Source organism: Cryptosporangium minutisporangium (assembly GCF_039536245.1).
Classification (GTDB): domain Bacteria; phylum Actinomycetota; class Actinomycetes; order Mycobacteriales; family Cryptosporangiaceae; genus Cryptosporangium; species Cryptosporangium minutisporangium.
Map to the genome: position 1 here is coordinate 1 of NZ_BAAAYN010000094.1, position 41,325 is coordinate 41,325.

A 41,325-nucleotide genomic window follows, 5' to 3' on the forward strand; every position below is an offset into this window, starting at 1 on the left:
CCAGGTCAACTGGTCCTGACGCCGCCCCACGCAGACCCGAGACCGGCCTCCAAGCGCATGGAGGCCGGTTTCGCGTCTCGCCAGCAACGGGACACGGTGGCCAGCTGTGCGGCGGAGGCAGTCGTCGGGTGACGCCGCTGATGGTTGGCACGCTTCCCGTGTGGCCCGCCTGGTGGTTGTCGCGCATTCCGGGTGATCCGCACGGTGGTCGTCGTGCTTTCGGGATGCTGCGCGGGGGCTCGCCCGAGATCGGTGCCGCACCTGAAGAGCAACCGCGTTTTCGCTGGTAGAAGGGTGCGTCCCGCACGATGTGAGGGACGTATCCGGAGGGCACGGACGCCGACCGGAACCATCGCCAGGAGCGGCACGGATGCCGCTCCCCACACCCCGGGGACAAGACATGGACGTCGAGCTTCCGGCCCGCTGGGCCGACGAGCCATCACGGCTCGCCGCAGTGCGGTCGATGCGGGAATTCAGCACCTCGGTCGAGCCGGTGCTGGCCAACATCGTCCGGATCGCCGCCGAGGCGGTTCACGCCCCGATGGCGATGCTCACGCTGGTCGAGGCGGAGCGGGTACGTGCGGTGGTCCGCCACAACATCGGCGTCACCCAGCTGCCGCGGACCGCGTCGCCGTGCGCCCGGGTGGTCGGCGACCGAGCCCCGCTGCAGATCCCCGACCTCCGCGAAGATCCCCGTTACGCGGTCGGTCCGCTCACCGCCGCCGACACCGGCGCCCGCTCCTACACCGGCGTCCCGCTGCTCGACACCACCGGCAACGTCGTCGGGGCCCTCTCCGTGCTCGGCCACAAGCCCGGCGCGCTCGGACCCGAGCGCGCCCAACTGCTCGGCCTGCTGGCCGACCAGGCCACCGCGATACTGGCGCTCGGCGCTGCCGTCCACCGCTCGGCCGCCCACGCCGACGCGCTCGGCCGCTTCGGCAGTGATTTCATCTCGCTGATCACGCACGAGGTCCGGACGCCGGTCGCGGTGATCACCGGCAACCTCGAACTGCTCGACGAACTGGACGACGTCCCGCCGCAGTACCGCGAGCGAATGGTCTCCGCGATCCGACGCAACGCCGACCGGCTGGTCCGGCTGATCGACCACCTCCTGGTCACCGCCCGCGCCGGCGAGGCCCTTGCGGCGACCGTCCACCGGTCGCCGATCGACCTGGCCGGCGTCGTCGCGGACGCGGTACGGGCCGCCGAGGCCCGCGCCCGGCAGGCGGGCGTCGCGCTCGACCTGGGGCTGGAGCAGTCGCTCGCGGTCTCCGGCGACGGCACCATGCTTCGGAGCGCGGTCGACAACCTGCTCTCGAACTCGCTGCTGTTCACCCCGCAGGGCGGGCGGATCACGGTGCGGGTGTCGACCGGTACGACGCCTGGACCGGACGTGCGGCCCGCCGCGGTGCTGACGGTCAGCGACACCGGCGTCGGCATCCCGGCGGACGAACTGCCGCAGGTGTTCGAGCGGTTCTACCGCGGTGGGCACGCCCAGCGGGTCGAGGCGCCGGGCGCCGGGCTCGGCCTGGCGGTCACCCAGGCGATCGTGGCCGCGCACGACGGCCTCATCCAGCTCGACAGCACACCCGGACTGGGCACGACGGTCCGGCTGGTGCTGCCGCTCAACCAGGACGGTCGCCGCCCGGAGCCGACGGCCGCCTCCGTCGGGACGCCGGCTGCGCCCGGCCGAATCCTCGCCTGGAGTGTGTCCGGCTCCGGGTGACCAGCTCCCCGGCTCCGGTTGTCGTCCCACACCGGAGCCGGGTGAATCTTCCGGACGGCCGCCCCCCTCCCGGCGGCCGACCGGAATCCCACCGACGCGCGTGACCTGCCGCCCCCTCTGGGGAGGGACGGCCGGTCACGCGCGTCGCGGCGTGTGCCTGCCACAGGTCCGGCTCTGGGGAGAGACAGCCGGTCACGCGCGTCGCGGCGTGTGCCTGCCACAGGTCCGGCTCTGGGGAGAGACAGCCGGTCACGCGCGTCGCGGCGTGTGCCTGCCACAGGTCCGGCTCTGGGGAGAGACAGCCGGTCACGCGCGTCGCGCGTGTGGCACGCGCCGGCCGGCGCGTGTGCCACTTTGGAGTGCGGTGTTCACGCTGGGAGAACAGAGTGTTTCCCACGCAGTGGTACTCAAGCGTTCACGTACTCCCGGTGACTTCCCCCAACCGCCAGTCATCATCGCTGGTCGGAGCGGTACAACGCTCAATGGCACACCACTGAGATCCGTCCCGATTACGGTGATCCGGTGGCCAGCCGCCGCCGGATTAGGCACGCTGAGTGCGGGGCGCCGCGAGCCCCGCAGCTAGCCACCAGCACGCACGACGGGGCGCCGGCCGTCGCAGGAGGGGAAGCCGTGACGGTTTTTGACACAAGCAGACCTTCTGCTTCCCCCATGGCCAATCCGGCTCCGCTGCGCCCGAGAGAGCAGGTGCAGCGTCGGCTCTCCGGCAGCCCGCGCTGGGCACCGGCCGCGGCCGGCATCGTGGTCGGCGTCTCCCGCGGCGACGACCCGACCGGCGTCCTCACGTGGGCGGCCCGGGAGGCGCGGGCACTCCACGCCCCGCTGGTCGTCTGCCACGCCGGCAACGACGAGCGCGCCGACGCCGTCCTCGCCGAGGCCGGCGCGCTGGCCCGCCGTGCGATCCCGTCCGGGCACGTCCGGACGGTCCGCGGCGACGGGCGTCCGTTACCGGTGCTGGCCGCCGCCGCCGACCAGGCCGGCATCGTCGTGGTCGGCACCGCCGCCGGGGCCGGCTCCGGTACCCAACTCGTCGGCACGATCGCGGTCCGGCTCGCCACCGAGGGACGCTCGGCAGCCGTCGTCGCCCGTCCCCCGGCCAGCATCCAGCCCGGTCAGCCCCAGCAGGGCCCGTTCCCGGGGCACGTGGTCGTCGGTGTGGACGGCTCCCCCGCCTCGCGCGCCGCACTGGCGTACGCCTTCGCCCACGCCGCCGGCCACCGTCGTCCACTGGTCGCCGTCCACGTGACCACCGGCTCGGCCGCCGACTACTGGCTCGACGACAGCCTGCTCGACACCGTCATCACCGACGACCCTGCGGCGTCCGCACTGGTCGAAGAGGAGGTCGGCCCGTTCGCCGACCGGTATCGGGTGCGCGCGGCCTCGGCCGTCCACCGAGGTCGGCCGCTCGCCGTGCTCAGTCGCCTCTCCCGCGGCGCCGACCTGCTCGTCGTCGGGGTCAATGGACGCCCGGCAGGCGCGCGCTCCCGCCTCGGCTCCACCGCGCGGGGTGTCCTCCTCGATCCCCCGACCACGGTCGCCGCGGTCCGCGCGTAGGTCGCAGTCCCACTACGAAGCGTCGCTGTGACGAGACTCGCAGTCGATCTGAAACGATCAACCTGGCGGCCATGTTGCCGAAACACAGGGCATGCACGCTCGGATCATGGACAAGCACACGCTCCTCGACCAGGAACTGCTCGAGCAGCACTACATCACGCAGATCAACCACGCGATCGCCACCGGCCGGGAGGATCTCGTCTCGGACCTGGCCACCCAGCGGGACGTGGAGTTGGCGCGATCGACGCCGCTACGGGCGCTGCTCAAGCGGGCCGCCGGGCACCAACGCTGACCCTACGATCACCTTATCGGCCGGCCCTTTCGAGCACATCGGCTCACGGCACGACTCGTCCGAACCCCGACCTGTCTAGGCTTCCAGGACGGCAACACCGACCCCGAGCTCAGCGACGAGCCTCGGGGGCCGCGTCCGCCGAACCGTCCTTGGAGCCCGGAGCACCGCGTTGACCGACCGTCCGTCCGTCCTCACTACCGAGATCGCCGCCGAGCAGCGCCACGTCGACGAGGTCTACGCCCGGCTGGAGGTGGTCCGGTCCGGAACCACCGAGGTCGAAGCCGAGGGCCACCGACGGGCGCAACTCGGCAACGAGGGGGCGCTCTACGAGCGCGACGTCCTCGTCCACCAGGCCGCCCGAAGGCGCAAGGCACTCGACAGCGGATACGACGGCCTGGTGTTCGGCCGCCTCGATCTGCGCGGCGGCGAAGCGCGCCACATCGGTCGGCTCGGGGTGCTGGACGCCCGGTACGAGCCGCTCGTGGTCGACTGGCGAGCGCCGGCCGCCGCACCGTTCTACCGCGCCACCGCCGAGGACCCGCTGGACGTCGTCCGGCGTCGGGTGATCCACTCGTCCGGCACCCGGGTGGTCGGGCTCTCCGACGACCTGCTCGACCCGTCCGCCGCGCCCGAGGGCATGGCCGTCGTCGGCGAGGGTGCACTGATGGCGACGCTGGCCCGCGCCCGCGGCCGAGCCATGCGGGACATCGTGTCCACGATCCAGCGGGAGCAGGACGAGGCGATCCGGGCGCCCGCCGCCGGCACCACGATCATCGAGGGTGGCCCCGGCACCGGAAAGACCGCGGTCGCGCTGCACCGCGTCGCTTACCTGCTCTACTCCGATCGCAACCGGTACGCCGGGGGCGGCGTTCTGGTCGTCGGACCCTCGCCCACGTTCGTCCGCTACATCGACCAGGTCCTGCCCTCGCTCGGCGAGGAGGGCGTCGTGCTGCGGTCGCTGGGCACGATGCTCACCGGTATCCAGTCGACCCGCAGAGACAACGCGACGCTCGCCGCCGTCAAGGGCGCGCTGAGGATGCGCCGCGTGCTGTCCCGCCTGGTCTGGCTGCCGGCGCCGACGGCGCCGGACCGGTTCCGCACCGTCTACGGCGGCGAGGTCCTCCGGCTGGACGCCGCGGCACTCAACGCCGCCAGGAAGGCAGCCCGGCGGCGGGGTAGCACGCCGAACGGCTCCCGTGGGCAGGCCGTGAGGACGATGCTGGACGCGCTCTGGAACGTCTCGCGCAGCTGGTCCGAGCCGCCGGAGCACTGGGAGCGCGAGGCGTTCGACGCGGAGATCCGCGACCGCACCGAGTTCCGCCAGTTCCTCGCCGCCTGGTGGCCGGTGGTCGACGCCGAACAGGTGTTGCGCTGGGCCGCCGACCGGTCCCGGCTCGCCCGGAGCGCCGGCTCCGACCTCCGCCGCGACGAGGTACCGCCGCTCGCCGCCTCGTTCGCGCAGGACGGCTGGTCGGTGGCGGACATCGCGCTGCTCGACGAACTCCGCGCGCTGCTCGGCAAGCCACCGCGGCCACCGGCCCGGCGGCGGCGCCCGGAGGACTGGGAGATGCAGGAGATCCGGCTCTCCTCCGACCGGGCCGCGGGCCCGGCCCCGAAGGACGACGACGAGGACGACGAGTTCTCGCTGATCGTCGTGGACGAGGCGCAGGACCTCTCGCCGATGCAGTGGCGGATGCTCGGCCGCCGCGGCAAGTACGCGTCCTGGACGCTGGTCGGCGACCCTGCGCAGAGCGCCTGGGAGGACCCCGACGAGGCGACCACCGCGATGGACGCCGCCGTGGGCACGCGGGTACGGCGCCGGTACACACTGACCACCAACTACCGCAACTCGGCGGAGATCTTCGAGCTGGCCGCGTCGGTCCTGCGCCGCTGGGAGCCGGGGCTGGAGCTGCCGACCGCGGTACGCCGCACCGGCGCCGCACCCGAGGAGCGGGTGGTGCCCGCCGATCGGCTCCCCGACGCGATCCGGGCCGCCGTGGTGGAGTTGCTCGCGGACGTCGAGGGCACGGTCGGCGTGGTGACCACCGCGGACCAGCGGGACGAGGTCGCGGAGTGGCTCAGCAGCCTGGGCGAGGGGCGGCTGCAGGTCGTGGACAGCATCGAGGCCAAAGGTCTCGAGTACGACGGCGTCGTCGTGGCCCAGCCGGCCGGCATCATCGCCGAGTCCAGCGCCGGCCACCGGGTCCTGTACGTGTCGCTCAGCCGGGCGACGCATCGCCTGGTGGTGATCACGACGTCGGCCGACTGGGCCGAGCCGCCGACCGACCGCTCGTCTCCCGACCGCGAGGCCGAGCCGCTCTCCCTGTTCTGAGCCGGGTCCTCGGTCGGCCCGCACTGCGCGTCGGCCGAGGATCGTGCGTGACCGTCGGCACCCTAGGCTCGGCGACGTGTTGCACCTGCGACTGATCGTGCCGACGGACCGGATGCCTCCCGTGCTCGACCTGCTGGAGGGCGACGCGTCCGTCACGCACCTGGTCGTGCTCTCCGGCGCGGCCAGGGACCCGGTCGGCGACGTCGTGCTCTGCGACGTCGCCAGGGAAGGCGCGAGCGCGGTGCTCAGCGCGCTGCGCGGTCTGGGCATCGCCGAAGACGGATCGATCGCGGCCGAGACCATCGACATCTTGATGTCCGAAGCGGGGGATCGGGCCGAGCGGGAAGCCCCCGGGTTCAGCACCGACGCGGTGGTCTGGGAGGAGATCGAGCAGCGGGTCAACGACGAGACCCACCTGTCGGTCACCTACCTGGTGTTCCTGACCGTCGCCACGATCCTCGCGGCGATCGGCGTCCTGCTCGACCAGCCGATCCTGATCGTCGGCGCGATGGTGGTCGGGCCGGACTTCGGGCCGTTGGCCGCGCTCTGCGTCGGCGTGGTGCAGCGGGAGCGGCAGATGGCCGTACGTGCCGCGACCGCGCTGGTGGTCGGCTTCCCGGTGGCGATGGTCTTGACGCTCGGGGCGGTCTGGCTCCTCGCCGCCGCAGACCTCGTGGACAAGTCCATGCTGCTGACCGACCGCCCGATGACGGACTTCATCTGGCGCCCGGACGCGCTCTCCTGGGTCGTCGGGTTCCTCGCCGGCATCGCCGGGATCGTCTCGTTGACGTCGGCGAAGTCGGGCGCGCTGGTCGGCGTCCTGATCTCGGTGACGACGGTCCCGGCCGCCGCGAACGTGTCGGTCGCCGTGGCGTTCGACGTGTTCGACGAGGCATGGGGATCCACGGTCCAGCTGGTGGTGAACCTGGCTGCGATCGTCGTCGGCGGTGTCCTCACGCTCCTCGTCCAACGGCTGTACTGGGGGCGGAGAAAGCTGCAGTCGCCGCGCACGCCCCAGGCCCAGCGCGTCGCAGCGCGGGCCCGCCGGGCGAACCGACAGGGCCGGCAGGACCGACAGACCGACGGTTGAGGGCAGCCGTACGCCCGCCTCCGGGGAGCGGAGGCGGGCGTACGGATGCCTGAAGAGGAGCTTGCAGGGCCTAGGAGGCCCGGATCAGCCGGTCAGTCGCGCCAGCCACGGTGACCGCCGCACCAGTGGCGACGCTCGAACCGGTCGCAGTCCCACCGGTGGTGCCGGTGCCCGCGGCAGTCGTCCCGGTCCCAGCGGTCCCAGCGGTGGAAGCTCGCGCCGCGGCCGATGAAGCCGAAGTCGTCGTCGTCATCCTCGACGACGACGACCGGACGCACGACCGGACGCACGATCGGACGGACGACGACGTTGCCACCGGCGACGACGTTCGGACCGCCGGCGACCGGACGAACAGCGGGCGCCGCCGGAGCCGGAGCGGCCACCGGAGCAGCAGCCGGGGCCGCCGGGGCCGCGGCGGGCGCGGCGGGCGCCGGGTTGGCCGCCGGCGCGGTGTTGTCGTCGGGCTGCTGCGCCTGGCCGGCGGGCTGCTCCTCCTCGTTCGCGGCGTTGCCGTACGGCAGCGCGCCGACGGGCGTACCCGGGGTGGTGTCCGGCTCCTGCGCGTTGTTCGCAACGCCGCCGGACGGGGTGGCACCGGCCGGAATACCCGGGTCGGTGTCGTTGTCGTCCGCGTTCTTCGTGCCGCCCTTCACGACGCTACTCACGTCGCTGGCCGGGTTGACGATTGCCGCTTTCGCGGTCACCGGTCCGCTCTGGTGTTCCTGCGCCTGCGCGGCCGCCGCACCGGCCAGGACGATGCCCGCGGACACGGTTCCGACCTGCAGCGAACGACGAATCCAGATGTTCATCGAAATGGAGACCTCTCCTGAGGTACGAGTGAACTGAGTAAGAGTCCTGTCCCGGCTCGGGGCCGTGATCAGGGACGAGCGAACGTGTCGCGGAAGCAGGAAGCGGTCGCTTCGGCCGGCATCGCCGATAACGCCACCGGGTACGCAACCGGCCGACCCGACAGCGGTCGGAGAACCGTCCGGAGAACGATCCACTTCCCTACCCACAATGGACTGTGGCCGGGCGCTCGAGGCCTATTCAGGCGGCCGGGCGCAGCGCCCGGGCTGGGCGCACGAGGGAGGCCGAAGAATCCTCTTCAACGCCGGAACACCGCGGCGATCGTCGTCAGAGTGGGCGATCCGGCACTACCCCGCGGTGCGCGCAACGCACCGGTCCGGCAGTACACGAGCCCTCCACCACCCTCGAACGTGTCAACCCGCAGCATCCAACGGCCACGACACCGACGAACAGTCCCGACAGCACCGCTCGATGGAGGGAACTTTGGTGGCAGAACGGACTATTTGCAACCCCTACGCCTGGCGCGCCGGTCCAGTCACACAATTCACCGCCGCTCTCGGTGTTAGGCGAGAAGCGTTACGCGACCACTCTTGAATGATCCTCTGATCACGGCCAGTATTGGGGTGGTGGTGAGTATCACCCTGTTCGACTAGCAGCCCCACTATTAACCCCACCTGGTAGCAGCAGAGCGATATCCTGCAATCCGCAGCCGATCACGCTGACAGACCGGCCACAGCCCCCACATTTGCTCCGTGGCGGAACTCTTCCGACCATCGATTCGTTATGGATCGGTTATCGGTTCCGACCGATGGGAATCGCCCGGAACACACCAGGGTGGATGCGGGATTCGTTCCGCACGACTAGTAGGGTGTGGCCACCGATAGCACGACGAGGAGAACTTCTGTGGCGCGGAAAGTACAGGTCATGTTGGTCGACGACCTCGACGGCGGGACCGCCGAAGAGACCGTCTCCTTCGCGATCGACGGAACCTCTTACGAGATCGACCTGTCGGGCGACAATGCTGCCGCACTGCGGGAAACGATCGGCAAGTATGTGCAGGCGGCGCGCAAGGCGGGTCGCGGCGGAACCCGCACGAATCGTCGTCCGGCGGCGACCACACAACGATCCGGCCGCGAACAGAACCAGGCCATCCGGGAATGGGCCAAGAGTAAGGGCCTGCAGGTGAGTGATCGCGGGCGTATCCCGCAGGAAGTCATCGATCAGTACAACTCCGAGCACTGACCGTCATCATCGTTAACGCGACCGACGGGCGGTCGGACCCGATCGGTCCGTTTTCCTCGGCCAGGTCGGTCGAGAGTCGGCGTGTCGCCCGCCGGCCCCGCCCGTAGATCCGGGCCCGGCGGACGGCCACCGCCGTTCAGCTCATCAAGAGCGCCTGCGCCAGCGCCGCCCGGTGGTGCGGTAGCGGAAGCACCGCATCCGCGTCCACGTCCGCGAAGTCGCTGGGTTCGTAGATCGTCGAGATGACCAGTCGGCACGGCCGGCCGGCGAGTCCGGCTCGCAGTCGGTCGACCAGCGGTTGACCGTTCGCCGCAGGCACCAGCGTGTCGAGGATGACCGCATCGGGCGGATCGGCCTGCACGGCGTCGACCGCTTCGGCTTCGGTCCCCACCTGCTCCACGCACCACCCGGCCGCGCGCAACTGCAGCGTGAACAGCTCTGCGAGATCCGGCTGCTCGGTGAGGATGAGCACGCGCCGGGACGGGCCCGATCGACCCGTAGCGCCCCCGCCATCGGTCATGCCCTCAGCTTTCTGCGCCCGGGTGCCAACTCGGGTGCGCCGAAGTTGCGCGCTGGTAGCAGTCCGGGGCCGCTCCCCGAGCGGCGCCCGTAACGGCCGATCCTCGACCTCATCGGATCGGCCATCCACTCCTCGGCCGATTCGCTCACGCTGCTTCGGCCTGATTTCCGGCAGGTTAGCTACCGGCGAGTAGCGTTCCCTTACCCCGTTACGGACTGGCACGATGCCGCCCGGAAGGTAACTGCCCACCGGTCAGCGCCGACCGCGCGCACCTCGACGCGCCGGGCCGACTCGGCTGCTGCCGTGCGGTCCCGGAGCCGACGGTGAGGAGGCCGCCGAATGCTCACGGGTGCTCCACCGCTGATGCCTGGTCCGGGGAGGCCCGGCCCGTCGTGATGCCGCCTCCCGGGTGCACTGACCCCGACCGGTGGATGGACGCCCATCTGATCGCCGAAGCCCACCGGGCCGAGCGCGGGGTGTGCGCATGCGGTCGGCCGCTGCCCTGCATCGCCGCTCAGCGGGCCGACGAGATCATGGCCGAGACGATGCGGGCGGCCCACGCGGCGGAGGAGGCGGCCCGGACCGCCGCAGCGGCTGCCGAGGCCCAGCGCGCGGCCAGCCGCGCGATCACGCAAGAGCTACCGGTGCTCCGATTGCCTCCCGAGGAGGACGTCACGCCGGTCGGAGCGCGCTTCCGCAGGCCACGTCGGCTCGACGGCGAGCCGGTGGAGCAACCGGCCGCGACACCGATCGGCTTCGTGGTGCCGACGCCGGCGGCCTCGCCGCCGACCGGGGCGCGCTTCTACCGGGAGCGCAAACCCCCGCGCCACCGCGGCTGAGCTCAGGATCTCCGCGTACTTCTCTCAGTTTCTCCTCAGCTGGCCGACGCACTGTTGAATTGAATTCTTTCGACCGGTGTCTGCTCGGGTCGCTCGACGCCGGAGAAGGCCAGGGGTCGAAAAGAGTTCACTGGAAGCAGGCCCCCCGAGGAGGAACCGTGAACAGTTCTGGCGTCTCGAGCACCCGCCGAGCCGTGCGATGAGCGCCGTCGGCGCCCTGCTCGGGCTCGTCCTCTGGCTGTTCTGGCTGGTTCTGATCGCCCGCGTGATCCTCGACTGGTCGGTCGTACTCGCCGGACCGCCAGCCTGGGGAGGGGTCCGGGCCAAGGCCATCAACGTCGTCACCCGCATTACCGAGCCGGTGCTCGCTCCGGTCCGCAAGATCGTCCCGCCGCTGCGCGTCGGCGGCGTCTCGATCGACCTCGCGCTCATCCTGGTGTTCTTCGCCGTCGTGATCCTTCGCGGTCTCGTCGCCTACCTGTAGTTCTCCAGCTGAGGGGCGCGCAGGCAAGTGCCTGCGCGCCCCTCGGCGTCAGGTCGTCGCCGTCCTCACCAGAGGATGCCGGGCTGCGGGATCTCCGTGGCCGCGGCGAAGTACTCGTGCCAGCGCGCCGGCGTCTGCCGGAATCCGCGGCCGGTGGAGAGCGCGACGTAGATGTCCGCTCGACCGCCGCGGGTGAACGCCGCGACGTCGTCCCGGCCGTCGCCGTTGAAGTCACCGATTCCCGGCACCGCCCCGCCGGTCGCCCACGAGCCCAGCCAGGGTGCCGGCATTCGGCGGAAGGTCCGGCCGGTGGAGAGCGCCACGGTGACCTCCGCACCCTGTTCCGGTGAGGCTTCGGGGTCCCGGGCGAACGCCACCGCGTCCGCCCGGCCGTCGCCGTTCACGTCCCCGAGCCCGGGGAGCGCCCGGTCCTCCGCGAACCAGCCGCTCCACCACGCCGCCCGGCCGAAGGTACGCCCGGTGGACAGGGCGACCGCCACCGCCGCCGATTCGCCGCGGGTGAACGCCACGACGTCGTCGCGGCCGTCCCCGTTGACGTCGCCCACCGCCGGTACCGACGGCCCAGTGGCGAAGTGCCCGTGCCACGGCGTCGACGGTCGGAACGAGCGACCGGTGGACAGCGCCACCGACACCACGGCATCGCTGCCCCGCCGGAACGCCACGATGTCGTCGCGGCCGTCCCCGTTGACGTCGCCCACGGCCGGTATCTCGACGTTCGGCGCGAAGGACGTCGTCCATACCCGAGAGCGGCCGAACGAGCGACCGGTGGAGAGCGCCACGGTCACGGTCGGCTTGCCGCCCCGGGCGAACGCGGCGACGTCGCTCCGGCCGTCCCCGTCGAAATCACCGGCGAGCGGAGCCTGACTCCAGAACGCGAACGTGTCCGACCAGAGATCGCCGATGCCGTCGAACCGCGCGCCGGTGGAGCGCGCCACGTAGACGTCCCCACCCTCGCCGCGGGTGAACGCGGCCACGTCGTCCCGGCGATCGCCGTCGAAGTCCCCGGCCCGCCCGGCGAAGCCGTCGACCGCGGCCGACAGCGGCCGGTCCGCCGGTACCCCCGGCCGATCCGCCGGGTCCGGCGCCGGACCCACCACGTGAGCCGCGGCCATCGCCCCCAGAGCCACCACGGCTGTGAGTACCTGCACTGTTTCGTCCCCTCCGGTAACCCGCACCCCGTTCGCCCCTGAATAGCACCGGTCGACGGCTCAGCTCCGGCACCTCGCCGACCGACGTCCTGGCAACGAGGACGTCTGCCTGCGAAGGAGCACGGATGCGCACGTTCACCCGGCCACTCACCGCGTTAGCCGGCAGCGCGATCGCGCTCGCCGTCGCGATCACCGCGGTGGCTCCCGCCGCGACCGCCGCGGCCGCGACCCCGCCGACCGCGGCACCGCGGCTCGTCACCACGTCCCCGGCTCCGGTCGTGGGCGGTTACGTCCCGAGCAACAACGTCGTCACCGCGGCGTCCCGGCTCGGCAAGATCAAGTCCGACGCGACGTTGCCCGCCAGCGTCGACCTCCGCGCGGACGCGCCTCCGGTGGGCAACCAGGGCCGCGTCGGATCGTGTGTCGCCTGGTCGATCGGTTACTCGATCATGGGTTACTACGCGGACGTCGACGGCGGCACCGGCGCGCCCTACGCGCCGCTCTACCTGTACCTGCGCGCAGTCAAGAGTGCTCCGGGCCCGTCGACGGGCCTGGTGCCGGAGCACGCGCTCAACGAGGCCCAGAAGTACGGTGTGGACACTCAGTCCGACTACTTCCAGGGCACGGTCGACTATCGGGTCAGGCCGACCGCCGCCGAGATCGCGAACGCGGTCAACTACAAGATCAGCGGCTGGAAGACTCTCTGGTCGGGTGTGGGCAACCAGGGCGCAGTCGGTCAGCTCGCGATCGAGCGGGCGCTCGCCGCCGGTGACCCGGTCGCGATCGGCATGCCGGTGTTCCTCGACTTCCAGCTGCTGAAGGGCAGCGCCACCTACAACACGCTGACCGGCAGCAACCTCGGCCTCCACATGGTCGCCGCCTACGGCTACGACAGCGAGGGTCTCTGGATCCGCAACTCGTGGTCGACGTCGTGGGGCGCCAACGGTGACGCGAAGCTCTCCTGGGCCTTCGTCCGCAAGCTGGTCAACGCAGCCTTCACGGTGAACGGCATCACGACCGCGCCGAACCCGGTCGTTCCCGCACCCACCGTCGTCTCGCTCTCGGCCACCACCGGCTCCACGGTCGGCGGCGACACCGTCACGATCGCCGGCACCGGCCTGGACCGCGCGACCAGCGTGAAGTTCGGCAACACCTCGGCGACGTTCACCACCACGAAGTACGACGGCGCCACCCGCCTGGTCGCCACCGTTCCGGCCGGGCTCGCGGGCACCGTAGGCGTCACGGTGACGACGCCGAGCGGTGCCAGCACGGTCTCCAGCACGACGAAGTTCAAGTACGTCGCACCGCGGCCGACCGTCACCGCCCTGTCGGCGTCCTCCTCGGTGATCTTCGGCGGCAGCACGGTGACGCTGACCGGGACCGCGCTGACCGGGACGAAGAGCGTGAAGGTCGGCAGCGCCACCGCGAAGTTCACGGTCACCTCGGACACGTCGCTGACGTTCGTCGTGCCAAAGACCAGCCGGGCCGGTACCGGGCGCGTCGTGGTGACGACGGCCGGCGGCAGCAGCCTGCCCAGCGGCTCCGACGTGTTCACCCACGTCAATCCGCCGGCGCCGGTCGTGACCGCGCTCTCGGTGAAGTCCGGCAAGGCCACGCTCGTCACGCCGACCGTCGTCACCGGTACCGACCTGTTCGGGGCCACCGCGGTGACCGTCGACGGGAAGCGAGTGTCGTTCACCACGCTGTCCGGCACCCAGCTCCGGGTCCTGGTGCCGAAACACGCGGTCGGCACCGCGAACATCCAGGTGACGACGCCAGGCGGTAGCAGCGTCACCGGCCAGACCAGCACGTTCAGCTGGGTGGCGTAACCAGTTCGTCGGAGGGCCTCGGGTACCCCGGGGCCTTTCGGCATGCTCCTCGGGTGGGCACCATGTTCAGACATGGTGGGTACGCACGGCCTCGCCGGCGCCGGGCGCGACGCCGTCCGGCCCCGTGTGCTGGCGGCCTGGGACGCGTTCCTCGCCACCGCGGACGGCGCCGACCTGACCCGTCCCAGTGGCGCGCCCGGTCAGCGGGGCCACGACCTCTGCGTTCAGCTCGGGCTGTGGACCGAACACCGGGCGGTGCACGACCTGGTCACGTCCGCGCGCGGCGGCGGCCAGGGCTCACCACCGGACGTCCGGATCGTGCGGGACGCGGTCGTGGAGACGCACCGGGCGGCGGCGCGCGCCGAGGTCCTCGCGGCCCTCGGGCGTCGCCGGGACGCCGTCGCGATCTACTTCACCAACTTCGACGAGTCGCTCGACCTGGCGCCGACCGTGTCGTCGTTCGGGCGCATCCCCCTGCTCTCGGCTCTCGTCGGGGAGGCCTATCTCCTCGCGGTGACCGCGCTGGACCTGGTGCCGTGCGGTGCGCCGGCGCCGTCGCCCACGCTGCTCGGCGCCGGACTCGCGGGGCTGGCCGAGGTGACCGGTGCCCTAGCGGTCGACGCCGGCCTGACCGGCAGCGCCGCCTTCTGCACACCGGAGGGCAGCTGGGCGTTCACCGCCGATGAGGACGGCTGGACCGTGACCGACCTCGGGTCCCGGCGTCCGGGCGGCACGGTGCTGGAAGGAGTCGCAGCCGACCTGCTCGCCGCCGCGGCCGGCCGGGTGGACGCGGGCGCGTTGCTCAGGACGAGACGGCTCCGCGCCCAGCAGGTGTCCGGCCTGCTCCGGTTCGCGCCGCTGGCCGACCTGCCCTGGACGCCGGGCGCGCCGCTGCTGGTCCTCGCCGGTCGTTAGAGCCGGCCGCGACGCCGATCGTCCGAAGCGTGATCGTGCGGTACACGTCGCCGGTGAACAGTGTCGTGAAGTTGTCGAGCGTCCAGGCCCGGACGATCTGACCGGTGAAGTCGTTGACCGACCAGAGCGCCGCCACGAGCAGCGCGGCCAACGCGCGGCGGCGCTGCGGTCGGACGCGCGGAACGTGGAGGACGACTCGGGATTGGGAACCCGCATCGTCCGGTGCGGCGACTTCCCGATCGGCCTGCTGCTGGTCCCCTAGACAGGGGGCGTCCTCAGAGGCAGGCGTCCTCAGAGGCAGGGCGCGTCGGTGGGCCAGCGTTCGGCGAGCACCAGGTGCAGGTGGCCGACGTCGCCGAACTCCTCCAGCCCGACGTAGTCGTGCGCTACCCGGACGAAGCCCGGCGGCACCTCGATCGCGAGCGCGTCCCGGAGCTGGCGGCGCGCCTCGTCGGTGCTGCAGACCTGCTCGGCGCCTTCCAGCGCGGCGAACAGCTCGGCCTGCAGGCCGGACGGGGCCGGGTCGACGCGGACCCGGTTACCGGCACACTCCACGCGCATGCCGGCCGGAACCCGGTCCCGGTAGTACTCGAAGCAGGTGGTGAGCCGCTCGTTCTGCTCGACCGTGGGGGCATCGGCGCCGTAGAGCGGTGGTAACAACTCGAAGCGGAGGTCCGCCCAACCGACGCCGTGCCCGTCGAGCGGCACCTTCACGGTCTCGGTTCCGGTGGTCGGCTCCACGCCGAGCCGGTCACGGACGGTCGCGCGTGCGGTGACCAGATCGGCCGACGGCGCGAGCCGCTCACCGGTGGAGAGCACCGGCTCCCAGCCGTCGTCCGTGCGGCGGTAAGTGACCGCGATCTGCTCGTCCACAGCGTGATCATGCCCCAGGCTCACCGCAGCGGCTGGGTGAGCGCCGACAGGATCAGGATGCTCAAGCGGCGCGCCCGGTCCGGTGTGAAGCCGGCTTCCTCGGCCGCCTCCTCGACGATCTGACCGACCGTCGCGGTGCCGATGCTGCCCAGGTGCGGCAGCGTCGTGGCGGCACCGTGCGACAGCCGCTTGCTCGCCGCTCTCCGGTTCCGACGCCACCGGACGACGCCGTTGTGGTGCCGGGTTCCGACGTGCCCGAGGACGCCGGTCGCAGCGCAGGTGAGCATCGACAGGGCCAGCGGGGTGACGAGTTCGGCCTTCTCGCCGCCGAGTTGCAGAGCGAGCGGGTCGTCGCGCCTCGCGCCGGACAGCGCCCAGCGGACGATTCGCCGCTGGAGGATCTCGTCGGCGAAGAAGCGCTGCATGATGACGGGGAAGCGGGTCATCTCGGAGGGTGCCAGCTCGCGGACGATGCGCTCGGCGGCGCCGCCGACGGTGTTCGGCCCGAGCTCACGCAGCTCCGGCTCGTCGGGCTCTGGTACCTCGTCGTCCGCCGTGGCGTCGTCGGACGTGGCGTCGTCGGACGCGACCTCGTCGCCCGGTGCGTCGGTTGGGGCGGCGTGGACGGCGGCCTGGGCCTGGTCGAACTCGGCAGCGGCGGGCGCGAGCTCCGCCTCGTCCGGCTGGAGGTCGTCGAGCGCGACAGCGTCGACGACCGCGATCACCTCGACGAGGTCCTCGTCGGGCGCGGCGGCCGGGGTGCGGCCGGTGACGACCACACGGCTGGGAGCCGGCCGGGGCTCGGCTGTGGGCACGGCGCTCGGAGCCCTGCCCTGCGGTGGTACGGCTAGGTGCGGTGGGGCGTCGAACGGCTCGGCATGGCGGCTCCGGTGCGTGCGGTGAGCATCCGCCGGCTCGTCCCAGCGCCATTCGGGGGTCTCCCCCCGCCACACGACCTCACCCTCGATGACGGCGCCCGGCCGGGGCGGCGAGTACAGGTCGGGCCCGTCGAGGTACCCGCCGAACGGGTCGTGTGCCTCCCGCAGGGCGGCAGGTTCCCGGTACGGATTGAGCACGAACCGGGCCGTGGGCGTGTCGTCGTCCTCGTAGTCGAGCACCCCCCGGTACGGGTTGAGCACGAATTGAGCCGTCGGGGTCTCGTCCTCGGTGTCCGGGTCGAGCAGGAAGCGCGCGGTCGGTGCGTCGTCGTCCTCGAATGCAGCACTCCGATGGCGTCCCTCGCCAAACGGGCCGGTCATCGGGCGCCACCTCCCTAGTTACGCGCGAGATGACGCCTTATCGGCCTGTTCCGCGCTCGGATGAGGCCGATGAAGCGTCAATTTCGCAACATCACACCGTTCGGCGTCGCACCGCTCGTGGCGTCAGCGGTACGGGTGGTGGTTCTCCTTTACCGGGTGCCCCGGCTGCCCGTACCCCGGCTGGGCGGGGGGCGCTTGCCAGGTGGGCAGAGCCGCACCGTCCGAGCCGCCGACCGACCACCCCGACGTATCGGCGTCGATCCACTCCTCGGTACCGGGCGCCGGGGCCTTACGCGTCCCGGCCAGACGCTCGACCAGCTCCGGCCGCGACGACCGAACGACCTGCGCCCGCACCAAGCCACCCACGAACGCCAGCACGGCGAGGAGCGGCAGCAACCAGGTCAGCACCGACAACGGCTCGACCCCGAGCCGGGCGTCCGATTCCGCCACGGTCAGCACCAGCAGCGACGCGAGCGCGACCCCCGCGGTCAGCGCCGCGATCAGGACGCCCTCCCAGCCGAAGAAGCCGTCCGACTCCGAGTCGCTCCGCAGGAAGTACACCGCGATCGCGAAGAACACCACGACGAACATCAGCACCGAGCTCAGCGCGCCCAGGTGCGACATGATCAGGAAGACGTCCTGATACGGCTCGGCACCACCGACCGCGAACGCGAGCAGCACCACGATGCTCAGCCCGCTCATCGCCCACGAGCCGTGCAGCGGCACCCGACGCGGACCGTGCTCCTTCGCGAACCACGCCGGCAGCAGACCGTCCGCGGCGGTCACCTGGAGGTGACGTGCGGCGAGGCTGTGGAACGCGAGCGTCGCACCGATCGTGCTGATCGTCGTGATCAGGAAGAACGCGTTCGCGGCGCCGACCCCGAAGTTCGCCTCGATCGAGTCCGGAACCAGGAAGATCGGGTTGTCCTTGGCCTCGACGACGAAGTCTTCTCCGCCGGTCACCACGGTCACCAGCCAGGTGGACGTCACGTACAGCGCGACCAGGCCGAGGATGCCGAGGTAGGTGGCTTTCGATGCGACCCGGCGCCCGGCGTTCGACTCGTTCTGGAACACCCGCCCGGCCTCGACGCCGACGTAGGTCAGCGCGAGGAAGCCGACGGCCGCTCCGATCGATCCGCTGAACACCGACGTCGGATCGAGTGCCTCCGTCGTGACGCCTTCCGGGCCGGGCTTCGTCAACGCCGACAGATCGAACAGGAAGATGCCGGGGAGCTGGATGACCACGATCGCCGCGAGCACGATCGCGCGGACCCGGAAACTCGTCGTCCCCAGGAAGCCGATCAGTGCGACGACCGGCACCGCGATCATCCACCACTCCGCGCCGACCCCGGCCTCGTGCAGCGGCGCGATGATCTCCTCGCCGATCAGGCCGACGTTGGCGATCGTCATCGAGGTGTACGCGACCGCTCCGAGCGCCGCGACGCCGTACCCGACCGCCGCGCCGAGCCCCCGCCCGGCGAACGTGTAAAGCCCGTTGGCGTCCGGGATCTGCCGCGACGCCGCACTCCAGGCCGCGGCGGACACCAGCATGATCACGCCCAGCGCGCCGTAGAGCAGAGGTAAGCCGAGAACCCCCGAGGCCGCGCCGATGCTGCTGACGCCCCCGGACAGCAGCGTGATCGGAGCCGGAACAGCCACCACGACAGCGGCCAGCACCAGCATTTTCGCCAGTGAACGTGGGGGGTTGGGGGTCGTTACGGACACGGTCACGGACGTTATCAGCCGTCCAACTCGGTCATCGCAGTGCGCACAGGCCGCCCGAGGCATCGAACGGACAGTCCCGTCGGGAGCCCGGACGAGTAGCTCCTGCTCAGTGCGACTACCGTGTCCGCATGGACCGGCCCTTTGCGCAGACCACGTATCTACTGGTCGACGGCGAGAACATCGACGCCACGCTGGGCAGCAACATCTTCGGTGGCCGGCGGCCCAGCCCCCAGGAGCGTCCGCGCTGGGAGCGCGTGCGTGACTTCGCGAGCGAGACGTGGGACCGCCCGGTCAAGGCACTGTTCTTCCTCAACGCCAGCTCCGGCCAGCTGCCGCTGCCGTTCATCCAGGCGCTGCTGGCCCTGGACTACCAGCCGATCCCGCTGTCCGGCGGCGTCGGCGAGAAGGTCGTCGACATCGGTATCCAGCGGACGCTCGACGCGCTGGTGGACCGGCCCGGGGACGTCCTCCTCGCCAGTCACGACGGGGACTTCTTCGACCAGATCGAACGTCTGCTCGACGGAAACCGGCGGGTCGGGCTGCTCGGGTTCCGGGAGTTCGTCAACTCGCGCTTCGCCGAGCTGACCGCCCAGGGCCTGGAGATCTACGACCTCGAGGACGACGTCCGCTGCTTCAACGCGCGCCTGCCCCGCGTCCGGATCATCAACATCGACCGCTTCGACCCGCTGCCCTACCTCTGAGCACAACGGCGCCCTGCGCTTCGGCTCTCGACACGGATTCACGCCGAATCCGCCTCCACGTACGCCGTGGAGGCGGATTTCACGTCAATCCGCGCGCGGCAGCGCGGAACCCCGCGAGCGCGCGGCGGTTGAGTCGGAGATTGGACGACGCGCTGTCGCGCGCGGGAAACACCTGTCACTCTGCTGGCAACAACGGCGCGGTCGGTGCGGACCGGCGCCGCTGACGACAGCGGAGAGGACAGAGCTCGGTGGGCGATTTGGTCGGTGCGGCCTTCGGTTTCCCAGCGGTTCTGTTCACGTTCGCCTTGGCGGTAGTGGTCGGGTACTGGGCGCTGGTGATCGTGGGCGGTCTCGGCGTCGACGCGCTCGACTCCGACGGAGGTGCGGAGGCGTCCGATGGTGGTCTCCCCGGCGCGCTCAGCGCGATCGGTCTGGGCGGCGTCCCGGCGAGCGTCACGCTCTCGGTTTTGATCGCAGTGGCCTGGTTCGGCAGTTTCACGGGGAGCGCGGTGCTTCCCCAGGACAACGTCCTCAGTGACATCGGGGTGTTCGCCGCGGCGCTGGTCGTCGCGTGGTTCGCCGCCAAACTGCTCGTCCGCCCGTTACGCCGATTCTTTCCGGACGAAGTCGTGGCCTCTCGGTCCGATTTCCTCGGTCAGGTCTGTGTGATCCGCACCGGCCGGGTGGACGCGCAATTCGGCCAGGCCGAGGTGACCGCCGAAGACGGTTCCTCGGCGCTTGTGCAGGTACGCCAAACTGGCGAGTACGAACTCAGCGCCGGAACTACCGCGCTGATCTACGACTACGACGCGGACGGCGAATTCTTCTTCGTGATGCCGTTCAACGCTGCTCACCCACGGAGCTGATCGAGAAACATGGATGCTGTCGCCCTCGGGGTCGGCGTACTCATCGCCGTCGCCTTAATCGTCGTGCTCGGTCTCACCATGATGGTGAGTCGGCTGTTCAAGAAGGTCGAGCAGGGTAAAGCCCTGATCGTCTCGAAGGTCCGGAAAGTAGACGTGACCTTCACCGGCGCCACCGTCGTACCGGTATTGCACCGGGCCGAGATCATGGATATCTCGGTGAAGACGATCGAGATCGCACGGACCGGCCGGGAAGGCCTGATCTGTCGCGACAACATTCGCGCCGACATCCGGATCACGTTCTTCGTCCGCGTGAACAAGACCGTGGAAGACGTGATCAAGGTCGCGCAGGCTATCGGTACCGCGCGGGCCAGTAACCAGGAAACGCTTCAGGAACTGTTCAACGCGAAGTTCTCCGAAGCGTTGAAGACCGTGGGTAAGCAGCTCGACTTCGTCGACCTGTACACGCACCGCAACCAGTTCCGCGACCAGATCATCGCGATCATCGGCACCGACCTGAACGGGTACAGCCTCGAAGACGCCGCGATCGACTACCTCGAGCAGACCCCGCTGAACCAGCTCGATCCGGCCAACATCCTGGACGCCCAGGGCATCCGGAAGATCACCGAGCTGACCGCGATCGAGCACGTGCGCACGAACGAGTTCCAGCGCACGGAGGAGAAGGAGATCACCCGCCAGAACGTCGACGCGCGGGAGGCCATCCTCGAGCTCGAGCGCCGGCAGGCCGACGCGGAGATCAAGCAGCGGCGCGACGTCGAGACCAACCGCGCCCGCGAAGAGGCCGAGATCGCCAAGGTGCAGGCCGAAGAGCGGCTGAAGGCGCAGAAGGCGCACCTGACCACCGACGAGGCGCTCGGCATTCAGAACGAGAACAAGGCGCGGGAGATCGCGGTCGCGGAGAAGAACCGCGAACGGGTCCTGGCGATCGAGACCGAGCGGATCGAGAAGGACCGCCTGCTGGAGGTCATCGCCCGCGAGCGCGAGACGCAGCTGACGACGATCTCCAAGGACAAAGAGGTCGAGGCGGAGAAGCGCGCGATCGCGGACATCATCCGGGAGCGCATCGCGGTCGAGAAGACCGTCGCCCAGCAGGAAGAGGACATCAAGAAGCTGCGCGCGATCGAGGAGGCCGAGCGGCTCCGGCAGACGCTGATCATCCAGGCCGAGGCCGAGGCGCAGGAGAAGCTGGTCAAGGACATCAAGGCCGCGGAGGCTGCCGAGCAGGCCGCGGCGCACATCGCCCGCGAGCAGCTGGTGCTGGCCGAGTCCCGGCAGCAGGCCGCCGAGCTCGACGCGAACGCGAAGATCCGCCTGGCCGAGGCCACCAAGGCCGAGGCCGCGGCGGCCGGGCTGGCCGCTGTCCAGGTGCGCGAAGCCGAGGCGGACGCGATCGAGAAGGGCGGTCTCGCCGAGGCCGTCGCCGAGCGGGAGAAGGGCCTCGCCGCCGCGCTCGTCGCCAAGGAGCGGGGCCTCGCCGAGGCCGTCATCGCCAAGGAGAAGGGCCTGGCCGAGGCGAGCGCCGCCAAGGAGAAGGGCCTCGCCGAGGCGGAGAGCATGCGCGAGAAGCTGAAGGGCGAGGCCGAGGGTCTCACCGAGAAGGCCGCCGCGATGGCCGCGCTGGACGACGCCACCCGTCAGCACGAGGAGTACCGTCTGCGGCTGGAGGCCCAGAAGGAGGTCCAGCTGGCGAACATCGACGTCCAGCGGCAGATCGCCGAGGCGCAGGCCACTGTGCTCGCCACCGGCCTGGAGCAGGCCAACATCGACATCGTCGGTGGTGACACTGTCTTCTTCGACCGGTTGATGGGCTCGATCGCGCTCGGCAAGGGCGTCGACGGCTTCGTCCAGCACTCCGACGTCGCGAGCAAGCTGACCCAGCCCTGGCTGGACGGGTCGGCGAGCTTCACCGACGACCTGAGCCGGGTTCTCGGGTCGGTCGACAGCGCCGACATCCGGAACCTGACGCTCTCGGCGCTGCTGATGAAGCTGATCAAGTCCAACGGCCCGGACAGCGCGAAGCTCGGTGAGCTGCTGGGCTCCGCCCGCCAGCTCGGCATCGCCGACACCCCGCTGTCGCAGCTGACCGCACTGAACGGCGTCAAGACGGCGTGACCGACGTTCTGACCGAGCCCGCCGGCGGTGCCACCGCCGGCGGGCCGGGCCCCGAAGCAGCGACCCCCGAACCGTCCGCGCCCGGCCTGGACGTCGGCACGTACGAGGTCCTCCGCAACCGGCTGAGGGCTCAGGCGACCGATCTGGCCGGCCAGGTCGAGGCGCTCAACGCCCGTCGGCTGGAGGTCTTCGGCGGCACCGAGCTCCGGCTCGCCGGCACCGCACAGATCCGCACCACGCACAACTGCGTGCCGCGGGACATCGCGGCGGTCGGCGACCGGCTGCTCTTCGGTTACAACGCCTACCTGGGCATGAAGCCGGAGACCACGGTCGAGGACGTCTTCGCCGTGCACCGCTTGGTCCGCGACGGCGACCGCCTGGAGTTCGAGCAGCTCGAGAACGACGATCTGCTCACCCAGGACCAGTTCGTCCGCGACCTCGCCGAGCAGTACCGGTACTACCGGGAGAGCTCGCTGCTGCAGCTGCGCCGGCTCGACCCGCTGCTGCTCGCGGTGTTCCGTACCAGTCCGCGTGCCGACGACAACCGCGTGCTGCGCTGGCGCCTCGAGCTCGACGGTAGCGCCGACTACGTCGACAACAAGGGCGAGCGCGATCACGTCTTCCCCGCGCCGCACGACTTCACCTGGGTGGAGACCACCCGCAACGACCACGTGCTCGGCCGGCACCCGCACATCTCGATCGCCGGCGAGGTGTTCGTCGAGACGATCGGCGGCGACCTCACGATCAAGGTCGAGAACAACACCGAGTCCGGCGAGGGCATCTACACCGAGCCGGTCGACGAGCCGCTGCAGAGCCTCGCCGACGCCGACGTCGGGTACGCGCGGGTCGGTCCGCTGATCCTGCTGCGGATCCGTCCGTACAAAGAGGACGCCTGGCGGTACCTGATCTTCAACACGCTCACCCGGGACGTGTTGCGTCTGGACGGGATCGGTCAGGCGTGCCAGCGACTGCCCGAGGACCAGGGCATCATCGTCCCCGGTGGGTACTACCTCGCCACGGGCGTCCACCGCGTCTTCGACCAGGACACGACCGGCCTGGAGTTCGAGCGGGTCGTCCGCTCGACCAACGGCGAGGACGTGCTCTACGTCTTCCACAGCCGGGTCGACGGCCGGTACCTGCTGCTTCCGTACAACGTCATCCGCAAGGAGATCGCGAACCCGATCGTCAGCCACGGGTTCGCGTTCTATGACGACGGCACGCTGGTGGTGCTGCGGGCCACCGCGTCCGAGCCGACCCGCATCCACCACCTGCAGGTCTGGCAGACGCCGTTCCTGTCCGACGCCTACGCGGCCGCCCAGCCGGTGGGCACCGGGCCACTGGAGCGCATCGGCAACGCCGACCTGGTGCGCGGGATCTCCGACCTGCTCTCGGTCGCACGGATGGCCGCGGACACCACACCCACCGCAGCCGCCTTCGACGCGCTGATCGCCGCGTGCCGCCGAGTCATCGACCGCTACCACTGGCTGGCCGAGAACGACGCCGGCGACCTGGCCGCGCCGCTCCTGCAGGTCCGACGCACGGCCGAGCAGGTGCGGGACGAGTTCGAGAAGGTCCAGAGCCTCACCAAGCAGGCCGAGGAGTCGCTCGCCGAAGCCTCCGGCGCGATCGGCACGCTGATCCGCGGCGTCCGCACCGAGTCCCCGACCACGGCCGAGGACTGGGCAGCGCAGCTCGCGTCGCTGCGCCGGGCGCAGGGACGCCTGGTGGGGCTCCGCGAAGTCCGCTACGTCGACCAGGCAGCGGTCGACGCGCTCGCCACGGAACTGACCGACGAGTTGGCGACCGCCGGTCGCCGGGCGGTCGAGTTCCTGCGCGGCGACGGCGCGTTCGACAGCTACGAACAACAAGCTCAACAGCTCACGGCGGACGCGGAGGCGATCGCGTCCGTGGCCGAGGCGACGCCGCTCTCCGAACGGCTCGACCAGCAGTCCGACGGGCTGGCGGTCGTCACCGAGGTGCTCACCTCGCTGGAGATCGACGACGCGAACGTCCGCACCGAACTGCTGGCGCGGATCAGCACGGTGCTGGGCAGCATCAACCGCGCTCGCGCCACGTTGGACGCCCGGCGACGCGAGCTGCTGGCCACCGAGGGACGGGCCCAGTTCGCCGCGGAGTTCGCGCTGCTCGGGCAGGCGGTCACCGGCGCGCTGGCGGTCGCCGACACCCCCGACGCGTGCGACGAGCAGCTCGCGAAGTTGATGGCCCAGGTCGAAGGTCTGGAGTCCCGCTTCGGGCAGTTCGACGAGTTCCTCGGGTCGCTGGCCGAGAAGCGCGAGGACGTCTACGAGGCGTTCTCCGCCCGCAAGCAGGCGCTGCTCGACGACCAGCAGCGCCGGGCGAACCGGCTGGCCCAGTCGGCCGACCGCATCCTCGGCAGCGTGCAGCGCCGGGCCACGACGCTGGCGTCGCTGGAGGACGTCAACACCTACTTCGCGACCGACCCGATGGTCGGCACGCTCCGCGGCCTCATCGGTGAGCTGCGGACGCTCGGCGACCCCATCCGTGCCGAGGAGTTCGAGCGGCGGCTGTCCACTGCGCGCCAGGAGGCCGGCCGGTCGCTGCGGGACCGTACCGACCTCTACGACGGCGACACGATCCGGCTGGGCAGGCACCGGTTCGCGGTCAACACGCAACCGGCCGAGCTGACGCTGGTTCCGCACGAGGGCCGGCCGATGTTCGCGATCACGGGTACCGACTACCGAGCGCCGGTCACCGACCCGACGTTCGCGGCCACCGCCGAGTTCTGGGACCAGCCGCTGGTGTCCGAGGACGCGACGCTCAGCCGGGTCGAGTACCTCGCGGGTTCGCTGCTTCTCGCCGCGGAGCGCGACGGCACGCTGGAGGCGCTGCGCACCGCGCCGGACCTCACCGAGGTGGTTCGCACCGCCGCGGCCGAGCGGTACGAGGAGGGGTACGAGCGCGGCGTGCACGACCAGGACGCCGCGGCGGTGCTCGGCGTCCTGCTGGAACTGCACACCACCGCGGGGCTGCTGCGGTACCCGCCGAGCGCGCGGGCCGCGGCCCAGCTGTTCTGGGCTCACGGCGTACAGGAGGCGGCACGGACGCGATGGGCCACCCGGGCTCGGTCGCTCACCCGTGCACGGCAGCTCTTCGGTACCGCCGCGGGGCTCACCGCGCTCACGGCCGAGTTGGCCACCGCGATCACGGTCGCACTCACCGAGCACGACCTGCCCGACGTCGAGCAGCCCGCCCTCGCCGCCGAGTACCTGATCGCCGAGCTCGCGACCGAGGCGTTGGGGTTCGTCACCGGGCCGTCGGCGGCGGCGCTGGTGGCCGGTTTCGAGCGGACGCTCGGCCCCGACCTGTCCGTTCTCGACGCCGACCTCAAGGCACTCGGCGACGACCTGGCCGGCCGGTACCAGCTGGTCAGCGCGTGGCTCTCCGCGTACGCGGCCGGCGGGACGGCGTCCGCTGAACCGTACGGCGAGGACCTCGACGAGGCGGTCGCGTTCCAGCTCGTCGGCGACGCCGTCCCGCGGCGGGCCTCCACCGCGACGCTGGAGGCGCGCGTCGACGGCCTGCTCAGCGACCACACGCGTATCTCCGGGCGGGCACTGAACGTCCGGCTCGACGACCTGCTGGCGCGGGTGCGCCGCTTCGCCGACGTCCGGGTGCCGGCGTTCCGGGCCTACCACCAGCAGCGCAACGCGGTGGTCGCCGCGGAGCGCGAGCGGCTGCGGTTGGACGAGCTGAAAGCCGGGGTGCTCAGCTCGTTCGTCCGCAACCGGCTGGTCGACGAGGTCTACCTGCCGCTGATCGGCGACAACCTGGCGAAGCAGCTCGGCACCGTGGGTCCGGACTCGCGGACCGACCAGATGGGTCTGCTGCTGCTGCTCTCCCCGCCCGGGTACGGCAAGACGACGCTGATGGAGTACGTCGCGAGCCGGCTGGGTCTGGTGTTCGTCAAGGTCAACGGGCCGGCACTCGGACACGAGGTGACGTCGCTGGATCCGGCCGACGCGCCGAACGCGGCCGCCCGGCGCGAGGTCGAGAAGATTTCGTTCGCCCTGGAGCTCGCCAACAACACGCTGCTCTACCTCGACGACATCCAGCACACGTCGCCCGAGCTGCTGCAGAAGTTCATCTCGCTCTGCGACGCGACCCGTCGGATGGAGGGTGTCTGGAACGGCGAGACCCGCCGCTACGACCTGCGCGGGAAGCGGTTCGCGGTCTGCATGGCCGGCAACCCGTACACCGAGTCCGGGCAGCGGTTCCAGGTGCCGGACATGCTCGCGAACCGGGCCGACGTGTGGAACCTCGGCGATGTGCTCTCCGGGCGCGAGGAGCTGTTCGGGCTGAGCTTCCTGGAGAACTCGCTCACGTCGAACCCGGTGCTGGCACCGCTGTCGACCGGCGCGCCCGCCGACGTCGAGTTGCTGGTGCGCCTCGCCCGGGGAGACGCCACCGTCCGCCCGGACCAGCTGTCGAAGGCGTACTCGTCGGTGGAGTTGGACCAGATCCTGTCGGTGCTGCGCCATCTGCTGCGGATCCAGCGGGTGGTGCTCGCGAACAACGAGGCGTACATCGCCTCGGCCGCGCAGGCTGACGCGTCCCGCACGGAACCGCCGTTCCGGCTCCAGGGCTCCTACCGGAACATGAACAAGATGGCGCAGCGGGTGCTGCCGGTGATGAACGAGACCGAGCTGGAAGCCCTCATCGATGACCACTACGTCGGTGAAGCCCAGACACTGGCCGCGGACGCCGAGGCGAACCTGCTGAAGCTCGCCGAGCTGCGCGGCTCGTTGACGCCGGAGCAGGCCGAGCGGTGGGTCGCCGTCAAGGAGGGGTACCTGCGGGAGCGGGCGCTGGGCGGGTCGGACGATCCGCTCGGCCGGGCGGTGGGCGCGGTCGGGCTGCTCGCCGACCGGGTCCGCGACGTCGAGCAGGCGATCACCCGCCTACACGGGGGACCGCGCAGTATGTGACCGTTGCCGAATGCGCCGGAAGCTCCGGAGAGCGGATGCCCCCAGGGCGACGAGAGCGGTGCCCATCGGGCGTCGGCACGTCGCCCTGGGAAGCGCCGCGCGCCGCCTGTCGGCCGCCCTCGTCGGACTGACGCTTCTCCTCGTGCCGGGCGCCGACACGACCCGCGAGGAGGACGCGGCTCGGTCGGCCGCCTCCGGCGAGCGGGTGCAGCGGACGATGGGCACCTGGATTCCGTACTGGAGCACGCAGACCGCCTATCGGACCGTGCTCCGCAACGCGGACCTGTTCGAGTACGCGAGCCCGTTCTGGTACCAGACCCGCGGTGTCACCACGATCCGGGCGCGCCGCGGCGCAGGCAACGCCGACCTCGTCGCCGGCCTGCGCCGGAAGGGCCTGGCCGTCCTGCCGACGGTGACGCTCGGCCTCACCACGGCGCAGTGGGTCACCGCGATGGGCCCGGACGCGAACCGGCGCGCGCACGTCTCCACGCTGATGCGACTGGCGAGCCGTTACGACGGGCTGGATCTGGACTACGAGTCGTTCACCAAGACCTCCGACGCCCGGGTCGCTAACCAGGTGCGCTTCACGTTCACCGCCATCGCCCGGGACCTCTGCACGCGACTGCACGCCCAGAACAAGCGCTGCACGATCACCGTGATGGCGCGCACGAGGCCGGCACCCGTGAAGTTCCGGGGGCCCAATGCGGCCTGGGTCTACGACTATCCGACGCTGCTGGAGTTCGCTGACAAGCTCCGCGTCATGGCCTACCACGAGCACGGCGCGGGGAGCCGCCCCGGACCGATCGCCGGCACCGAATGGGTGCGCCGGGTCGTCCGCTTCGCCACCGACGCCGCGGACCAGGTCGGTGCTCCTCGTTCGCGGGTGGAGATCGCGCTGCCCGCGTACGGCTTCGACTGGCCGCTGCCGCGCGGACGCGGCAAGAGCCGTACCACCGCGCAGATGGAGGCGCTCCGCGTTCGGGTCGACGCGCCCCGCCGGTGGGATCCGGTGGCCGAGGAGTACTCGTTCCGGTACGTCCATCGTGGAGTGCAGCGGATCGTGCACTACCCGGAGGCCCGGTCGACCCGCCACAAGCTCGACGTCATCCGGCAGGCCGGTGCCCGGTACGGGTTGTGGTGCCCGGTCGGGGAAGATCCGGCGGTCTGGGAGGAGGCTTTCCGACCCGCCTCTACTTGGTGAGCTCCGCGGTCGGTTCGTCCGCCGCGCGCGCCCGGCTGCGTAGCGTCCGCACGGCCCAGAGAACCAGCGCGGCGGCGAGCAAGCCGACCACCACGAACCCGCCGGTGCTGAGCACGTCCTCGATCCTGCGGGCGGCCGACCCGAGGGCTACGCCCAGACTGATGTGCAGCAGCGACCAGCTCGTAGCACCGAGGATCACGGCGGGGAAGAAGCGGCGCGGCGCGAGCCCCGCGCTACCGGCCGCGGCGGGTGCCAACGCACGCACCGCGGGCAGGAAGCGAACGAAGAACACCGCCCACGCGCCGCGACGCTGAAGCGTGTCGGCGGCGCGGTCCCAGAGCGTCGCCCCGTAGCGGCGGATCAGTCGGGTCTCGCGTAACCGCGGACCGTACCGACGGCCGATCAGGTACCCGATCGAGTCCCCGAGCACCGCACAGGCCGTGACCACCGCCCAGAGCGCGAGGAACCGCGGCGCGCTGGTAGCGGTGGTCGAGGCCACCAGCAGACTCGATTCGCCGGGAACGACCAACCCGAGACCGAGCGTGCACTCGCCGAGCACGAGCAGTCCGGCTACGGCGATCACCGCCGGCGGCGGCAACGCCTGCAGCCAGTCCAGCATGTCGCCAAGCATTCGCACACTCCCCGACGTTCGACCCGGTACCGCCGCTCAGCGACGCTAGGTCGAGCCTCGCAGCGAAAACATGACCTTTCGTCAGGGATCAACCCCGACTTCCGTCGGAAGTGATTGGCTGAGTGCATGCTGCCCTGGGATACCGAACTGGCCGGTGAGCTGACACGACAGACGATCGACTCGACGCTGCTCCGGGGTAATCCCCTGGGGGATCCACACGAGCGCCCACTCTGGGTCTACACGCCGCCCGGCTACCACGCCGATCCCGCGGCGCGGTGGCCCACCGTCTACGTGATCCAGGGCTACACCGGCCACCTCGGCATGTGGGCGAACCGGATGCCGTACCGCCAGCCGTTCCCGGAGACCGCCGACGCGGTGTTCGCGTCCGGTGAGGCGCCCGGCTGCATCGTGGTCTACGTCGACGCCTGGACCGCGTACGGCGGCTCGCAGTTCGTCGACTCGCCCGGCACCGGGCCGTACCACTCGTACCTCTGCGACGAGGTCGTGCCGTGGGTCGACGCGCGCTACCGGACGATTCCGCAGGCGTCGTCGCGAGCCATCACCGGCAAGTCGTCCGGTGGGTTCGGCGCGATGATCACGCCGATGCTGCGTCCGGACCTGTTCGGGGCGTTGGCCACGCACGCCGGGGACTCGCTCTACGAGTACTGCTACCTGGGTGAGTTCGCCAAGGCCGTGCGGTACCTCCGGGAGTACGGTGGCGACATTCTGCGCTGGTGGGACGAGTTCCGATCGCGGACGTCGTTCACCAAGGAGGCCGACAACACGCTGCTGATCCTGCTCGGCTGCAGCGCGTGCTTCTCCGCCGACGAGGACGGCACTGTGCGGCTGCCGTTCGACCCGGTCACCGGTGAGCTCGTCCCCGAGCGCTGGCAGCGGTGGCTGGACTGGGACCCGGTACGGATGATCGACCGGCACGCGGACGCCCTGCTGTCCCAGCAGGCCATCTGGATCGACGCGGGCACGCGGGACGAGTGGTTCCTGGATCTGGGAGCCGAGGCGTTCCGCACCGGTCTGGCCCGGATCGGCGTCCCCGACGAGAAGGTGCACTTCGAACTCTTCGACGCTGCCCACGGCGGTATCGACTACCGCTACCCGAAGTCCCTGGCGTGGCTGGCCCACCGCCTCGCCCGCTGAGCGCGCTCGCTAAGCGGCTTCTAGACGGTAGATCGTCGTGTCGGCGTGGCGGTAGTAGACCGACCAGCGGGGGGACGCGTCCAGAGCCTGGCGCAGGGCGTCCACCGAGCCGTCCGGGAGGTAACCGAAGTACTCGACGGTCCTGCGCATCTGCTCGGTGACCACGAGGAACGTCTCGGTGCCGCCGAACGACGCCGCCCACGTCTCGATCGCGCGCAGCTGATCGGCGTCGAGTGTCAGGTGCCGGAAGCTCGGCTCGTCGATGATCGACGGGTCGACGCTCCGGCCCGGGTTGAGGGCGGCGTAGTCGGCCGTCAACCGGGCCGGGAACGCCGCCGCGACCATCGTCGTGGTGGAGCCGGCCGGGGCCTGCGTCACCAGGTACCGGGCCGCGCGGACGTCGGCCGGCGCGACCACGTGCAGTTGGAACTGACCTTGCAAACCCTGGAGGCCCGCGAGCGCGAGCACCGTCAGCGCCAATCCGGCCGCACAGCCGCGCCACACCCCGGGCCGCAGCAGGGCCCACCACGACGCGGCGAGCATCGCGCACCACGGCAGCGAGAACAGGAACACCCGGTAGATCGCCTCGCCGCCGTAGCTCTGCAGGAGCAACAGCAGGAACGGCGTGAAGCCGAGGACGAGCGGCATGATCACCCGACCGAGTCCTCGGCGGTGTCGCCAGCCGACCACCAGCGCGGCCAGCCAGACCGCGAACGCGAGCGTCCTGGCCACGATCGCGGAGAACTCTTGCGGCGCGCTTCCCCATCCGCTGGTGTTCCCGGACGCGTTCTTGAAGAGGTCGAAGCCGTCGAAGAGGTGGTACTGGCTGCTCACGCCGCCTAGCCGCGGCAGGAAGTAGCCGCCGGCCACCACGGCGAGCACACCGATCAGCCAGTACGGACGGATCAACCCGAGCACGCTGAGCACACCGATCCCGAACAGCAGCAGGTACGGCGTCAGCTGGTGCGCGCTGGTGATCGCCGCGAACACCAGCACGATCGCGGCCAGCAGTGGCCAGCGCGGCCGGTCCCGCACCGAGGGCGCGTCCCGGACCAGCAACAGTCGCAGCCGCTTGAGGCGCCCAGCCGTCCGGGAGGCGGGCAGCCCACGACAGCCGTGCATCAGCAACGCGAAGAGCCCGAGGCTCAACGCGTACGCGAACGCCTGCGGGGAGAAGTAGTTCTGGTCGACCCACAGGCAGGCCGTGAAGAGGAGCACGGTGAGGTAGACCGCGCGGGTGTTCCGGCTCAGGCCGCGGACGACGGCCGCGACGAGGACGACGTCCAGCAACCCGAAGTAGAGCGACGACCAGGCCACGAAGCGGATCGGCGCCACACCGGCGACGCTGGAGAGCTGCGCTACGGCCGCGAAGAACGCCGGCCACTCCTGGTAGATGTCGTCCTGGTCGAGCACGACGCCGTGCTGCTGGATGAACTCGACGACGCCCAGGTGCTTGTACGTCCAGGAGTACTCGGGCAGCGCCAGCATCAGCGGGGCGGTGCCCCACATCTCCAGCGCGAGGACGCCCACCCCGGCGAGCAGCACCGACAGGCGCGCGCGTCCGAATACCTCGACGCCGCAGCCGAGGCACGTCATCGTCAGCGCGGCGACGAACGGGGCTCCCAGGCCCGCGGTGAGGCCGTACGGACCGATCTGGTCCGGGTCTGCGCGGACCACGGTGACCAGCCAGAGCAAAGCGCCGACCGCCAGCAACGTCGGGGCGAGCACCGCCGATCCGATCCGCACCGGGGCGGTCGGCTCCGCCTCGGGCGATCCGGCGTCCGCCTCCGCACGGGGTCGGTCCGGAGCGGAGGGTCCGGGCCTACTCGGGCGGCGCGGCGATGACGGGCTCGTGATGCGGAGTCGGGCGAGCGCGAGCCCAGCCGTGAGCACCAGCGTCACCACGGTCGCCGCCGACGGATGCCACGCCCCGGCCCACACCATCGACGCCGCACCCACGGCGGCCAGCGCCAGGCTGAACGTGATCGCCAGCGCCACCGCCAGCACCCGGTCGACGATCCGCAGGTGCGCCACTATCGCGGCGCCAGGTCCTGCGGTGGTGAACGCCAGCAGCAGCACCAGCCGCGCGGGCCCGTGCGGGATCAGCAGCGCGACCGCACCGGCGATCGCGAGCACCAGTGCTACGGCCGCGAGTCCGGTGTCGGTCGAGCGCGGTTCGGCGTCCACGGCGTCGCGCGGCAGCGACGACAAGAGAGGGGTGCCCACTCGGTCATTCTGTACCTATTTGGGCGTATTGCCGGTAACCGACCGAAGCCGAGCCACCAAGCCGGGCAGCAGGATGACCGCTCCGAGCGCCTGCGCGCCCACGTAGGCCAGCCCGACGCCGGGCAGGCCGAGGACGGGCATCAGCACGACCGCACCGCCGAGGAACACCGCCGCGGTGACCGCCTGCACCAGCACCACGGGCCAGAGCCGGTTCGCCAGCATCGCGAGCGCCGAGTACACGATGACGACCGCGGTGAACGGAAAGCTCAACGCGGCGATCCGGAGCAGGCTCCCACCCCCGTCGGCGAACGCGCCGCCCTGCACGAGCAGCAACGTGGGGCCGAACGCCACCAGCCCGACGGTGCCCGCGGCCACGACCGCGGCGACCAGCCCCACCGTGCGGGGCAGATGCTGCGGGAGCCCGTCCGGGTCCCGGCCGGCCTGGGCGAGGAACGACATCATGATGTTCCAGACCAGCGTCTGGAGCGTGATCACGATCAGCCACGGCACCGCGAAGTAGGCGTTCGCGACCGAGCCGGACAGGTGCAGCACGAGTACCGGCGGGATCAGCGTGACGACGTTGCCGACCAGGTTGTTGACGTACTCGGCAGCCACGAAGCTACCCAGCTGCGCGGGCCCGGGGAGCCGGGACTCGCCGCCCGAGCAGGTCGGTGCCAGCCGCGCGAAGATCCCGAACGTCACCACGACGACCGCGATCGCAGCGGGGATGCACCACGCCGCCGCGATGCCCAGCCGCGACCCGGACGCGACCAGGGCCACCAGCAGGACCAGCTTCGCGCCCGACGTCGTGACGTGCTTGGTGACCACCGAGCCCGCGCGACCGAACGTGGTGAGCACGCCGTCCTGCACGTAAAACAGCGCGAAGACGGCGACCGCGAGCACGAAGCCGAGCGGATCCCACGACCCAAGCCCGAACCCGGAGCCCAGTCCCAGCAGGAGGTACGCCGAGCCGAACAGCAGCGACGCGGTGAGAACCCCGGCGTAACCGGACGCCAGGAACGCAGCGGTGCGGTGACCTGCCTGCGGCAAGAACCGCACGAACACCGACTGCAGGTTCAGCTGCGCGATCCCGGAGACGAGTGCGATCGCCGAGACGGTCGCGTTGCCGTGCCCCACCGCCTCGGTCGGGTACAGGCGTGCCGCGACGACCCAGAACACCATGTTCAACGCCGACGCCAACACGGTCGAGGACATCAGCGCGGACGCCTGTCGAACGACGGCTGACGACCTCCATCCGGACGCGGGGCGCGCGTGCTTTCCGGCGCGCCGCCTCCGCGTCGACGCCCCGGAGGCGATCGGTTCCGGGGGCGCCAGCGTCATCGCAGACCGACCGCGGCCGGGCTGGCCACCGGGCCTGGCCGCCGCCCGCGGAGTGCACGCCGTCCCTGGAAGTACCGCCACGGGCCAGCCAGCATGCCACGGCGGTTCGCAGCGAACAGCTCACGCGGGAAGTCTGCCTGCACGGTGCTGACCCGGACGCTGTCGGAGCTGGTGAGGTCCTTCCATGCGCGGGGCACCAGCCGAACCAACTCGGCCAGCACCCGCGGGTCCTGCCGGATCAGCGCGGCGTAGAACGCGGTGAGCCCGGCGCCGTACCCGGCCATCTGGGTCCGCAGCCCCTCCACGTCGGCGCGGTGGACGTGGCGGACCAGCGCCGCCGGCCGGTACAGCGTGGTGGCACCGCCGTGCAGCAGCCGACTGAACACCAGCGTGTCCTCGCCGCCCTGCGCGGGAGTGCCCGCACCGAGCGCCTCGTCGAAGCCGTTGAGGCGGCGGAGTGCCGCGAGACGGAAGGCCATGTTCGCTCCGACGCCGTACGCCGGCAGCGGGTACAGCGGGCTCTGCGCGGTTGTCGGACCGAAGTCGTCGGGGGTGAATCCGCGCCCCTTGCTGTGGCCGCCGAACTGCTCGAACCAGACCTGAGCTCGGCTGCGCAGCTCGGCCGGGACGACCGCGCCGGACACCCCGGCCGCCGCCGGGTTCTCGACGAACGCGCGCGCGATCTCGGCGACCCAGTGGGCGTCGGCGCGGACGTCGTCGTCGGTCCAGGCGACGACGTGCTCGCCCGGTTCGTCCTGCAGCTCGGCGAGCGCCCGGTTGCGTGCTCGGGACAAACCCGGACGCGGCTCGACCGTGTAGCGAATCGCGAGGCGGTCGGCGAACTCGTCGACGACGCCCCGGGTGCGGGCGCTGGTCGGCGCGTTGTCGACGACCAGGACGTCGAAGCCGCGGTACTCCTGCTCGGTGAGGCTGGCCAGGCAGGCGCGGAGCTCGTCCGGGTGCTCACGGGTGCAGATCACGACGGTGACCGGCGGGGCGAACGCGAGCGCGCGGGCTCGCCCGGCCAGGAACGGAGGAGTCCTGATCGGCGGGGTGCCGTCCGAGGTGAGTGCGTCCGGTTCGAGCCCGACCTGGGCGAGCCGCCGGGCGAGCGCGTCCGGGGCGGCGTTCCGAGCGGCGGCCAGCACCTCGTCGGGGCGAAGGCCGGTGGGTGGGATGTCGACGGTCACCATCGCGAGCGGCTCGGTGAAAAGCCGAACGACGAGCCAGGCCTGTTCGCGGCGAGTTCCGGACGCGTCAAAAGCCGCGACCGTCGGCAACGGCCCAGACAGCTCGACGTCCAGTACAACGCTCATCGGAACACCCTTCGGGACGGACGAGGCGTTGCACATTCGTGGGCCCTGGAGCGGCTCGGAGTGTGCAACGCTTCGGCTAGGTCAGCTGGTGGCCCAGGTGGGCGGCGGTCAGCCGGGCGACGCGCCAGGCGGGCTGCAGGGCGCGCTTGGCGACCGGTGCGAAGCCCGGTTCCCCACACTCGACCAGGCGGCGTACGTCCGCCGGCGTCGAGCCGGGGCCGGGCTGCAGACGTGGCAGCGCGAACCGGTCGTCGGCGGGGCGGGCCAGCCGTCGTCCGATCATGCAGGCGTTCGCATAACCCGCGTCGGCGACCGCCCGCCGCACCCGACGGCTGGAGTAGCCGTGCGGATAGCAGAACGACCGCACCGGCACCCCGAGCCGCCCGGCCAACTCGCCGCGGCTGCGGACGAGCTCGGCCACCAGTACCTCGGCCGGCAGCGTGTCCATCGGACGGTGCTGCCGTGAGTGGCTACCGATCTCGACACCGGCCGCGGCGAGCGCGGTGAGCTGGTCCCAGTCCAGGTACCCGTCGGTGCCGACGGTGCCGGTCGGGACGTAGAGCGTCGCTCGGGCGCCGTACTCGGCCAGCACCACGGCGGCGTTGAGGAAGTCGGCGTAGCCGTCGTCGAACGTCAGCGCCACGATCGGACGATCGGCGTCGGCGGCCTTGGCGGACAGCGCCTCGCTCAGCCCGAGTAGCTCCCACCCGTCGGCGGTCAGCGTCGCGATCTGACGGCGGAAGTCGGCCACCGGCACTCGCAACGGGTCCGGCACCGGGTCCGGAGTCGCCGGGATCCCGTGGTACATCAGGATCGGCAGCGCGCTCATCGGGACCGCACCAACCCGAGCGCGAACCCGAGCCCGGTCGTCGCCACCCCGGCCAGCACCATGCCGGCTTTGGCGAGTCCCACGGCGTCGCCCTGCCGTAGGTAGGCGCGGATGCCCTGGGGCAGCACCCGACGCAGGTAGTTGCTCTCCTCCGACAGCGCCTCGGCGCGGTCGGACCGGCTCCGGGTGAGCGTGGCGAGCCCGGCCTTGCCCCGTCCTTCCAGCCAGCAACGGCGCAGGAAGAAGGCCACACCGGATCGGTCAGCGGGCACGTGGTGACGGATCACCGCGCTCGGGACGTGCAGCCAGAGCGCGCCGGGCGCGGTCCGGGCCATCCGGAGGCACAGTTCGGTGTCCTCGGGTTCGGACAGATCGCCGACCTTCCCGAAGTCGGCACGGAATCCACCGACCGCGACGAAGACCTCCCGGCGGACGATCATGCTGGCGGCCCAGACGTTCCGGACGGGGTACGGCTCGGGGCTGGTCGCGGGCCGCGTCGCTCCGATCACCCAGCCGAACTCACGGGGGAACCAGCGCGGTTCGGCCTGGTGCCACACCGGCAGGATGCGACCACCGGCACCGACCACCCGCTCCGCTCCGGGTGCGGTGAGCGGTGCGACGAGGGCCGAGAGCCAGCCCGGGTCGGCGTAGGTGTCGTCGTCGAGGAACACGACCAGCGGTGTGGTCGCGGCCAGACCGATCGTGTTCCGGGAGCCGGACGCGCCGCGCTGGTGCTGGTTCTCCACCACCGCGATCTCGTCGCCGTAGTGCTGGGTCAGACGCTGGTAGAGCGCGGGGTTGTGGTCGACGGCGACCACGATCCGGTGCGGGTGGTCCTGTGCTTGCACCGAGGCGATCGTCTCGATCAGCAGGTTCCAGCGCGCCTCGGAGTAGCAGGCGATGCCGACGGTCACCGGGATCGCCGGGATGCCGGTCATCAGGCAGCGCCCTGCAGGCGGGCAGGCGTCGGGGCGAGAGGGGTCACGACCGGGGCATCGACCGGGACCGGAACCACCTGAGCGTTCGTGGTGGACGCCGCGCGGACCGGCAGCCCTCGGCTGAACCGCTCGCGCACGATCGTGACGAGGACCCGCCAGCCGTCGCGGAACGTCCGGAGGTTGCTCTCGCCGTGCAGCCGGTCGTACTCGAAGCTCGGTACCTCGGCGATGACCATGCGCGACCGGGCCACCCGGATGTTGATCAGCGTCTCGACCTCGAAACCGTCGCCCCAGCGGGCCTCGGCGGTGTGCGCGGACGCCAGGCCGAAGGACCGGATCGCGCTCCTGCGGAAGGCGTTGTAGCCGTAGCAGAGGTCGGTGTAGTGGGTCCGGAAGAGGACGTTGGTGAGCGTGTTCAGGCCCCAGTTGCCGACCTGGCGCAGCCGGCTGATGTCGTCGCTGCCGCCGCCGGTGACGAACCGGCTGCCCTTGACGTAGTCCGCGCCGTTGTCGAGCTCGGCCACGAACGCCTCGATCTCCGCCGGGTCCATCGAACCGTCGGCGTCGATCATGACGACGTAGTCGCCGGTGGCGGCCTCGAAGCCGGCGGCGAGCGCGTTGCCCTTGCCGCGGCGGGTCTGGCGGACGACCCGGGTGTCCGGCCGGACCGCGAGGGCGGCCTCGACGGTCCCGTCGACCGAGTCGGCGTCGACCAGGACGACCTCGTCGATGTAGTGCGGCAGGGCACCGAGCACGATCGGGATGTTGCGCGCCTCGTTCATCGTGGGAATGACCACGCTGATCGTGTGCCGGGTCGGACGCTCGGTTAACTTCGCGGCCTTCTGGAACATCGCCGATCTCCCCTGCCCTTGAGTTCGTCGCAAGGGAAGAGCACTCAGAGTGATGCCCTGATACGGCGGATTTCTGCGACGGCCGTCACAGTGGCGCAGTGGAGAGACACTGGAGGCATGCCCCTCATACGGCTGGTACTCAACGTCCTGTGGCTGGTCCTCGCCGGCTTTTGGCTGGCAGTGGGCTACGCCATCGCCGGTTTGATCTGCTTCCTGCTCATCGTGACGATCCCGTTCGGGGTCGCGTCCTTCCGCATCGCCGGTTATGTGCTCTGGCCGTTCGGCCGGGAGATGATCCGTAAGCCCGGCGCGGGAGCCGGTGCAGCATTACTCAACGTGATCTGGTTCGTCGTCGCCGGGTGGTGGCTGGCGCTGGGTCACCTCTTCACCGCGGCGGCGCTCGCGGTGACCGTCATCGGGCTGCCGTTGGCGTGGGCCAACCTGAAGCTGATCCCGATGTCACTGGTGCCGTTCGGTCGCGAGGTGGTCGACAGCGACCGGCTGATCGCGGTGCCCGTGCTGCAGCCGCAGCACTGATCGCAGGGTTCGGGTGGCCACCGTCAGCCAGAGCACGGTGAGCAACCCGAACAGTGCGATTGCGGCGGCCACCAGCAACTGCGAGCCGGTGCTGGTGGCCAGCCCGGTCGTCCCGGTCACGAGCGTCCCGACCGGGAACGTGAAGCTCCACCAGGGCAGACCGAACGGCATGCCTTGCCGGAGCGCGCGGAGCGTCAGTGCCGCCGCCAACGCGAGCCAGAACATCGCGAAACCCCACACCGGCACCCCGAACAGCAGCGCAAACACCGGGGCAGCAGGGAGCGCGTCCCGGGCGGCCTCGGCCAGGAGGTGCGCTGCGGTGATCGATTGGCCGAGCGGGCCGAGGACGATCCAGAGCGTCGGGGTCGTTCCGGCCGGCATCGGCGGTCGAGTGAGCAACCGTCCCCACAAGTGGGCGACGACCAGGAACGCCGCCAGGAGGCTCGCGCCGAACAGCGCGTAGGACACCAGGAGGAGTTCGCTACCGAACGAGACGTGCGGAGCCAGCAGCGCTCCGTTCGCCGCCGACACCATCGGCGGCACGACCGGCATCAGCCAGCCGCCGAACACCGCGTCCGGCCCCAGGCGATGACGGGTGATCATCAGGTACGGCACGAGGACCGCCGTCGCCAGGCCCATCGCGGTGCCCACCGACCACAGGACCACGTCGACCGCGACGGCGAGCGGCAGCGGGATCCAGTCGGAGCCGAGCAGTAGGGTGCCGCCCCCGACGGTCATCAGCGCCATCGGCGGAGCGCCGTAGAACTGCACCATCACCGGGTCGGCGACGTGCGCACGGGCGCGCCTCCACTCCTTTGCGGACGCGACGCAGAGCGCGACGAGCAGGACGGCGGCGAGGAGCCAGACGAGCCGCGCGGCGGGGCGGAGCCCGGGTACGTCGACCGGCAGTCCGGCCGCCGCGACGGCGACGATGCCGGTGCCCATCACGGCCGCGAACCAGTTCGGCCCCCACCCACCGGCCCGAATGTCCGCCGCAGAGGTGGGCGCCGCGGCGGCAGGCGCGGGCCTGGACGCAGGCGATGCGGGCGCGAGGGCCGCAGGCGCCGGCGTCGGCGCGAGGGGTGGAGTGAGCGTCGTCGCGCGACTGCTGGCGGCTGCGCCCCGTCGCACGACGGGGCGCAGGGACGGGGCCGTACGGGAGCGCGTTCTCACGGGCTCCAGCGTCAGGCCCCACCGGCCGGGGCGGTAGCCGTCGATCACCGCTGAACTCATAAGCTGCGGTTATGCCGCTCCCGCAGCTCTTCGCCGATCTCGGCAGCTTCGACCTGCTGCTCTCGGTCGCCCGGCTGGGGAGCGTCGGCCAGGCAGCCCGCGAGCACGGCGTCTCCCAGCCCGCGGCGAGCGCACGCCTACGCCAACTCGAGCGGCGCCTCGGGATCGCGTTGCTCAACCGCACGCCGCGCGGCTCGACGCTCACCAGCGAGGGCGCGCTCGTCGCCGACTGGGCGCGCACCGCCATCGAGGCCGCTGAGGCCCTCGCGGCCGGGGCCGGCGCGCTCCGGACCGCCCACGACAGCACGCTCCGCGTCGCGGCGAGCCAGACCGTAGCCGAGTACCTACTGCCCGGCTGGCTGGTCGCGGTACGCGCCGCCCACCCCGAGCTCGGCGTCCGCCTGGACGCGGTGAACTCCGCCGACGTCGCGAGGCGGGTACTCGCCGGTGAAGTCGACCTGGGCTTCGTCGAGGGCCCCGACCTGCCGGCCGGATTGCACGCCGAGACGGTCCAGGACGACCGGTTGGCAGTCGTCGTCGCACCCGGACATCCCTGGACGCGACGCCGACGCGGGATCTCGGTCGCGGAGCTCGCCGCCGCCTCGCTGGTCTCCCGGGAGGCGAACTCCGGGACGCGCCGGGCACTGGAGAGCGCACTGCACGCCGCCGGGGCAACCACGATCGCGCCGCCGCTGCTCGAGCTCTCGTCGACCACCGCGATCAAACACGCGGTCGCGGCCGGCAGCGGGCCCGCGGTGCTGAGCTCGCTGGCGATCGCGGGAGAACTCGGCACCGGCGCCCTGGTCGAGATCGGCGTGAAGGCCGAACCCGGAGCGCCCCCGCTCGAGCTGCGGCGCCGGCTCCGCGCGGTCTGGCCGACCGGCCAACCTCTCTCCGGCCCGGCACGGGACCTGTACGCGATCGCCCGGAAGTAGCCGCCTGTGGTGGTGCGGCGCCACCCGTGATCCCGCGCCGGTCCGAAGTGCACCGTGCTCGTTCCTGAGTATTCACTCAGAGAACCGTGATCGCTGCCCTCAGTGGTTGCCGCCCGGGGTCGGAACGACAAGAATGTAAGCCACGTGTTCTGGCCGACCTGTCGGCGATGACGCGTGTTCATCGGCGTGCGCACGGTGGGATGGTGGCAGGACGTGCTCGACTTCGGCTTCTCGTTAGCGATCGCCGCGGTCGCGATCGTCCTCACGATTGCCCTGGCCAGCGCGCTCTTACCGGTCGGCGCAGGTCTCGGCGGCGTCGCCGTCACGTTCCTCGGGCTCACCGGTGCGCTCTCCGGATACTCCGCCTGGCGCTGGGTTCGCTGGGTGAGGTCGCGAGTGGAGCGCATGCACTGGTCGGTCACCGCAGCGTTCGGCGCAGCGGCAACCTCCTCCGAGCTGTACGCGATGACGCGGTTGGCAACCGATTCGCTGGTCGGCATGCCTCAGCAGCTCGCCGGGCTGGCCGGATTCAGCCTCCTCGCGGCGATCACGGTGGCCGTCACCGGCGTCACCAGCCTCGGCCAGTACCAGCGCGCGATGACCGACCAGATGCTCGCCCGATGGGCCGAGCGTCGCCTGAGCCGCCTCTCCGCCGGCGCCCTCACCGCCGCCTGAGTCACCCCCTCCGAGGGCCCGCACCGCCGCGACATCGCACTCGCCCCACTCGCGCACGGCCGCCGTAGCCGCGGATGTCGCGCCCTCAGGGCAGCGCACACAGTGGTTGTCGCGCCCTC

The 41,325-nt window shown here is 71.2% G+C and carries 33 protein-coding genes; 19 read left to right on the top strand and 14 right to left on the bottom strand.

Going from position 1 to position 41,325, the window contains the following annotated elements:
• Positions 1-400 precede the first annotated feature (400 nt).
• From ABEB28_RS41610 to ABEB28_RS41630, 5 genes are all read left to right on the top strand, one after another.
• Positions 401-1,726, top strand: coding sequence for a sensor histidine kinase (locus ABEB28_RS41610; protein WP_345733837.1), 1,326 nt, complete (start codon positions 401-403; stop codon positions 1,724-1,726).
• Between the two features lie 669 nt (positions 1,727-2,395).
• Positions 2,396-3,298 carry a universal stress protein gene (locus ABEB28_RS41615; RefSeq protein ID WP_345733838.1) on the top strand — a complete coding sequence of 301 codons (903 nt, stop codon included), beginning with the start codon at positions 2,396-2,398 and terminating at the stop codon, positions 3,296-3,298.
• A 106-nt stretch (positions 3,299-3,404) separates the two neighbouring features.
• Complete coding sequence (locus ABEB28_RS41620) at positions 3,405-3,590, top strand: hypothetical protein (protein ID WP_345733839.1); 186 nt, start codon at positions 3,405-3,407, stop codon at positions 3,588-3,590.
• A 169-nt stretch (positions 3,591-3,759) separates the two neighbouring features.
• Positions 3,760-5,922, top strand: a complete 2,163-nt coding sequence (locus ABEB28_RS41625) for a HelD family protein (protein WP_345733840.1) — start codon at positions 3,760-3,762, stop codon at positions 5,920-5,922.
• Positions 5,923-5,998: 76 nt separating this feature from the next.
• Positions 5,999-7,012: a DUF389 domain-containing protein gene (locus ABEB28_RS41630; protein WP_345733841.1), complete on the top strand. Its 1,014-nt coding sequence runs from the start codon at positions 5,999-6,001 to the stop codon at positions 7,010-7,012.
• A gap of 92 nt (positions 7,013-7,104) precedes the next feature.
• Here the strand turns inward: ABEB28_RS41630 and ABEB28_RS41635 are convergent, their stop codons facing one another.
• The gene (locus tag ABEB28_RS41635) at positions 7,105-7,821 is read right to left on the bottom strand and encodes a hypothetical protein (RefSeq protein ID WP_345733842.1); all 717 of its coding nucleotides are present in this window, start codon (positions 7,819-7,821) and stop codon (positions 7,105-7,107) included.
• Positions 7,822-8,722: 901 nt separating this feature from the next.
• Between ABEB28_RS41635 and ABEB28_RS41640 the strand changes: the two genes are divergently transcribed.
• The gene (locus ABEB28_RS41640; protein WP_073265519.1) at positions 8,723-9,061 is read left to right on the top strand and encodes a histone-like nucleoid-structuring protein Lsr2; all 339 of its coding nucleotides are present in this window, start codon (positions 8,723-8,725) and stop codon (positions 9,059-9,061) included.
• 136 nt (positions 9,062-9,197) lie between these two features.
• Here ABEB28_RS41640 and ABEB28_RS41645 read toward each other — a convergent pair whose 3' ends face one another.
• Positions 9,198-9,581 carry a response regulator gene (locus ABEB28_RS41645; RefSeq protein ID WP_345733843.1) on the bottom strand — a complete coding sequence of 128 codons (384 nt, stop codon included), beginning with the start codon at positions 9,579-9,581 and terminating at the stop codon, positions 9,198-9,200.
• A 431-nt stretch (positions 9,582-10,012) separates the two neighbouring features.
• Here ABEB28_RS41645 and ABEB28_RS41650 point away from each other — a divergent pair, with 431 nt between their 5' ends.
• A complete protein-coding gene (locus ABEB28_RS41650) occupies positions 10,013-10,420 on the top strand; it encodes a hypothetical protein (RefSeq protein WP_345733844.1) in 408 nt (135 codons plus the stop codon).
• Positions 10,421-10,619: 199 nt separating this feature from the next.
• A complete protein-coding gene (locus ABEB28_RS41655) occupies positions 10,620-10,904 on the top strand; it encodes a YggT family protein (RefSeq protein WP_345733845.1) in 285 nt (94 codons plus the stop codon).
• Positions 10,905-10,969: 65 nt separating this feature from the next.
• On the opposite strand, the gene ABEB28_RS41660 is transcribed toward ABEB28_RS41655, so the two are convergent.
• Positions 10,970-12,073, bottom strand: coding sequence for an FG-GAP repeat domain-containing protein (locus ABEB28_RS41660; RefSeq protein WP_345733846.1), 1,104 nt, complete (start codon positions 12,071-12,073; stop codon positions 10,970-10,972).
• Between the two features lie 125 nt (positions 12,074-12,198).
• On the opposite strand from ABEB28_RS41660, the gene ABEB28_RS41665 reads away from it, so the two are divergent.
• Both ABEB28_RS41665 and ABEB28_RS41670 read left to right on the top strand, forming a co-directional pair.
• On the top strand, positions 12,199-13,902 hold the full coding sequence (locus tag ABEB28_RS41665; protein ID WP_345733847.1) for an IPT/TIG domain-containing protein: 1,704 nt from the start codon (positions 12,199-12,201) through the stop codon (positions 13,900-13,902).
• 72 nt (positions 13,903-13,974) lie between these two features.
• Complete coding sequence (locus tag ABEB28_RS41670; protein ID WP_345733848.1) at positions 13,975-14,817, top strand: hypothetical protein; 843 nt, start codon at positions 13,975-13,977, stop codon at positions 14,815-14,817.
• Positions 14,818-15,108: 291 nt separating this feature from the next.
• Here ABEB28_RS41670 and ABEB28_RS41680 read toward each other — a convergent pair whose 3' ends face one another.
• The 3 genes from ABEB28_RS41680 to ABEB28_RS41690 all read right to left on the bottom strand — a co-directional run bounded on the left by ABEB28_RS41680 (position 15,109) and on the right by ABEB28_RS41690 (position 18,674).
• Positions 15,109-15,690: a hypothetical protein gene (locus ABEB28_RS41680; protein WP_345733849.1), complete on the bottom strand. Its 582-nt coding sequence runs from the start codon at positions 15,688-15,690 to the stop codon at positions 15,109-15,111.
• A 20-nt stretch (positions 15,691-15,710) separates the two neighbouring features.
• Positions 15,711-16,949, bottom strand: a complete 1,239-nt coding sequence (locus tag ABEB28_RS41685; protein ID WP_345733850.1) for a hypothetical protein — start codon at positions 16,947-16,949, stop codon at positions 15,711-15,713.
• Between the two features lie 123 nt (positions 16,950-17,072).
• Positions 17,073-18,674, bottom strand: a complete 1,602-nt coding sequence (locus ABEB28_RS41690; RefSeq protein ID WP_345733851.1) for an APC family permease — start codon at positions 18,672-18,674, stop codon at positions 17,073-17,075.
• 128 nt (positions 18,675-18,802) lie between these two features.
• Between ABEB28_RS41690 and ABEB28_RS41695 the strand changes: the two genes are divergently transcribed.
• The 5 genes from ABEB28_RS41695 (at position 18,803) to ABEB28_RS41715 (ending at position 28,539) form a co-directional block, all read left to right on the top strand.
• The gene (locus tag ABEB28_RS41695; protein ID WP_345733852.1) at positions 18,803-19,375 is read left to right on the top strand and encodes an NYN domain-containing protein; all 573 of its coding nucleotides are present in this window, start codon (positions 18,803-18,805) and stop codon (positions 19,373-19,375) included.
• 248 nt (positions 19,376-19,623) lie between these two features.
• The gene (locus ABEB28_RS41700) at positions 19,624-20,241 is read left to right on the top strand and encodes a hypothetical protein (RefSeq protein ID WP_345733853.1); all 618 of its coding nucleotides are present in this window, start codon (positions 19,624-19,626) and stop codon (positions 20,239-20,241) included.
• A 9-nt stretch (positions 20,242-20,250) separates the two neighbouring features.
• Positions 20,251-22,371 (top strand): flotillin family protein, encoded by a 2,121-nt coding sequence (locus tag ABEB28_RS41705; RefSeq protein WP_345733854.1) that lies wholly within the window; start codon positions 20,251-20,253, stop codon positions 22,369-22,371.
• Positions 22,368-27,338: a DNA repair ATPase gene (locus ABEB28_RS41710; protein WP_376980594.1), complete on the top strand. Its 4,971-nt coding sequence runs from the start codon at positions 22,368-22,370 to the stop codon at positions 27,336-27,338. The genes ABEB28_RS41705 and ABEB28_RS41710 overlap by 4 nt, the downstream gene beginning before the upstream one ends.
• A 58-nt stretch (positions 27,339-27,396) precedes the next feature.
• A complete protein-coding gene (locus ABEB28_RS41715) occupies positions 27,397-28,539 on the top strand; it encodes a glycosyl hydrolase family 18 protein (protein WP_345733855.1) in 1,143 nt (380 codons plus the stop codon).
• On the opposite strand, the gene ABEB28_RS41720 is transcribed toward ABEB28_RS41715, so the two are convergent.
• On the bottom strand, positions 28,529-29,170 hold the full coding sequence (locus ABEB28_RS41720; RefSeq protein WP_345733856.1) for a DedA family protein: 642 nt from the start codon (positions 29,168-29,170) through the stop codon (positions 28,529-28,531). The two genes, ABEB28_RS41715 and ABEB28_RS41720, sit on opposite strands and share 11 nt — an antisense overlap.
• A 126-nt stretch (positions 29,171-29,296) precedes the next feature.
• Here ABEB28_RS41720 and ABEB28_RS41725 point away from each other — a divergent pair, with 126 nt between their 5' ends.
• Complete coding sequence (locus ABEB28_RS41725) at positions 29,297-30,325, top strand: alpha/beta hydrolase-fold protein (protein ID WP_345733857.1); 1,029 nt, start codon at positions 29,297-29,299, stop codon at positions 30,323-30,325.
• Positions 30,326-30,334: 9 nt separating this feature from the next.
• Here ABEB28_RS41725 and ABEB28_RS41730 read toward each other — a convergent pair whose 3' ends face one another.
• From ABEB28_RS41730 to ABEB28_RS41755, 6 genes are all read right to left on the bottom strand, one after another.
• Positions 30,335-32,551, bottom strand: coding sequence for a hypothetical protein (locus tag ABEB28_RS41730; RefSeq protein ID WP_345733858.1), 2,217 nt, complete (start codon positions 32,549-32,551; stop codon positions 30,335-30,337).
• Positions 32,552-32,566: 15 nt separating this feature from the next.
• Complete coding sequence (locus ABEB28_RS41735; RefSeq protein WP_345733859.1) at positions 32,567-33,766, bottom strand: lipopolysaccharide biosynthesis protein; 1,200 nt, start codon at positions 33,764-33,766, stop codon at positions 32,567-32,569.
• A 122-nt stretch (positions 33,767-33,888) separates the two neighbouring features.
• Positions 33,889-35,208, bottom strand: a complete 1,320-nt coding sequence (locus ABEB28_RS41740) for a glycosyltransferase family 2 protein (protein WP_345733860.1) — start codon at positions 35,206-35,208, stop codon at positions 33,889-33,891.
• Positions 35,209-35,284: 76 nt separating this feature from the next.
• Complete coding sequence (locus ABEB28_RS41745) at positions 35,285-36,037, bottom strand: polysaccharide deacetylase family protein (protein ID WP_345733861.1); 753 nt, start codon at positions 36,035-36,037, stop codon at positions 35,285-35,287.
• A complete protein-coding gene (locus ABEB28_RS41750) occupies positions 36,034-36,975 on the bottom strand; it encodes a glycosyltransferase family 2 protein (RefSeq protein WP_345733862.1) in 942 nt (313 codons plus the stop codon). The genes ABEB28_RS41745 and ABEB28_RS41750 overlap by 4 nt, the downstream gene beginning before the upstream one ends.
• Positions 36,975-37,826: a glycosyltransferase family 2 protein gene (locus tag ABEB28_RS41755; protein ID WP_345733863.1), complete on the bottom strand. Its 852-nt coding sequence runs from the start codon at positions 37,824-37,826 to the stop codon at positions 36,975-36,977. The genes ABEB28_RS41750 and ABEB28_RS41755 overlap by 1 nt, the downstream gene beginning before the upstream one ends.
• 117 nt (positions 37,827-37,943) lie before the next feature.
• Here ABEB28_RS41755 and ABEB28_RS41760 point away from each other — a divergent pair, with 117 nt between their 5' ends.
• Positions 37,944-38,363: a YccF domain-containing protein gene (locus ABEB28_RS41760; RefSeq protein ID WP_345733864.1), complete on the top strand. Its 420-nt coding sequence runs from the start codon at positions 37,944-37,946 to the stop codon at positions 38,361-38,363.
• Here ABEB28_RS41760 and ABEB28_RS41765 read toward each other — a convergent pair.
• On the bottom strand, positions 38,286-39,494 hold the full coding sequence (locus tag ABEB28_RS41765; protein WP_446684881.1) for a TDT family transporter: 1,209 nt from the start codon (positions 39,492-39,494) through the stop codon (positions 38,286-38,288). The two genes, ABEB28_RS41760 and ABEB28_RS41765, sit on opposite strands and share 78 nt — an antisense overlap.
• Before the next feature lie 113 nt (positions 39,495-39,607).
• Between ABEB28_RS41765 and ABEB28_RS41770 the strand changes: the two genes are divergently transcribed.
• Together ABEB28_RS41770 and ABEB28_RS41775 are read left to right on the top strand one after the other, a co-directional pair.
• Positions 39,608-40,531: a LysR family transcriptional regulator gene (locus tag ABEB28_RS41770; protein WP_345733866.1), complete on the top strand. Its 924-nt coding sequence runs from the start codon at positions 39,608-39,610 to the stop codon at positions 40,529-40,531.
• Between the two features lie 174 nt (positions 40,532-40,705).
• Positions 40,706-41,206, top strand: a complete 501-nt coding sequence (locus ABEB28_RS41775) for a hypothetical protein (RefSeq protein WP_345733867.1) — start codon at positions 40,706-40,708, stop codon at positions 41,204-41,206.
• Positions 41,207-41,325: the final 119 nt, after the last annotated feature.

Coding starts and splice junctions, on each gene's coding strand:
- ABEB28_RS41610 (WP_345733837.1), top strand. CDS start 401: ATGGACGTCGAGCTTCCGGCCCGCTGGGCCGACGAGCCATCACGGCTC.
- ABEB28_RS41615 (WP_345733838.1), top strand. CDS start 2,396: ATGGCCAATCCGGCTCCGCTGCGCCCGAGAGAGCAGGTGCAGCGTCGG.
- ABEB28_RS41620 (WP_345733839.1), top strand. CDS start 3,405: ATGGACAAGCACACGCTCCTCGACCAGGAACTGCTCGAGCAGCACTAC.
- ABEB28_RS41635 (WP_345733842.1), bottom strand. CDS start 7,821: ATGAACATCTGGATTCGTCGTTCGCTGCAGGTCGGAACCGTGTCCGCG.
- ABEB28_RS41645 (WP_345733843.1), bottom strand. CDS start 9,581: ATGACCGATGGCGGGGGCGCTACGGGTCGATCGGGCCCGTCCCGGCGC.
- ABEB28_RS41650 (WP_345733844.1), top strand. CDS start 10,013: ATGGACGCCCATCTGATCGCCGAAGCCCACCGGGCCGAGCGCGGGGTG.
- ABEB28_RS41655 (WP_345733845.1), top strand. CDS start 10,620: ATGAGCGCCGTCGGCGCCCTGCTCGGGCTCGTCCTCTGGCTGTTCTGG.
- ABEB28_RS41665 (WP_345733847.1), top strand. CDS start 12,199: ATGCGCACGTTCACCCGGCCACTCACCGCGTTAGCCGGCAGCGCGATC.
- ABEB28_RS41670 (WP_345733848.1), top strand. CDS start 13,975: ATGGTGGGTACGCACGGCCTCGCCGGCGCCGGGCGCGACGCCGTCCGG.
- ABEB28_RS41685 (WP_345733850.1), bottom strand. CDS start 16,949: ATGACCGGCCCGTTTGGCGAGGGACGCCATCGGAGTGCTGCATTCGAG.
- ABEB28_RS41695 (WP_345733852.1), top strand. CDS start 18,803: ATGGACCGGCCCTTTGCGCAGACCACGTATCTACTGGTCGACGGCGAG.
- ABEB28_RS41705 (WP_345733854.1), top strand. CDS start 20,251: ATGGATGCTGTCGCCCTCGGGGTCGGCGTACTCATCGCCGTCGCCTTA.
- ABEB28_RS41720 (WP_345733856.1), bottom strand. CDS start 29,170: ATGCTTGGCGACATGCTGGACTGGCTGCAGGCGTTGCCGCCGCCGGCG.
- ABEB28_RS41725 (WP_345733857.1), top strand. CDS start 29,297: ATGCTGCCCTGGGATACCGAACTGGCCGGTGAGCTGACACGACAGACG.
- ABEB28_RS41735 (WP_345733859.1), bottom strand. CDS start 33,766: ATGTCCTCGACCGTGTTGGCGTCGGCGTTGAACATGGTGTTCTGGGTC.
- ABEB28_RS41740 (WP_345733860.1), bottom strand. CDS start 35,208: ATGAGCGTTGTACTGGACGTCGAGCTGTCTGGGCCGTTGCCGACGGTC.
- ABEB28_RS41745 (WP_345733861.1), bottom strand. CDS start 36,037: ATGAGCGCGCTGCCGATCCTGATGTACCACGGGATCCCGGCGACTCCG.
- ABEB28_RS41750 (WP_345733862.1), bottom strand. CDS start 36,975: ATGACCGGCATCCCGGCGATCCCGGTGACCGTCGGCATCGCCTGCTAC.
- ABEB28_RS41755 (WP_345733863.1), bottom strand. CDS start 37,826: ATGTTCCAGAAGGCCGCGAAGTTAACCGAGCGTCCGACCCGGCACACG.
- ABEB28_RS41760 (WP_345733864.1), top strand. CDS start 37,944: ATGCCCCTCATACGGCTGGTACTCAACGTCCTGTGGCTGGTCCTCGCC.
- ABEB28_RS41770 (WP_345733866.1), top strand. CDS start 39,608: ATGCCGCTCCCGCAGCTCTTCGCCGATCTCGGCAGCTTCGACCTGCTG.